This is a genomic window from Stenotrophomonas sp. STEN147 (genome assembly GCF_056757995.1).
Genome location: NZ_JBRRCG010000001.1, coordinates 224,457 through 282,127 on the forward strand (window position 1 = coordinate 224,457; position 57,671 = coordinate 282,127).

Genomic DNA, 57,671 nt, shown 5'->3' on the forward strand with positions numbered 1-57,671 from the left:
GGAGGTCGTGTTCGTCACTGATCACGAAGGTGTCTTCGGCGCGTTCGCCGAACGTGGCAATGCGCGCGTCATGCACGCGCAGGCCCTGGTTGCGCAGCACGAACGCCACGTCGGCCAGCAGGCCGGGGCGGTCGGGTGCGACCAGAGCGAATCGGGTTGCGCCGGGCTCGTCGCGGAACTCGATGCGCGGCACGAAGCGGAAGTGACGCAGCTGCCGCGGCACCACCCGCCGCGACGGGCGCAGACGGCCCAGGTCACCGGCCAGCGCCTCGCGCAGCGCAGCTTCCAGGTTGGCGCTGCTGCCATCGGCGAAGGTATCGGCGGGGCTGACCTCAAAGGTATCGAAGATGGTGCCCGCAGGGCCGTCCAGTACCCGTGCGCGATGGATGCCGTAGCCCTTGCGGTCCAGCGTCATCACGATGGCAGCGAACAGGCCGTCGCGATCCGGCGAATGCACGAACACTTCCAGCGCGGGGTCGTCGACGCTGATGCGGCGCACCTTCACCAGCGCCTGGCCCTGCTTCACCGGCACCAGCGCAGCGGCCTGCCAGGCCAGCTGCTCCGGACGCAGGCGGATGAAGCCTTCATCAGGCATGACGGCGAACTGGCGGTCGATCGTGGCATCGTCATAGCCCTGTTCGCGTACCAGCGCGCGCACGCTGTCACGCGCCTCGGCAACGCGCTCGGCGGCCGGCACCGGATGCTCCAGGCCCTCGCGCAGTGCGCGCCGCGTGGCGAAGTACAGATCGGCCAGCAGCCGGTCCTTCCAGGCGTTCCACAGCTTGGGGCTGGTGCCGGCGATGTCGGCGCAGGTCAGCAGGTACAGGTAGTCCAGGCGGTCGCGGCTGCCGACCAGGGTTGCGAAACGATGTATCACGGCCGGATCGGCAATGTCCTGCTTCTGCGCTGTCACCGACATGCGCAGGTGCTGTTCGACCAGCCACGCCACCAGTTCGGTATCCGAGGCACTGAGCGCGTGTGCCTGGCAGAACGCGCGCGCATCCACCGCTCCCAGCTCGGAATGATCGCCGCCGCGGCCCTTGGCAATGTCGTGGAACAGCCCGGCCAGCAGCAGCAGCTCCGGCTTGCGCAGCCGCGGCCACACTTCATGCGCGATCGAGAAGCGCTCGTCGGCACGGCTGCTGGCGAACTGGCCGATGTTGCGCAGAACCATCAGCGTGTGCTGATCGACGGTGTAGACGTGGAACAGGTCGAACTGCATGCGCCCGCTGACTTGGGCGAACGCGGGAATCCACTGGCCCAGCACACCCAGCCGGGCCATCCGCGAGAGCGTGTCGACCGGGCGCTGGCCACGCAGCAGTGCCATGAACTGCTCACGCGCATCGGCATCGGCCTGGTCATAGGCGGGCAGCAGCGGCAGCGACTCGGCCAGTGCGCGCGCGGTTAGCGAATGCAGGCCACGCACCTGCGGGTTGTTGGCCCAACCGGCGAACAGGGCGAACACCTGGCCGATGTCGCCGCGCGGCCACGCCGCCTCGTTCGCCGCCAGATAGCCGCGGCGCAGCGAGAAACCCACGGTCAGTGGTTCCGGCAGCGCTTCGCCGTCGAACTGCTCCTCGAAGCGTTGCAGCAGGCGGTCGCTGATCCGGCGCACCACCGAAGCGGCACGATAGAACCCCTGCATCATCTTCTCGACGCCCAGGTTCTCGGCGTCGTCCTCAAAACCCAGCCGCGCGGCCAGTGTCTTCTGGTAATCGAAGCGGAGGCGCTCCTCCGGCCGCCGTGCCACCAGGTGCAGGCCGAAGCGCAGACGCGCCAGCACCGCGCGCTCCCGCTGGAGCGCCGCGGCTTCGTCGGCACCCAGATGGCCCAGCCCGACCAGCGCCTCGAGGTCGCGAACGCCGAACGCGCGCAGCGCCATCCACCCCAGCGTATTGAGATCACGCAGCCCGCCGGGGCCGTCCTTCAGATCGGGCTCGAGGTTGTCGGCGGTATCGCCGAAACGTTGATGGCGGTTGCGCAGTTCCTCCAGCTTGGCCAGGAAGAAGGTGCGCGCCGGCCACAGCCCGCTGTCGTCGTCGGTTGCTTCGCGCAGCGCCCGGCGCGCCGCATCGTCGGCCAGGATCGGGCGCGCTTCGATCAGCGCGGTCAGCACGGTCTGGTCGGCGGCCGCCTCGCGGCACTGCGCCGCCGAACGCACGGCATGGCTGACCGCCAATCCGCAATCCCACAGCAGGGCGAACAACCGCGCCAGGCCCGCCTCGTGGGCGAGCTGCGCTGGCGGCGCGCCGAACACCAGCAGATCGATGTCAGAACGTGGGAACAGCTCACCACGGCCGTAGCCGCCCACAGCGAACAGGGACAGCCCGCTGTCGGACGGCAGGCAGCGCTGCCACGCCAGCCGGATCAGGTGATCGGCCGCGCGCGCGCGCAGTGCCAGCAGGCGCTCGATGTTGTCGCCCTGGTCGAAACGGCGGTACAGCCGCGCATCGGCCTGCTGCAAGGCCTGCCGTGCAGCGGAAGCCCAGTCCGGGTCGTTGAGCGACGCGGCCGGCGTGTCCAGCAGCGAACTCGCCGGCAGCATCCTCAGGAGACCTGCGATTCGCCCGGCGACAGGGTCAGCACGTCAACGCCGGTCTCGGTGACCGCGATCATGTGCTCCCACTGCGCCGACAGCTTGCGGTCCTTGGTCACCACGGTCCAGCCATCCGGCAGCACCTTGTTGTAGCGGGTGCCCTCGTTGATCATCGGCTCGATGGTGAAGGTCATGCCCGGCTGCAGCACCAGGCCCTGCCCCGGGCGACCGTAATGCACCACCTGCGGCTCGTCGTGATAGACCTTGCCGATGCCGTGGCCGCAGTACTCACGCACCACGCTGAAGCGCTCGCCTTCGGCATAGCTCTGGATCGCGTGGCCGATGTCGCCCAGGGTCGCCCCCGGACGTACCGCGCGGATGCCGCGCCACATCGCTTCGTAGGTGGTCTCCACCAGGCGGCGCGCCATCACCGACGGTGTGCCGACGAAGTACATGCGACTGGTGTCGCCGTGCCAGCCATCCTTGATGACGGTCACGTCGATGTTGACGATGTCGCCGTCCTTGAGCACCTTGCCTTCGCTCGGAATGCCGTGGCAGATGACGTTGTTGACCGAGGTGCACACGGTCTTGGGGAAGCCGCGGTAGCCGACGTTGGCCGGAATGGCGCCCTGCACGTTGACGATATGGTCATGGCAGATGCGGTCCAGTTCCTCGGTGGTGACACCGGGCTTGACGTGGGGGGTGACGATGTCCAGCACTTCGCTGGCCAGGCGGCCGGCGATGCGCATCATCTCGATTTCCTGCGGGGTTTTCAGATTCACGCTCATGGCGCCCATTATCGCCGATCCGGCCGCAATCTGAACGAACGCCACCCAACTGGACGTTCCCGGCCATGCACAGTTCCGGCAAGGCGAGCGGAATCGTGATCGCGCCCACAATCCGCAGCCCCTGTTTATCACGGATTACAGACACTTGGCGGTCCTAAGCTGGCGCCAGCGTCGCCGAAGCGGCCCCGAACGTGCCGCCTTCGCCTTGTTCAACGGACCTTCGGGTCAAGGAGGTTGTCCATGCGAATCCCACTGCGCTCCTCCCTTGCCGGGGCCATGACCGCGCTGCTGCTGGCCGGCCCGGCGCTGGCGGCCGATACCACCACCTTCAACGTCACCCTCGTGGTCACCAAGGCCTGCACCATCACGGCCGCGGCCGCCACCAACGTCGACTTCGGTACCGCCGCATCGACCACCGCGATACCTACCCTGGGCCAGGGCACGGTGACCGCCCAGTGCTCTGCGCTGACCCCGTATACGATCGCGCTGAACGCGGGTGCGAACGCCGGCACGGCCGGCGACGTCACCACCCGGCGCATGAAGAACACCGACGCGGCGGTGACCGCCAACAACTACGTCGGTTACCAGCTGTACCGCGACGCGGCACACAGCCTGGTCTGGGGGTCGACGACCGGCACCAATACCCAGGCCGGCATCGGCACGGGCCTGGCGGTCCCCTACATCGTCTACGGCCAGATCCTGAACCTGAGCACCAACAACGCGGCCGCCGGCAACTACCTGGACACGATCACCGCCACGATCACTTATTGATGGAGCACGCCTCCATGTCCCGACCCCGCCTGTGGCGCGCCGCCGGCGTGGCGTTGCTCGCCTGCCTGCTGGCCAGCGCCATGGCCACCTCCGCCGCCACCAGCCTGCAGGTCGCGCCCACCACCCTGCAGCTGGAGCCCCGCCAGCGTGCCGCCGAGCTGTGGCTGACCAACAGCGGGACCGCGCCGGTGAAGCTGCAGGTGCGGGTGTTCCGCTGGGTCCAGCAGGATGGCAGGGAGCAGCTGCTGCCTGCCGATGGGCTGCTGGCAACCCCACCGATGCAGGAACTGGCCGCAGGCCAGCAGCAGCTGGTGCGGGTGATGCGCACGGACAGCGAGGCACCGCCCTCCCAGCAGCATTACCGCCTGATCGTCGACGAAGTGCCGGACCTGGCCACCCGCGCCAGCGGCATGCAGTTCGTGCTGCGCTATTCGATCCCGGTATTCATCCAGCCGGCTGGGGGCACGCCGGCACCGCGCCTGCAGGCACGCCTGCTGCGGCTGGACGATGGTCGCAGTGGCGTCGAGATCGGCAATTCCGGCGACAGCTACGCGCAGATCGCCGACCTGGCGCTGGGCAGTGTCGAACGCCCGCGTATCGTCCACCCCGGCCTGCTGGGCTACGTGCTGCCCGGCCAGGTGATGCGCTGGCCCGTGGAGCGCACGGCGGTCGACCGGGACAACGACCAGATCACGGCCAAGATCAATGGCGAGTCGACGCAGACACCGCTATCGCCGCCACCGGCTCGCTGAGGCGGTGGTGGGCACGGTGCTCGCTGCCGCGTGGGTTCCCGCGGCTCCGGCTGCCAACGTGTCCGGCATCTCCGGCGTCTCCGCCGATGCCCTGCTGCCTCCCCCGACACCCCTGACGGCCAGCCAGACGCTGTACCTGGACGTCTCGCTGAACAGCACGCCGCGCGGCCTGCTGCCCTTCACTGAAGCAGGTGGCCGCCTGCAGGCCAGTCCGGAGGTGCTGCGCCAGCTCGGCTTCAGCGCCACCGGCGATGCACCGGTGTTTCTGGATCAGATCAGCGGCGTGGTCGCGCGCTACGACGCCCAGCTGCAGACACTAGCGCTGGATGTGCCGCTGGACCAGCTGACCCTGCCCACCACCCTGCTCGGCCGCCCGCAGGTGCGTACGCCGGCCGGCAGCGCCTCGCCGGGCCTGCTGCTCAACTACGACGTGTACGGCAGCCGCATCGAAGCACTCGGCAACCTCACCCTGAGCTCGGAACTGCGCCTGTTCGGCATCGGCAGCGGTACCTTCGAGAACACGGCGGTCACCCGTCGCTACCAGCAGCCGGACGACCGTCACTGGCGCAGCGAAAGCGTGCGCCTGGATACGCACTGGACACTGGATTTTCCCGAGTCGGCGACCACGCTGGAGATCGGTGATTTCTACAGCGGCTTCGTCGACTGGACCCGGCCGGTGCGCCTGGGCGGCGTACAGGTCGGACGCAACTACGGGCTGCAGCCCTACCGCGTGCTGACGCCGACGCCCGGTTTCCTGGGCGAGGCGGTGGTGCCGTCAACGGTGGAGCTGTACGTCGATGGGTTGCGCCAGTACAGCGGCCAGGTGCCGGTTGGACCGTTCCAGCTGGCCGCCCAGCCGGGCATCAGCGGCACCGGCACCGCGCAGGTCGTGGTGACCGATGCCTTCGGCCGCATGCAGACGCTGGATTTCAGCTTCTACGGCACCCAGCAGCTGCTGGCCAAGGGCCTGTCGGACTGGTCGATCGGTGCCGGACAACTGCGCGAAGCGTTCGGCGAACGCTCCTTCGAGTACGACAGCCGCACGGTGGCCAGCGCCAGCTGGCGTGGTGGCATCAGCGACACCTTTACCGGCGAAGCGCACGCCGAAGGCGGTGGCGGCCTGGTGCAGGCCGGCGTCGGTGGCTGGTGGCTGGCGGGCGAGGCCGGCGTGTTCAATGCCGCCTATGCGCACAGCCGCCTGCAGGGCCTGCAGGGCGGCCAATGGGCACTGGGCTACAGCTGGAACAACCGCCGCTTCAATTTCAATGTGCGCAGCGTACGCACCCACGGCGACTACCGCGATCTGGGCGCGCTGCAGGACAACCTGCCCCCGCGCATCAGCGAACAGGCCACTGCCGGTCTCGATCTGCTGGGGCTGGGAACGCTGAGCGCAAGCTACCTGCGGCTGCGCTACCCCGATGGCGACGACAACCGCTATGCCAGCCTGTTCTGGTCGCGCACCTGGAGCCAGCGCTGGTCGGCCTACCTGTCGGTCAACCAGAACCTGGACAGCAGCGACGACCGCAACATCTACCTGGCAGTGAGCGCCAGCCTCGGCAACAACCGCCAGGCCAGCCTCTCCAGCCAGCGTAACGGCGACAGCCAGGCCTGGGTGGCCGATATCACCCAGCCGGTTCCCGGCGATGGCAGTGCCGGCGGCATCGGCTGGCGCGCGCAGGTGCGCGGGGGCGACGAGGGCACAGGCGGCCTGGCCGAGGTCGGCATCCTCAACGACGTGGGGCGTTATGCGCTCGGCGCATCGCGCCAGGCCGGCATTGACTACGCCTATGCCAGCGCCAGCGGCAGCCTGGTGTGGATGGACGGGCACACCTTTGCCACCCGCGAGGTCTCCGACGCCTTCGCGGTGGTCAGCACCAGCGGCGTCGCCGGTGTGCCGGTACGGCTGGAAAACCGCCTGATCGGCGTCACCGACGACCGTGGCCTGCTGCTGGTCAGCCCCCTGCTGTCGTGGCAGCGCAACCGGGTCTCCATCGACACGCTCGACCTGCCGGCGGACATGCGCGCCGACCGCGTCGAAGACTGGGTGACGCCCCGCCAGCGCGCCGGTACCGGCGTGACGTTCCACCTGCGCTCGCGGCCGTCGCTGACCCTGGTCCTGCAGGACATGGCCGGACAACCGCTGGAGGTGGGCAGCGAAGTGCAGCTGCCGCAGGGTCGCCAGGCCACCGTCGGCTACGACGGCCTGCTGTACCTGGAGGACGTGGCGCCGGGCAGCGTGCTCTACATCACCACCAGCCGCAGCCAGTGCCGGGTGAAGGTGCCGGCCATACCGGACGTGGCTGCCAGCGGCGCCCGGCCCCGCCCGGCACCGGTACCGTGCATTCCCGAGGTGGCGCCATGAAGGTGCCCCTGCTCGTCCTGCTGCTCGTGCTCGGCCTGCTGGCTGCCACACCGGCGCACGCGGCGGCGGTGTGCACGGCCACCGCCAACCCCACCCTGCCGTTCGGCAACGTCAACAGCAATGCCCCCGGGCCCACCCCGGCCACGCTGAACATCACCGTCACCTGCACGACGGCGGCGCTGAGCCTGCTGGCCACCACCGGCGTGCGCGTCTGCGTGGGCATCGGTGCCGGCAGCGGCGGTGGCAGCAGCAGCACCTGGCGGACCCTGCGCACCAGTACCGGCACCCCTCCCGACACCCTGAACTTCCAGCTCTACAACAATGCCGGCTACAGCCAGGTCACCGGCCTGGTTCCCCGCGGTACGCCGCCAGCGCAGGAGCTGACCATGACCTACAACGTGCCGCTGGTGGTCGGCGGCAGCGGCGCGCAGTCCACCCAGCTGTTCGCGCAGATCCCGGCCAACCAGGTGCTGGCCGCGGGCAACTACAGCAGCACCTTCAGCGGCGCCGACGTGGTGCTGACCTGGGCCTGGAACGAAGTGCTGCTCGGCAACGCCACCGTACCGGCCACCTGCAACGGCGGCGCCACCGGTACCAACAGCGCCAGCGCGGCCTTCAGCTTCATCGCGACCGCGACCGTGCTGCCACAGTGCGGCAGCTACCTCACCACCCCGCTGGACTTCGGCAACGTCACCGGCAGCATCACCAGCAACATCGACCGGACCGCCAGCCTGACCCTGACCTGCCTGAAGAACACGGCATTCCAGATCGGCCTGGACAACGGCCAGAACAATCCCCCGGCCACCCCGACCCGGCGCATGCGCACCACCATCGGGGGCAACAGCTACTATCTGGCCTATGAGCTGTACCGCGACAGCGCACGCAGCCAGCGCTGGGGCAACACGCTGACCGTCGATACCGCCAGCGGAACCGGTACGGGCAGTACGCAGCAGCTGACGATCTACGGCCGGGTGCCGCCGGTCACCGGCCAGCCGCCGGCAGGTACCTACAACGATGTGGTGCAGGTGACGATCACCTACTGACCGGTGCCGGGAGCACGTGCCGCCCTACAGATCCGGCGCGCCCGGTCGATAGCGTCCAGCAGGTATCCCGGCACGGTGGATGACAGGTGGTTCGCGCAGTTCCGATCCTGGCGATGATGCTCGCCGCCCCCCTGGCCTGGGCCCAGCCGGCAGCCCCGGTGCAGGTGCGCCTGGTCGTAGTGGAAGCCTGCCAGGGCGATGCCGGCGGCCGCGCGTGTGTCGTTCCGCACCAGCGCAGCGATGCCCCGCAGCTGCCGGCACAGGTGCGTGAACTTGCCCCCGCGCCAGCCGCGCCCACCGACGACGCTCCCGCCGCGCCGACATTCATCTACTGATGCCGATGCGCGTACTCCTTGCCCTGTTCCTGCTGCTGCCGGGGCTGCCTGCCGCCGCACTGGACCTGCTGCCCACGACCCTGCAGCTGCCGGCCGAAGGCGGCCGCACCGAACTCTGGCTGCACAACCCCGGCCCCGAGCGCTGGCAGGGCGAGGTGCAGATCCTGGCCTGGGAGCAGCAGCTGGACGCCGAACGGCTGCAGCCGAGCGACCGCATCCTGGCCAGTCCGACCCGACTGGATCTGGCGCCCGGCGCCCGCCAGCGGGTCTGGCTGCTGCCCCGCAGCGCCGTCCCGGTCGCCGCCGAGCAGGCCTACCGTATCGTGCTCGCCCCCGGCAGCAGCAGCCTGCCACGCTACTCGCTGCCGCTGTTCCAGGGTGCGGCTGCGTCGTCAGCGCGCCCGGCCGTGCGTGCCCGCGTCGAATCCAACGGGTCGCAGACTCATCTGCGACTGGACAACCCGGGCCGCCTGCATGCGCGCCTGGACGGGCTTTCATTCGAGTCCGCCGGCGGCCATCGCAGCGTGCTGCTGCCGGGCCTGGCCGGCTATGTGCTGGCAGGACGGGAACGGCGCTGGACGTTGCCGGCACGCCGCGACGGCTATCTCGGCGGCCGCTTCCGGGCCCGCCTGCAGGACGGCCGGGAGGTCGTTCTGGACGCATGGGACCCGTCAATTGCGGCGAACCCTCCGGCCGGGCTATAATCGCCGGGATGCCTTGCCGCCCAGTGCGCGGGACCATCGTCCACACCGGACGTCACCGGTGAATCCACACCTGCTGCCCCCATCCGTGCCGGGGTGCTCCGCAAGGAGTTCGGCCACGGAGGCAACAGGGAAGCCCAACCCCGGAACCGATCGCGCTTCCACGCGTCCCGCATACCTGTCCCGCGGGCGGAATCGCTGGTTCCATATCAGGAGTACTGCAATGCCCCAGGTCACCATGCGTCAGATGCTGGAAGCCGGCGTCCACTTCGGCCACCAGACCCGTTACTGGAACCCGAAGATGGCTCCGTACATCTTCGGCGCCCGCGGCAAGATCCACATCATCAACCTGGAAAAGACCGTCCCGCTGTTCAACGACGCGATGAACTTCATCTCGTCGGTTGCCCAGAAGCGCGGCACCGTCCTGTTCCTGGGCACCAAGCGCAGCGCCCGCGAAACCATCAAGGAAGAAGCCGAGCGTTGCGGCATGCCGTTCATGAACCAGCGTTGGCTGGGCGGCACCCTGACCAACTTCCGTACCGTCAAGCAGTCGGTTGCCCGCCTGAAGGAACTGGAAGCCGGTGAAACCGACGGCACCTTCGAGAAGCTGGTCAAGCACGAAGTGCTGGGCCTGCGTCGCGAGCGCGACAAGCTGGAAGCCTCGCTGGGCGGCATCAAGGACATGAACCGTCTGCCGGACGCCATCTTCGTCATCGACATCGGCCACGAAGACATCGCCATCAAGGAAGCCAAGAAGCTCGGCATCCCGGTGATCGCCGTGGTTGATACCAACTACAACCCGGAGCTGGTCGATTACGCCATCCCGGGCAACGACGACGCCATCCGCGCCGTGCAGCTGTACGCCCGTGCCGCCGCCGACGCCGTGCTGGAAGGCAAGGCCGCTGCTCCGCACGCCGCCTCGGTGCGCGAGGAAGAGTTCGCTGAAGCCGCCGCTGAAGGCGAAGAGAAGCCGGCCCGTCGCGCTCCGGCCAAGAAGACCGCCAAGAAGGGCGACGAAGCCCAGGCCTGATCCAGGCCCCGGGGTGGGCCCCAGCGCCCACCCCTCCTGCATGCCGCCCTCGGCGCGTGACAGGACCATGTCATACGGGCCGGCCACCATGCCGGCCCAACCCCTTTCTTTCGTGAGGTAATCCCGTGGAAATCACTGCTTCCCTGGTCAAGGAACTGCGCGAGCGCACCGGCGCCGGCATGATGGAATGCAAGAAGGCGCTGACCGAAGCCGCCGGCGACATCGACGCTGCGGCGGAACTGCTGCGCAAGTCCGGCGCTGCCAAGGCCGACAAGAAGGCTGACCGCGTGGCCGCCGAAGGCCGTCTGGGCCTGGCACAGGACGGCGGCAAGGCCGTGCTGGTCGAAGTCAACTCGGAAACCGACTTCGTCGCCAACGACGTCAACTTCAAGACCTTCGTCGACGCCGTTGCCGCTGCCGCCCTGGCATCGGGCGCTGCCGACGTCGAAGCGCTGAAGACCGCCAAGCTGGCCTCCGGCGAGACCGTCGAAGAAGCCCGCGCCCTGGCCGTGCAGAAGCTGGGTGAGAACATCCAGATCCGCCGCATCGCCAAGGTCGACGGCAACAACACCGTCGGTGCCTACGTCCACACCAATGGCAAGGTCGGCGTGCTGGTGGACCTGGTCGGCGGCGACGCCGAACTGGCCCGCGGCCTGGCCATGCACGTGGCTGCGCTGAAGCCGCCGCACAACAAGGCCGCCGACGTTCCGGCCGACTTCGTCGAGAAGGAAAAGGAAATCGAACTGGCCAAGATGTCCGAGAAGGACAAGTCGAAGCCGGCCGATATCCTGGAAAAGATCATCAGCGGCAAGATCAACAAGATCGTCAGCGAAGTGACCCTGTACGGCCAGGCCTATGTGCTGGACGGCGACAAGACCGTCGAGCAGGTGGTCAAGGCCGCCGGCGCCGACGTCGCTGGTTTCCAGCTGCTGGTCGTCGGCGAAGGCATCGAGAAGGTGGTGGAAGACTACGCCGCCGAAGTTGCCAAGGCGATGCAGGTCTGAGTCCAGCCTTCCGGCTGTGAAGCGACCAGAAGGAGCCGCGGGGAACCGCGGCTCTTTTTTTATGCGTCAGTGAACTTTGCGTTGCGCGCGAATCAGGCCGATACTCGGCGCAGGGAATCCTCAGTCACATAGCAGGATAGAAAGTCGCAGACTGTGATGAATTCCTAGGTATTCTTGCCCTAATGGAATTGAACGATCCGCCATGCCTCCCGAGCTGACAGCTGCCCTGGCGCTCTGCCGCAACCTCCCCTCGCCACCCGGTATTGCCCTGCGCATCATCGAACTGGCCCAGGATCCGGAAGCGGACATCGCCACCGCCGCCGACATCATCGCCATCGACATGGCGCTCAGCGCCCGCATGCTGCGCATCGCCAACTCGCCGCTGTACGCCAGCCGGCGGCGCATCGAGAATCTCGGCCAGGCACTGACCATGCTGGGCCTCAACGCCACCATCAGTCTGGCGCTGGGTTTCACGGTCACCCAGGGACTGACCGGAAGCGGTGCCGATCACGACCTGCGCCAGCGGGCCTGGAAGCGCAGCATCCTCAGTGCACTGGCTGCCAGCCAGCTTGGCCAGGCGCGCGGGCTGCGCCGCCTGGAAGAACTGATGCTGGCCGGACTGCTGCAGGACATGGGCGTGCTGTGCCTGGCGCAGGCCGAAGCCGAGCGCTACCTGCCCCTGCTGCGTGAAGCACGCGACAACCTCGACCTGGTTGCCCGCGAACGCGACGTGCTGGGCTGCAGCCACGCCGATGTCGGCGCCTGGGTGGCCGAGCAGTGGGGCCTGCCGCGCTACCTGGTGGAGAGCATCAGCCACAGCGAAGACGAGGACGCCGCCGATTCGCCCTTCCAGGCGTGCGTGCAGCTGTCCGGCGCGGTCGCCGACATCTGGCTGGACGGCGACGCCGACGCGGCCCGCGAACGGGCGCTGCAGCAGGTGCATGACCGCCTGGATCTGGACAGCGCCCGCTTCGACCAGGTCCTGGCCCGCATCAGCGATGCCCTGCCCGATATCGCCAGCCTGTTCGAAGCCGGCCTGAATTCTCCGGCGCGGGTACACGAACTGATCGATCACGCACAGGAGCTGGCCACCCTGCGCAACCTGCGCGAACTGCAGGATGCCGACCAGGCACGCCGACGCGCCGATGAATTCGAGGCGCGCGCCAAGCGGCTGGCCGACCAGGCCCACCGCGACGCGCTGACCGGCGTACTCAACCGGCGCCAGCTGGAAGCGGTGCTGGAGCAGGAATTCCTGCGCGCCGGCCGGCATGGCTGGCCGCTTTCGGTGGCCTTCATCGACCTGGACGACTTCAAGAAGATCAACGACGCCCACGGTCATCTGACCGGCGACGAGGTGCTGCGCGCCTTCGCCGGCAAACTGCAGGGCCAGCTGCGCAACAGCGACACCGTCGCCCGCTTCGGTGGCGAGGAGTTCGTGGCGCTGCTGCCCAATACCAGCGAATCGGTGGCGCTGGAGGTGATCCGGCGCGTACTGGCGAACATCGTCGCCACGCCGATGGCCGAACTCGAGGGAGGGCCACTGTTCGTCACCTTCTCCGCCGGCGTGGCCACGCAGGGGGGCTACGAACGCTTCGCTGACGTGCAGGACCTGCTGCGCGCCGCCGATGACGTGCTGTATCGATCCAAGAACCTGGGCCGCAACCGGGTGATCGCCCGCTCCCCCGGCGCGCTGGGCCACGACGAACTGTCCGCCACTGCCGGCCTCGAAGCGGGCTGAACGGGACGCCCCGATGAGCGGGGCGATCCAGCCGATTTTGCGCCGCAGTGCACAAAACACTTTGGCCGGGCGCCGCATGCGCGTAGAATCGCCCGCGATTTCCACGCACCCGAGGTCCCCATGTCCAAGCTCGCCTATCGCCGCATCCTGCTGAAACTCTCCGGGGAGGCGCTGATGGGAGACGAGGACTACGGCATCGACCCGAAGGTCATCAACCGCCTGGCCCGTGAAGTGATCGAGGCCCAGCAGGCAGGGGCCGAAGTGGCACTGGTGATCGGCGGCGGCAACATCTTCCGCGGCGCCGGCCTGGCTGCCGGCGGCATGGACCGGGTCACCGGCGACCAGATGGGCATGCTGGCCACCGTCATCAACGCGCTGGCCATGCAGGACGCCCTGGAGAAGCTGGGCGCCAAGGCCCGCGTGATGAGCGCGATCAAGATCAACGACGTGTGCGAGGACTACATCCGCCGCCGCGCCATCCGTCACCTGGAAAAAGGCCGGCTGGTGATCTTCGCCGCCGGCGTCGGCAGCCCCTTCTTCACCACCGATTCCGGCGCTGCCCTGCGCGCGATCGAGATCGGTGCGGACCTGCTGCTCAAGGCCACCAAGGTCGATGGCGTGTACGACAAGGATCCGAACAAGCACAGCGACGCGGTCCGCTTCGACAGCCTGAGCTACGACGAAGTGATCCGCCGCGGGCTGGAAGTGATGGACACGGCCGCTTTCGCACTGGCCCGCGACAGCGATCTGCCGATGCGGGTGTTCGACATGGGCCAGCCGGGCGAGCTGCTGAAGATCCTCAGCGGCGAGAACATCGGCACCCTGGTCCAGGGCCGCGACCCGGCCTGAGCCTGAGCGCAAGGCGACGCCCGGGCCGATCCAGGCCCGGCAGCGTCCCGTATTCGCCTATAATCGCCCGATTCCAGTTACATCCAGGACCCGGGCGATGCTCAACGACATCAAGAACAACGCGCAGACGCGCATGGCCAAGAGCATCGACGCTCTGAAGCACACCCTCACCTCGATCCGCACCGGGCGTGCCACTCCGGCCCTGCTGGACCGCGTCACCGTCAATGCCTACGGCAATGCCAGCACCCCGCTGAACCAGGTCGCCTCGATCTCCAACGCCGACGCCCACTCGCTGCTGGTGACGCCGTTCGACAAGAGCATGATCAAGGAGATCGAGAAGGGGCTGTACAACGCCGAGTTCACCCCGAATACGCTGGGCACCGCGATCCGCATCAACATGCCGCCGCCGACCGAAGAGCGCCGCAAGGAACTGGTCAAGCAGGTGCAGAAGGAAGGCGAAGGCGCCAAGATCGCGATCCGCAACATCCGTCAGGACGCGAACAAGGAAATCGCCAAGCTGGTCAAGGACAAGGCGATCAGCGAAGACGAGAAGAAGCGCGGCGAAGACGATATCCAGAAGCTGACCGACAGCAACATCAAGGATGTCGACAAAGTCGTCGCGGACAAGGAAAAGGAACTGTTGTCGGTCTGAAGTCGATGCCTTCAGTCCCGCCTCCCCTGCCGGCCGCCCTGCCCCGCCACGTTGCCATCATCATGGATGGCAACGGACGCTGGGCACAGCAGCGCCGCCGCCCGCGCGTGATCGGCCACCGTGCCGGCGCGCGCGCGGTCAACCGCACCATCGAGCGCTGCCTTGAACTGGGCATCCCGGCGCTGACCCTGTTCGCCTTCTCCAGCGAGAACTGGGGCCGGCCGCAGGACGAAGTCGATGCGTTGATGAAGCTGTTCCTTGGTGCGCTCGACCGCGAAGTGGACGAGCTGCACCGCCGGGGCGTGCGCGTGCGCTTCATCGGCGAGCGCGAGCGCTTCGGCGCCTCGCTGGTCAGCCGCATGCAGCTGGCCGAACAGCGCACCGCCGGCAACACCACGCTGACCCTGTCGATCGCCGCCAGCTATGGCGGCCGCCAGGACATCGCCCGCGCGGCGCGCGCACTGGCTGCCGAAGTGGCGGCCGGGCGCCTGCTGCCCGAACAGATCGACGAGGCGCTGCTGGGCCGGCAGATGGCCCTGGCCGACCTGCCGGCACCGGACCTGTTCATCCGCACCGGTGGCGACACCCGCATCAGCAATTTCCTGCTGTGGCAGCTGGCCTATACCGAGCTGTGGTTCACCGAGGCACTGTGGCCGGACTTCGACGCCGCGATGCTGCAACAGGCGCTGGATGCCTATGCGGGCCGTGAGCGCCGCTTCGGCCTGACCAGCGCCCAGATCGCCGCCCTGGCCACCGAGACGTCCAGCCCATGACCAAGACCCGAGTCCTCGCCGCGCTGATCATGGCGCCGGTCGCCATTGCCGCGATCCTGCTGCTGCCGACGCAATGGCTGGCCGCCGCGGCCGCCGCCGTCCTGCTGATCGGCCTGTGGGAATGGCTGAAGCTGGCCGACGTCGAAGACACCCTGGCGCGCACCGTGCTGCTGGTATTGAACCTGCTGCTGATGGTGCTGCTGGTGTGGGCCGACGGCAGTACCCTGGTGCTGTTCCAGATCACCACGCTGGTCGGCGTCGCCTGGTGGCTGGCGGCGCTGGTCTGGCTGCGCTTCTTCAACTTCGGTGCACAGCCGGGCAGCCCCGCGCGCATCCTCAAGCTGCTGGCCGGCACACTGGCCATCGTGCCGGCCTGGGCCGCACTGGTGCTGATCCACGCCGGCGGCGACCCGCCCGGCCGGCAGGGGCATCTGTGGCTGCTGGCCGCCCTGGCGCTGGTCTGGGCCGCCGATTCGGGCGCCTACTTTGCCGGCCGCCGCTTCGGCAGGCACAAGCTGGCCCCGCGCATCAGCCCGAACAAGACCTGGGAAGGCCTGGTCGGCGGCCTGCTGGCCGGCGTGGCCGTGGCCGTCGGCCTGGGCTGGCTGGCCGGTATCGACCTGGCCCACCTGCCGGGCCTGCTGATCACGTCCGTGGTCGCCGTGCTGGCCTCGGTGCTGGGCGATCTGTTCGAGAGCCTGATCAAGCGCCATGCCGGTGCCAAGGACTCGGGCAACCTGATCCCGGGCCACGGTGGCGTGCTCGACCGTGTCGACGGCGTCCTGGCCGCCGTGCCGGTGTTCGCGCTGGGCAAGGAAATCTTCGGATTCTGACCATGCATGCAGCAGCAGACCTGCGCCGGGTCGCCGTGTTCGGCGCCACCGGATCGATCGGTGCCTCCACCCTGGATGTGATCGCGCGCCATCCGCAGCGCTACCGGGCCACCGTGCTTGCCGCCGGCCGCCAGGTGCAGGCGCTGCTTGCGCTGTGCCGCCAGCATCAGCCGCTGCACGCGGTGATCGCCGACGAGGCCCTGTACCCTGCGCTGCGCGACGGCCTGCGCGAGGCGGGCCTGGCGACCGAGGCCCACGCTGGCCAGGCAGCGCTGGACCAGCTTGCTGCCAGTGACGCCTGCGACACCGTGGTGGCTGCCATCGTCGGCGCAGCAGGGCTGTCCTCGACCCTGGCCGCCGCCGCCGCGGGCAAGCGCATCCTGCTGGCGAACAAGGAATCACTGGTGCTGGCGGGCGAACTGCTGACCCGTACCGCCGAACGTGCCGGGGCCGAGATCATCCCGATCGACAGCGAGCACAGCGCCATCTTCCAGTGCCTGCGCTCGCGCGACGCCAGCCTCGAAGGCGCCGGGGTGCGCCGGATCCTGCTCACCGCCTCCGGTGGCCCGTTCCGTGGCCGCAGCCGCGCCGAACTGGCGCAGGTCACCCCGGCCCAGGCCGTGGCCCACCCGAAGTGGTCGATGGGGCCCAAGATCTCGGTCGATTCCGCCACCCTGATGAACAAGGGCCTGGAAGTGATCGAGGCCCACCACCTGTTCGCCGTGCCGGGCGAACGCATCGACGTGCTGGTCCATCCGCAGAGCCTGGTCCATTCACTGGTCGAATTCGTCGACGGCTCGACCTTGGCGCAGATGGGCCTGCCGGACATGCGCACCACCCTGGCCGTTGGCCTGGGCTGGCCGCAGCGCATCGCCTCGGGCGTGGCCGGGCTGGATCTGCTGGCGCAGGGCCGGCTGGATTTCGAGGCGCCCGATACCGAGGCCTTCCCCTGCCTGGCGCTGGCCTGGCAGGCGATGCGCGCCGGTGGCACCGCCCCGGCGATGCTGAACGCCGCCAACGAAGAGGCCGTTTCAGCGTTTCTTCAGGGCCGGATCGGTTTCCTGACCATCCCGGCACTGGTCGCTAACGCTCTTTCAACACTGCCGACCGAGCCAGCCGATACACTGGAGGTCCTGTTGTCCGCCGACCAGCGCGCACGCCTGCTGACCCTGAACGCCATCGACGCCGCCTGAACCGCCCGCCTGCCCAGCCCTGCATGACGACGCCGCCCCTGCCCGCCAACGTGAGCCTGCATGACTGACTTCATCGGATCGGTCTGGTGGATGATTGTCAGCCTGGGGCTGCTGGTCACCTTCCACGAACTCGGGCATTACTGGGTCGGTCGCCTGTGCGGCGTCAAGGTGCTGCGCTTCTCTGTCGGCTTCGGCCGGCCGCTGTGGTCGCGGCGCGACCGGCATGGAACCGAGTTCGCCATTGCTGCGATTCCGCTGGGCGGCTATGTGAAATTCCTCGACGAGCGCGAAGTCGAGGTGCATCCGCAGGAACGCGGCCAGGCGTTCAACCACAAGACGGTCTGGCAGCGCATCGCCATCGTCGCCGCCGGCCCGGTCGCCAACCTGCTGCTGTGCATCCTGCTGCTGTGGGCGATGTTCGTGATCGGCAAGCAGGACTATTCGCCCACCCTCGGCCGCACCAGCGGCATCGCGGCGACGGCGGGGCTCAACAGTGGTGACCGCGTGCTGCGCGTGGACGACCGCCCGGTCAGCACCCTGGGCGAGGCCAGCATGGCCCTGACCGCGGCAGCGATGGACCGTCGTGATGTCACGCTGGACGTGATCGACCGCAGTGACCAGGTGCATGCCCGTACCCTGCCGCTGTCGCAGCTGCCGGCAGGCTTCGATGAACGGCGGGTGCCGATCCTGGCGGGCCTGTACTGGCAGTCATGGCTGCAGCCAGCCCTGGTCGACAGGCTCACACCGGATTCCGTTGTTGCGGGCCAGCTGCAGCCGGGCGACCTCATCGTGGCCATCGACGGGCAGCGCATCGACAGCGTCGATCAGGTGATCGGCGAAATCCAGGCGCTGGGCCGCACCGGCGGCCCCGGCATGATCGAAGTCCTGCGTGGCGGCGAGCGGCTGGCACTGGAAGTGACTCCACGCCAGGGCAAGGACGGCAAGGGCGAGCCGGTCTGGCAGATCGGCGTCGGTTTCCCCACCACCTACAGCCCGGCCTACGACACCCTGCTGCGTTACGGGCCACTGGACGCGGTCACCGTGGCGGTGCGTGAAACCGGCCGGCTGGCCGCCGACTCGCTGGGCATGATGGCCCGCATCGTGACCGGCAAGGCCTCGCTGCAGAACGTTTCCGGCCCGGTCACCATCGCCCGTGTGGCCAATGTATCGGCCAAGCGTGGGCTCGACTGGTTCCTGCAGTTCCTCGCGCTGCTGTCGCTGAGCCTGTGCATCATCAATCTGCTGCCGATCCCGATCTTGGACGGCGGCCACCTGCTGTATTACCTTATCGAGTTGGTCAAGGGCAGCCCGCTGAGCGAGCGTGCCATCGCCGCCGGCCAATACATCGGCCTGGCGTTGCTGGCCGGGCTGATGGGGTTGGCGTTCTACAACGACATCCTCGGCCTGGTCCCGCGATGAACTTTTCCACGTTGTTGCCGTCTACAGCGTCGGCATCCCGCACCAATGAAATCGACCTTCCTACCGGACGTGACATGACGCGACTCCCCAATCGCCGCCTGCTGGCCCTCGCCCTCGCCGCCGTCACCGGCGCTCCCGCCCTGGCCCAGGCAGCCGAGCCCTTCACTGTCAGCGACATCCGCGTCGACGGCCTGCAGCGCATCAGCTCGGGTACGGTATTCACCTACCTGCCAGTGGAGCGTGGCGAGACGGTCACCGACAGCAAGGTCGGCGAAACCATCCGCGCCCTGTACAAGACCGGCTTCTTTGAGGACGTGCAGCTGGACCGCCAGGGCAACATCCTGGTGGTGACGGTCAAGGAACGCCCGGCGATCAACAAGCTGACCGTGACCGGCAACAAGGACATCAAGTCCGACCAGCTGCTCAAGGGCCTGTCCGACATCGGCCTGACCGAAGGTGGCACGTTCGATCGCCTGAGCCTGGACCGCGTGACCCAGGAACTGCGCCGCCAGTACAACGACCGCGGCAAGTACAACGTCGAGATCACCCCGACGGTGAGCCCGCTGGACCGCAACCGTGTGGACATCGCCATCGCGATCAAGGAAGGCAAGGCGGCCAAGATCCGCCATGTCAACCTGGTCGGCACCGAGAAGTACGACAGCAAGGACATTCTGGAAACCTGGGAATCCAAGGAGCACAACTGGGCCTCGTGGTACCGCCGCGATGACCAGTACTCCAAGGAAAAGCTGTCCGGCGACCTGGAAAAGCTGAACTCGTGGTACCTCGACCGTGGCTACGTCGACTTCAGCATCGACTCCACCCAGGTGTCGATCAGCCCCGACAAGCGCGACATGTTCCTCACCGCCGGTGTGACCGAAGGTGAGCAGTACAAGATCTCCGAGATCAAGGTCAGCGGCGACACCATCCTCCCGCAGGAGGACGTGGAGCGCATGGTGATCCAGAAGTCCGGCGACACCTTCTCGCGGGCGCTGCTGGAGTTCAGCTCGGACACGATCACCAACTCGCTGTCCAACATCGGCTACGCGTTCGCCAAGGTGAACCCGATCCCGACCACCAACCGTGCTGACCAGACCGTTGCCATCAACATGCAGGTGGTGCCGGGGCCACGCGTGTCGGTGCGTCGCATCGTCTTCCGCGGCAATACCCGCACCTCCGACGAGGTGATGCGTCGCGAAATGCGCCAGTTCGAGAACAGCTGGTACTCGCAGGCCGCGATCGACCGCTCCAAGATCCGTCTGCAGCGCCTGGGCTATTTCGAATCGGTGGATGTGGAAACCCCGGCCGTCAGCGGCAGCAACGACCAGGTCGACGTCGTCTACAACGTCAAGGAAACCACCTCCGGCAGCTTCGTGTTCGGCCTGGGCTACTCGCAGTCCTACGGCATGACCACTTCCGTGCAGCTGTCGCAGAACAACTTCCTCGGCGGCGGCAACCGCGTGTCGGTGGAAGCCTCGCGCAGCAGCTACCTGCAGCGCTACGGCTTCAGCTACACCAACCCGTACTTCACCGATGACGGCGTGTCGCTGGGCTACAACCTGTCCTGGCGCGAACTGGACTACTCCGACTTCAACACCGCGCAGTACAACAGCACCAACGGTGCCGCGCAGGTGGTGTTCGGCGTGCCGCTGACCGAAACCGACTCGGTCTCGCTGATGTTCGGCATCGACAGCAACCAGATCACGACGTACCCGGGTTCGACTCCGCAGTCGATCATCGACTACATCAACGCCGTCGGCCGCCGCACCTTCCATGCCTGGCGCACCGAGCTCGGCTGGGCACGCGACTCGCGCAACGACTACTTCATGCCGACCCGCGGTACCTACCAGCGCATCGGCCTGGAGACCACGCTGCCGGGTTCGACCGTCGAGTACTACAAGCTGAACTACCAGATCTCCAAGTACTGGCCGATCATGCCGTCGCTGGTGATCAACACGCGTGCGGAAATCGGCTACGGCGACAGCTACGGCAAGGACACCTCGCGTGATCTCTGCTACACCGCGCCGACCGAGGCCAACCCGAACCCGGTGCAGACCGTGAACTGCAACCCGGGCTCACCGGATTACAGGAAGACGGTCACCGCCAGCGGCCTGCCGTTCTACGAGAACTTCTACGCCGGCGGTACCAACTCGGTGCGCGGCTTCGAGGACAACACGCTGGGCCCGCGCGAAGTCACTGCCGGCTATCCGGAGGGCCAGCCGCTGGGCGGCTCGGTGAAGACGGTCGGCTCGGTGGAAGCCTACTTCCCGCGCCTGTTCGACAGCCCCTCGGCGCGCGTGTCGGCCTTCGTCGACTTCGGCAACGTCTACAACGGCACCAAGAACTTCAAGGCCAACGAGCTGCGCGTGTCCACCGGTGTGGCCCTGCTGTGGCGCGCCCCGGTCGGCCCGATCTCGATCAGCTATGCGTTCCCGCTGAAGAAGGAAGACGACGACAAGATCGAGCGTCTGCAATTCACCTTCGGTGGGCAGTTCTGACGAACCGCCCTGCGGCTCATCAGAACTGCACGCGTATTCCTCCTATCCCCCGCGCCGCTGGCGCGCCCCCCTTAACAGAAGGGGGGCTCTCCACCAGACGGGGTACGAAGCGCCGGGCTCTGCCCGGCGTTTTCGTTTAACCCGGATGGCTGAAGCGCACGATCCGCTTTTGATCTTTTCTGTTTTCCGCGGCTGGCACTCGCGCCACGCTGTCAGAGGTCGGGCGGGTCGGGGCTGCGGGGGTGTGAGCCGCATGGATGCGGCGATCAAGGCTACAGGGACGTACTTGCGCCGTCCCCCGCAGCCCCGACCCGTCCGACCCAGCCCATGAGCCTGGCTCTGCCGGCCGCGAGGGGCCCCACCGTTGGCTGCACAACTGCCCCCCGCATGACCGCAATGGCGTCACACGTTAAACTCCCGCCGTGAATACTCCCTCCTACACCGCCCAGCAACTCGCCGAGCAGTTCGGCCTGCAGGTCCATGGCGACCCCGCCACCGCCATCCATGGCGTGGCCACCCTCGCCCATGCCGGCCCTGGCCAGCTGACCTTCCTCGCCAATCCGCGCTACCGCACCCAGCTGGCCGACAGCCAGGCCTCGCTGGTGGTGCTGCGTGCCGACGATGCCGGGGCGGCTCCCGGCGCCGCGCTCGTGGCCAAGGACCCGTACACCACCTTTGCCAAGATCGCCGCGCTGTTCGACATCGCACCGACGCGCCCGCCGGGCATCCATCCCAGCGCCGTCATCGATCCCACCGCCCAGGTCGCAGCCAGCGCCCATATCGGTCCGTTCGTGTCCATCGGCGCCCGCAGCGTGGTTGGTGAGAACTGCATCATCGGCACCGGCAGCGTGATCGGCGAGGATTGCAGCCTGGACAACGGCTGCGAACTGATTGCGCGGGTCACCCTGGTCACCCGCGTCCGGCTGGGCAAGCGTGTGCGCGTCCACCCCGGCGCCGTGCTCGGCGCCGATGGCTTCGGCCTGGCGATGGACGCGGGCAGGTGGATCAAGGTGCCGCAGCTTGGCGGCGTGCGCATCGGCGACGACTGCGAAATCGGCGCCAACACCTGCGTGGACCGCGGCGCGCTGGAAGACACCGTGCTGGACGAAGACGTGCGCCTGGACAACCTGGTGCAGATCGCACACAACGTGCAGATCGGCGCGCACTCGGCCATCGCTGGCTGCACCGGCATTGCCGGCAGCGCCAAGATCGGACGTTACTGCCTGCTCGGCGGCCACGTCGGCGTGGTCGGCCACCTGGAGATCTGCGACAAGGTCGTGATCACCGGCAAATCAGTGGTGCGCAACTCCATCCATGAGCCGGGCGAGTATTCGTCCGGCACCCCGTTGACCGACAACCGCACGTGGCGCAAGAACGCCGCGCGCTTCAAGCAGCTCGATACGCTGGCCCGGCGCATCCTGGCTGTGAGCAAGGAGAAAGAATGAACGACACGCTGCAGCTTCCGATCGATGTCCTCCAGATCCAGGAGCTGATCCCGCACCGCTACCCGTTCCTGCTGGTGGACAAGGTCCTCGAGCTGGATGTGGACGCCAAGCGCATCCTTGCCCAGAAGAACGTGAGCATCAACGAGCCGTTCTTCCAGGGCCATTTCCCGGGTCGCCCGATCATGCCCGGCGTGCTGATCATCGAGGCACTGGCGCAGGCCGGCGGTGTGATGACCCAGCTCTCGCTCGGCCGCGATGCGCAGTCCAAGCTGTTCTACATGGTCAAGGTGGAGAACGCCCGCTTCAACAAGCAGGTGGTGCCGGGCGATGTGCTGCTGCTGGACGTGCAGATGAAGCGGCTGATCCGCAACATGGGCTGGTACTACGGCGAAGCCAAGGTCAACGGCGAAGTGGTGGCCTCTGCCGAGGTCATGTGCGCCGGTGCCAAGGGCTGAGCCATAACGGAGCCAGGAATGACTGACAACGCCCCACGGATCCACCCCACCGCCGTCATCGACCCGTCCGCCCGGCTGGCCGACGACGTGCAGGTCGGTGCCTTCACCCTGATCGGTGCCGATGTGGACATCGGCGCAGGCACGGTCGTCGGCCCACACTGCAGCATTCTCGGACCGACCCGGATCGGCCGCGACAACCGCTTCATCGGCCACGCGGCCATCGGCGGCGAGCCGCAGGACAAGAAGTTCGCCGGTGAACGCACCGAACTGGTGATCGGCGACCGCAACGTGTTCCGCGAGTTCGTCACCGTCAACCGCGGTACCGGCGGCGGCGGTGGCATCACCACGATCGGTGACGACAACTGGATGCTGGCCTATACGCATGTGGCGCACGACTGCCACGTCGGCAACGCCTGCGTGTTCTCCAACAACACCACGCTGGCCGGCCACGTCACTGTCGGCGACTACGTGATCATCAGCGGCTTCGCCGGTGCCCATCAGTTCTGCCGCATCGGCGCCCACGCCTTCCTCGGCATGGGTGCGCTGACCAACGGCGATGTTCCGCCGTTCACCATGGTGGGCTCCGATTCGCTGGGCCGCCCGCGCGGCATCAACAGTGAAGGCCTGAAGCGCCGCGGTTTCGATGCCGAACGCATCTCCGCCATCAAGCGTGCCTACCGGACCCTGTACGTGGCCGGCCTGCCGCTGGCCGAAGCCAAGCAGCAGCTGGTTGAACAGGCGCGCGACAGCGAGGACGTGAAGTCCATGCTGGAGTTCATCGAGCACGCAGAGAGGCCCCTGCTGCGATGAGCAGCACGTCCGGCCAGGCGCCGGCCGGCGCCGCTGTCATTCCGCTGGCCTCCCTGGCCGGCAGCGTGCCTGCACAGCGGGTGCTCAGCGAGCGACCGTTGCGGATTGCACTGGTGGCCGGTGAGGCCTCCGGCGACCTGCTCGGCGCCGGCCTGGTGCGCGAGTTGAAGGCCCGCTTCCCGAACGCCGAATTTGCCGGCATCGGCGGCGATGCCATGCGCAATGCCGGTTGCCAGACCTGGCACGACGCCAGCGAACTGGCGGTGATGGGGCTGACCGAAGTCCTGCGCCACCTGCCGCGCCTGTTGAAACTGCGCTCGGCCTTCCGCCAGCGCGCGCTCGAGTGGCAGCCGGACGTGTTCATCGGCATCGATGCGCCGGACTTCAACCTGGGCATCGAGCGCTGGCTGAAGCAGCGTGGCGTGCGCACCGTGCATTACGTCAGCCCTTCGGTCTGGGCGTGGCGCGAGAAGCGCGCCGAGAAGATCGGCAACAGTGCCGACCTCGTGCTGTGCCTGTTCCCGATGGAGCCCCCCATCTACGCCCGGCACGGAATCGATGCGCGCTTTGTCGGTCACCCGATGGCCGATGACATTCCGCTGCAGGGCAACCGCGATGAAGCCCGTGCCGCGCTGGGCCTGCCGGCCACGGCCAAGGTGCTGGCGGTGCTGCCGGGCAGCCGCCTGGGCGAGATCTCGCGTCTGGGCGAACCGTTCTTCGAGGCCGCGTGGCAGGTTTCCGAACGGATTCCGGGGCTGCACGTCGTGGTGCCTGCCGCCAATGCCGCCTGCCGTCGCCTGATCGAGGAACAGCTGTCGCGTTCGGCGCTGCCGGTCGCCTACTCGCATGTGCTTGATGGCCAGGCCCGCGACGCCATGATCGCCGCCGACGTGGTGGTGCTCGCCTCCGGTACCGCGACCCTGGAAGCCATGCTGGTGAAGCGGCCGATGGTGGTCGGCTATCGCGTCAACGAACTGACCTACCGCCTGGTCAAGGCGCTGGGCCTGATCAAGGTCGACCGCTTCGCCCTGCCCAACATCCTGGCCGGCCAGGACCTGGCACCGGAGCTGATGCAGCACGACTGCACGCCGGACAAGCTGGCCGCCGCCATCCAGCAGTGGTTCGACCATCCGCAACGGGCCGCCGACCTGCAGGGAACCTATTCGCGCCTGCATGAACGCCTGCGCCGCAATGCCTCGGCACGCGCCGCCGACGCTGTCGGCGAGCTGCTGGTACGCGAGCTGGACAAGGCATGAGCCGCCGCCACGCCGCCGCAGCCAGCCTGGCCCTGTTCGACGGTTCACTGCGGGTTGAACCGGACCGCCTGGTCGCCGGTGTCGATGAGGCCGGCCGTGGCCCGCTGGCCGGGCCGGTCGCCGTCGCGGCGGTGGTATTCGATCCTGCCCGCCCGCGCATCAACGGCCTGGATGACTCCAAGCAGCTCACCGCCGCGCGCCGCGAGCAGCTGTACGACCGCATCATCGACCGCGCCCTGGCCTGGCATGTGGTGCTGGTGGACGTGGCAGCGATCGACCGCCTGAACATCTACCAGGCCACCCTGCAGGGCATGCGCGACGTGGTGGCGGCCGTGGCCCACGTGGCCGGCTTCGCCCGCATCGACGGCAACGTGGTTCCGAAGGGGCTGGTACTGCCGGCCCAGGCGCTGGTCGGTGGCGATGGCATCGACCGCGCGATCATGGCGGCCTCGATCCTGGCCAAGGTGTCGCGCGACCGGTACATGCAGGACCTGCACGTACAGCATCCGCACTACGGTTTCGACCAGCACAAGGGCTACGGCACTCCGGCCCACCTGGCGGCACTGCGTGAACACGGCCCCTGTGGCGAGCACCGGCGCAGTTTCGCCCCGGTGCGTGAATGCCTGGAAAACCCGGCGGCCGCGGCCATCGCCTGAACAACCGCCGCCGGGCATGGCCCGGCGCTACCGGGTGGGTCCACATTGCCGTGGGAGCGCCGGGCCATGCCCGGCGGCATCGTGCGCCCACAGTGCCGTGGTAGCGCCGGGCCATGCCCGGCGGCATCGTGCGCCCACAGTGCCGCGGTAGCGCCGGGCCATGCCCGGCGGCATCGTGCGCCCACAGTGCCGCGGTAGCGCCGGGCCCATGCCCGGCGGCATCGTGCGCCCACAGTGCCGCGGTAGCGCCGGGCCATGCCCGGCGGCATCGTGCGCCCACATTGCCGCGGTAGCGCCGGGCCATGCCCGGCGGCATCGTGCGCCCACATTACCGCGGTAGCGCCGGGCCATGCCCGGCGGCCTGTTCGCGCAATCGACGCGCCGTCAAGAGCTTGTCGCCTCCCCCTGCCCTCGCTACCCTGACCGGGCATTCCAGCGCTTCCCGACCCCGGCGACGAACTCCCGTCGGCACCCGGGGCCCCCGCGCTCCAACCTGGTCCGGCATGTCCAACTCCCGCTTCGTACATCTCCACGTCCACACCGAGTTCTCGCTGGCGGACTCGACCATCCGTGTGCCGGCCAAGCCGGACCAGGCCGACCCGAAGAAGGCCAAGCAGGCCAACCTGCTGTCACGCTCGGTCGAGCTGGGCCTGCCCGCGCTGGCGGTGACCGACCTCAACAATCTGTTCGCCCTGATCAAGTTCTACAAGGCAGCCGAAGGCGTGGGCATCAAGCCGATCGCCGGCGCCGACGTGATGATCGCCGAGGAGGGCCAGGACCCGTGGCGGATGACCCTGCTGTGCCGCGACCGCGAAGGCTACCTGAGCCTGTCACGGCTGCTGACCCGTGCCTGGATGGAGGGCCATCGTCCCGAAGGCGGCGTCGCCGTGCATCCGGACTGGTTAAAGGCCGGCAACGCCAACCTGTTCGCGCTGGCCGGGCGCGAGAGCCTCGCCGGGCGCCTGGCGCTGGACGGCAAGCACGACCTTGCCGAGCAGCATCTGGCCGACTGGCAGCGGGTGTTCGGCGACGGCCTGCACCTGGAACTGACCCGAACCGGCCGCGACGGCGAGGAGGCCTTCAACCGCTTCGCGCTGATGGCCGCCGGCCAGCGCGGTCTGCCGGTGGTGGCCAGCAATGATGTGCGCTTCCTTGCACCTTCGGACTTCAGCGCGCATGAGGCACGCGTGTGCATCTCGACCGGTCGCGTGCTGGACGATCCCAAGCGGCCGCGCGAATACAGTGACCAGCAGTACCTGAAGTCGGCCGAGGAGATGTGTGCGCTGTTCGCCGACATCCCCGATGCGATCGACAACACGCTGGCGCTGGCCGAGCGCTGCAACATCGAGATGCGGCTGGGCACCTACTTCCTGCCCAACTACCCGGTGCCGGACGACGAGACCCTGGATACCTGGATCCAGAAGATGTCGCGCGACGGCCTGGAAGAACGCCTGCAGAAGAATCCGCTGGCGCCGGGCAAGACCCGCGAGGAGTACTTCGAGCGCCTCGAATTCGAGCTCGATACCATCATCAAGATGGGTTTCCCCGGCTACTTCCTGATCGTGGCCGACTTCATCCAGTGGGGCAAGAACCAGGGCATCCCGATCGGCCCGGGCCGTGGTTCCGGTGCCGGTTCGCTGGTGGCGTGGGCGTTGAAGATCACCGACCTGGATCCGCTGCCCTACAACCTGCTGTTCGAGCGGTTCCTGAATCCGGAACGCGTGTCGATGCCTGACTTCGACATCGATTTCTGCATGGACCGCCGCGACGAAGTGATCGACTACGTCGCGCGCAAATACGGGCGCGAACGCGTCAGCCAGATCATCACCTACGGCACCATGGCCGCCAAGGCCGTGGTGCGCGATTCCGGCCGTGTGCTCGGTTTCCCCTATGGCCTGGTTGACGGCGTCTCCAAGCTGATCCCGAACATCCTCGGCATCCACCTGAAGGATGCGCTCGGCAAGGGCAAGGAAGGCCCGGGCTCGGAGATGGCATCGGCCGAGCTGATCCAGCGTTACGAAACCGAAGACGATGTCCGTGACCTGATCGATCTGGCGCTGCAGCTGGAAGACCTCACCCGCAACGCCGGCAAGCACGCCGGTGGCGTGGTGATCGGCCCCGAGCCGCTGAGCGAGTTCTGCCCGCTGTACGCCGAACACGACGAGAACGGCATCGGCAAGAATCCGGTCACCCAGTTCGACAAGAACGACGTGGAAGAAGTGGGCCTGGTGAAGTTCGACTTCCTTGGCCTGCGCACGCTGACCATCATCGACTGGGCAGTGAAGGCGATCAACAAGCGCCACGCGCGCGCCGGCATCCCGCCGGTGGACATCGCGGCGATCCCGCTGGACGACGCGCCGACCTACAAGGACATCTTCGCCAACGGCAACACCGGTGCGGTCTTCCAGTTCGAATCCTCCGGCATGCGCCGCCTGCTGAAGGACGCACGCCCCGACCGTTTCGAAGACCTGATCGCGCTGGTGTCGCTGTACCGCCCCGGCCCGATGGACCTGATTCCGTCCTTCAACGCGCGCAAGCACGGGCAGGAAGAAATCATCTATCCCGATCCGCGCACCGAAGCCATCCTCAAGGACACCTACGGCATCATGGTGTACCAGGAGCAGGTGATGCAGATGGCGCAGATCGTCGGCGGCTACTCGCTGGGCGGCGCCGACCTGCTGCGCCGTGCGATGGGCAAGAAGGTGCCGGCCGAAATGGCCAAGCACCGCGAGATCTTCCGCGAGGGTGCGGCCAAGGGCGGCGTCGACGGCCCCAAGGCCGACGAGATCTTCGACCTGATGGAGAAGTTCGCCGGCTACGGCTTCAACAAGTCGCACGCCGCTGCCTACGCGCTGGTCAGTTACCAGACCGCGTGGCTCAAGCGCCATTACCCGGCCGAGTTCATGGCGGCCACGCTGTCGTCGGACATGGACAACACCGACAAGGTGGTCGGCTTCCTCGACGAGGTGCGCAACCTCGGCCTGACCGTGCTGCCGCCGAAGGTGAACCAGTCCGCCTTCATGTTCGAGGCAGCCACGCCGGACACCATCCAGTACGGCCTGGGTGCGATCAAGGGTGTCGGCCAGGGTGCCTGCGAAGCGGTGGTGGACGAGCGGCTGCGGGGCGGAAACTACACCGACCTGCTCGATTTCTGCACCCGCGTCGGCTCGGCCAAGCTCAACCGGCGCACCCTGGAAGCGATGATCAACTGCGGCGCACTGGATGAGCTGGGCCGCAACCGCGCCTCGCTGATGCTGCAGCTGCCGGAAGTGATCAAGGCCACCGAGCAGATGGCACGCGAGCGCGCCTCCGGGCAGAACTCGCTGTTCGGTGGGCCGGACCCGAGCGCGACGACGATCCAGCTGGACCTGCCGGAGGCCGAAGAGTGGCCCCTGCTGCAACGCCTGAACGGCGAGCGCGACACGCTGGGCTTCTACCTCAGCGGCCATCCATTCGATCCGTGGCGCGACGACGTGCGCGATCTGGTCGGCAACGATCTGGGCGCGGTGGAAAAGATCTGGAGCGCCAGCAGCGGCGGTGGTGGTGGCGGTGGCGGTGAGAAGCGCTGGCGCCCGGAAGTGCAGACCGTGCTGGCCGGCCAGGTGGTCGGCGTGCGCCGCAAGGGCGAAAGCCAGATCTTCATCCAGCTCGAGGACGGGCGTGGACGCGTGGAGTGCAGCGCGTTCTCCGACACCCTGGCCGAGTTCGGCCACCTGATGACCAAGGACCGCATCCTGGTGGTCAAGGGCGGCCTGCGTGAAGACGAATTCAACGGTGGCTACGCCCTGCGCATCCGCCAGTGCTGGGATTTTGATGAGGTCTGCGCCAACTACGCTACACGGCTGTCGCTGCGGCTGGACCTGCGCCAGCAGCGGCCGGTGTGGGAGCGCATCGATGCCCTGCTCGACCGCCATCGCCCCGGCCGCACCCCCCTGCGCCTGGACCTGCTGCTGAAGGGCCCGCACGGTGGCATCGCCGGCATGCTCGACGTGTCCGGACAGAGCGCCGTGCGCATCGACTCGAAGCTGATGGAAGCGCTGCGCGCCGACCCGGCCGTGCGCACCCTGAAGGTGCGCTACAGCCCGCCCTGGGCCAGCTGATCCCGCCCCGCCAGGTCCCGCGTCCAGCCGGCGCGGCCAAGGCAGCGCGCTGCCTGCCGGCCAGCCCCTCCGTACGCTCCAGACAGGGGCGTACGGGGAATTTCACCGGGTTCGGCTACACTTTCCTCCTTCTTTACACGACGGCTTCCGATGAATCCGAACTACCTCGACTTCGAGCAACCCATCGCCGACCTGGAAGCGAAGATCCAGGAGCTGCGCAACGCCAGTGCCGGTCCGGCGGTCAATGTCGAAGCCGAAGTGCACGCGCTGCAGGACAAGCTGCGCATGCGTACCGCACAGATCTTCCGCAACCTGACCTCCTGGCAGGTGCTGCAGCTGGCCCGCCACCCGTCGCGGCCCTACACCGCCGATTACATCCGCATCATCTTCGATGAGTTCCAGGAACTGGCCGGTGATCGCGCCTTTGCCGACGACAAGGCCATCATGGGCGGCCTGGCCCGCATCAATGGCCGTGCGGTGATGGTCATCGGCCACCAGAAGGGCCGCGACACCAAGGAGAAGATCAAGCGCAACTTCGGCATGCCCAAGCCCGAGGGCTACCGCAAGGCGCTGCGCCTGATGAAGATGGCCGAGCGTTTCGGCCTGCCGGTGCTGACCCTGATCGACACCGCCGGCGCCTGGCCGGGCATCGACGCCGAATCGCGCGGCCAGTCCGAAGCGATCGCGCGCAACCTGATGGAAATGGCCGAACTGAAGGTGCCGGTGATCTGCACCGTGATCGGCGAAGGCGGCTCGGGCGGTGCGCTGGCACTGGGCGTGGGCGACCGCACCGTGATGCTGGAGTACGCGGTGTATTCGACCATTACCCCGGAAGGCTGCGCCTCGATCCTGTGGAAGGATGCCGGCAAGGCCAAGGACGCGGCCGAACAGCTGGGCCTGACCGCCCCGCGCCTGAAGAGCCTGGGCCTGGTCGACAAGGTCGTGCGCGAGCCGACCGGCGGCGCCCACCGCAACCCGACCCAGATGGCCCGGCGCCTGAAAGCCGTGCTGCTGAACGAGCTGGACGCGCTGGACAAGCTGTCCACCGCGGAACTGCTCGAGCAGCGCTACAAGCGCCTGCGCAGCTACGGCACCTACGAGGCCGCGTAATCGCTGCTTCGGCTGCACGGAACGCCTGAAGCCGGGCAATGCCCGGCTCCAGAGGTGCCACATCCGTGTGGCGATACGTCCCTGTTCCTGCGCGTACGGGCTCGCCGTACGCCGATCTGCTTACCAGTTGTAGGACATGCCCAGCGTGGCGCTGACTTCGCGGTAGCCTGAGTCACCGCGGCTCACGTCCAGACCACCCCAGCCCGTCCAGCCCTTGGCGAATTCCACCCGCGCGCCTGCACCCAGCGCGTAGCGGTTGCGCGGCGCGTCGCTGTCCATGGCCACGTCATCGAACGCCATGCCACCCGTGCGGGCGTCGCGATACCAGTTGGCGGTCAGGTACGGGGTCACCACGGCGCCATGCGTGCTGGTCGATTCCGCTTCCAGGCGCAGGCCGAGGCGGCCGGACAGGCCACTTTCGCCCAGGCCACGCACCACGGTGCCGTTCTGCTCGGTATGTCGATCCGTGCTGACGTTGGTGTAGACCAGCTGCAGCTCCGGCTGCAGGCTGATCCTGCTGTCGCCCAGCGTGCCGAGGCCGAAGCGGTAACCCGCCTCCAGCGAACCCTGCCACAGGTCGCTGTCGTAGCGCTCGGCAGCCAGGCCATCGCCTTCCACCCGGTTGTTGAAGCGGCCGTGCTGCACCCAGCTGTCCACATAGGCACGACCATTGTTCCAGCTGCCGTACACCCCTGCGGCCACGCCGGCGACCTTGCCGCGTGCCGCAAAGCCGGTCAGCGCCGAGGTGCTGGTGCTGTCAGCACGCCCACTACCGAGCATCACGCCCAGGCGGCCACGCCCTTCATCGAACAGCCCCACGTCTGCGCCCACCTGCACCACATGGCGCTGCGTGCGCAGATCCAGCTGCTCCTGCATGGCCCCCAGGCGAGCCTGCTGGCTGTCCACGCGTGCCCAGCCCTGCACACCCCCGGCAACGGCCGCATTGCCGTCGCGATCACTGCGCTGCAGGCGGAACAACTGCCCTGCGGCGTACTGGTTGGCCAGGTACGCGCCGGTCTCCGGGCGCAGCACCGGCTTCGGATCCGGATTGATCGGACCGGTCGGGTCACAGTCGGGCAGCGACGGATCCAGGTCACAGGGATCCGGCGGCGTCACCGGCAGTTCCGAACGCAGGTACCAGTTGCCGTCGGCCTCATCCTTGAACAGGAAGTACTCGTACTGCCCGCCGACCGCACGGCCGACCAGGTCGAACTGGGCGTCGGACGCACCGTTGATCTCGATCAGCTCGATGCCCTTGTCGGTCTGCGCGCCCTGGCCGCCAGCATTGAGCACGCGCACATTGGCCTGCCCGGTCGCATCACCGGCAATCACCAGGCGGTCGGTCTGCGAGTCGTCCTCGCCAAGCACCGTGTTGAACACGAGCGTGCCGCCGTTACCAACGAACTCATCGAGTGACAGCGTATTGAAACCGCCCGCACCATCGCCCAGCTTGACCATGCTGCCCGCATCCAGCTGCAGACGGCCGACACTGCTGTCGCCGGTCAGCTGCCAGGTGCTCTGCTCACCCACCGCCACCGAGCTCGCATCGACGATGCGGCCGATCAGCGTGGCGCGGTTGCGCAGCGAGACATCCAGCTGGCCCGTGTAGGAGGTGCGATCGGCAATGATGTCGCCGGTCAGCGCCGCGTTCTCCACGTTGAAGCGCACAGCAACGTTGCCGACCTGCCCCTCCTCGCCATGCTTGACCAGCAGCAGCGTGCCATCGCCGGCAATCAGGCGCGCACCGTTGCGGATGGTGATCTCGGCGGATTCGCCGTCGACGTCGGCATCGGGACTGCCCCAGTCGACATCGGGATTGACCCAGATCGCCGGGCCGGTCTGCGACTCCAGGGTGGAATTGTCGACGTTCAATACCAGGTTGTCCGCACCCCGATATTCGAAGTACATGACGGCGCCGTTGCGGCTGGCCCGGATCGTCGAACCGTTGACAATGTCAGCCCGCCCGGCACCCATCGCCAGACCGACGTTATGGTTCCAACCCGTGCTGTCGCGGTGCGCCACATCCAGGTGGGAGTTGTCCATCAGAAGGTACACGTCGCCCTGTCCACCGCTGAATTCCGGGAACAAGGCGATGGCACCACCGATGGAATCGATCCGCGTGTTGTAGAGGCGTGCCGACGAATCGACCGAGATGTTGAACTGGGTCATGCCCAGATCGAAACGGCTGTCCCGCGCGACGAGCCGGGAGCCGGACTGCACGTGAATGTTCTCATTGGCATTGCGGACCAGCACATCCGCGCCCGTCAGGAAGGCGTTGGAGCCATAGAGCACCTGGATGCCGTAGGTGCTGGCGTTCGACACCGTAAGAGTGGAGCCATTGTTCACCCGCCATGCTTCGGTCGGGTCACCCTGCACCACCTCGTGGTCCTCGTCGTTGAGATAGCCGGCAGAAGCGTGCTGCGCCAACGGCAGGGCCAGTGCCAGCAGCAGGCATTGCGAGAGCGGACGCAGGGCAAGGGAACGCCCGCCTGCGGCGGAACGATGGGCATGTTTCATGATGGATCTCCAGAGGGGGCACGTGAGCGGCACAGCGTGCGTGCAGTACCTGGCATTCCCATCCATGCCCACGCGGAGCAATGGCGGGACTGTTGCAGGCAGCCGCTGTGTCGAAGGCGCGCAGTATCTGGAGACGCACGGGCGGGGCCCATGCAATTTGTTGCAAGGCGCGCCGCGCCGCTCGTCAGGTTACGCGGCGATTCATCTGGAGGTGCGCGATGTGCGCTGGCTCAGAAGGGTTTGGCCAGCACCAGCCAGACGATCGGAATGAAGGCCAGCAGCGGGATCTCGTTGATCCAGCGCAGCGCGCGCGAGGACGGCAGAGGCCGGCCCTTGGCGACGCCCTTGAGCAGGCGGCCGGTCCAGCCGAAGTAGACCAGCAGCAGCACCACCAGGCCGAGCTTGGCATGCAGCCAGCCGGCACCGCCCGGCGCGACCATCGTCGGGAAGTCCGGAATGACCCGGTAGCCCAGCCACAACACCAGTCCCAGGATGAAGGCCAGGCCGAACATCGAGTGGCCGAAACGGTACAGGCGCAGGCCCATCAGCTGCAGGCGCTCGACCACCGCGGGTTGTCCCGCCGCCTCGGCCAGGTTCACCAGGATGCGCGGCAGATAGAACACCGTCGCCATCCACGCCACCACGAACACGATGTGGAAGGTCTTGACCCAGTAGTAGCTCTGCATGCGCTCGCTCCAGCGGCTGGCGTAGGTGGCGGCCATTCTCGCATGGCGTGCCGGTGTACCGGCTGCGGTCGGCGCGACCGATCGACGCACGGCGAGCGGCAACGCCGTACGATAGGCGCCGTTTTCAACGGAACCTCCTTCTGCGTGGACAAGACCTACGACGCCGCCTACTTCCAGCGCTGGTACCGCCGGGCCGACATCGGCGGCAGCGCCCGCCTCGCCCGCAAGGTGGCAGTGGCGGTGGCCACTGCCGAGTACTACCTGGAGCGGCCGATCCGCAGCGTGCTGGACATCGGCTGCGGCGAGGGGGCCTGGCGCGCGCCGCTGCGGAAACTGCGTCCGAAGGTCGAGTATCTGGGCTTCGACAGCAGCGAGTACGCTGTGCGTCGCTATGGCCGGACCCGCAACCTGCATCTGGCCCGCTTCGGCGACTTCGCCTGGCTGCGGCCGTGCGCGCCGGTGGACCTGCTGGTCTGCTCGGACGTGATGCATTACGTGCCCGACCGCGAGCTGCGCGCCGGCCTGGCCGGCGTGGCCGAGCTGACCGGCGGCATCGCGTTCCTGGAGACCTTCGCCGCCGAGGACGCGTTCGAGGGCGACCATGAGGGCTTCCAGGCCCGCCCGGCAGGCTGGTATCGCCGGACGCTGGCCCGGCACGGCCTGCAGCCGGCAGGGGCGCACTGCTGGCTCGGCCCCGCCCTGGCAGGCGATGCGGCCGCGCTGGAACGGATGTGAATCCGGATTCATTATTTTCAGCCAACTTAACCTGCGGGACACCCGGATGGGATATGCTGCGCGGCAACATATGACCATACATATTCGGTCGTCATGCTCTATCAACTGCACGAACTGACCCGCAACCTGCTCGCCCCCTGGGTGCACCAGGCCCAGGCCAACGCCAAGTTCTTCGCCAATCCCGGCCACTGGTGGTCGCAGATGCCGGGTGCCGAACGCCTGGCGGCGGTCAACGAACTGTTCCATCGCATCGGCAAGGATTACGAGAAGCCCGAGTGGGGCATCAACGAAATCGAGGTCGAAGGCGAGCGCGTGCCGATCGTCGTGCACGAGGAAGTGAGCAAGCCGTTCTGCAAGCTGCTGCGCTTCAAGCGTCACAGCAACGAAGCCGACCAGCTGCACACCATGCTCAACCAGCCCTTCGTGCTGGTGGTGGCGCCGCTGTCCGGCCATCACGCCACGCTGCTGCGCGATACCGTGCGCACGCTGCTGCGCGACCATCGTGTCTACGTCACCGACTGGGTCGATGCGCGCATGGTTGCGGCCAGCGAAGGTGATTTCGGCCTGGACGACTACATCGCCTACATCCAGGAGTTCATCCGCCACCTTGGCGTCGAGCGCCTGCACGTGGTCAGCGTGTGCCAGCCGACCGTACCGGTGCTGGCCGCGGTGTCACTGATGGCCAGCCGTGGCGAGCCCACCCCGCGCACGCTGGTGATGATGGGCGGTCCGATCGACGCACGCTGCAGCCCCACCGCGGTGAACAATCTGGCGACCCAGAACCCGCTGTCCTGGTTCGAGAACAACGTCATCCACAGCGTGCCGGCCGGCTACCCCGGCGCAGGCCGTCGCGTGTACCCGGGCTTCCTGCAGCACGCCGGTTTCCTGTCGATGAATCCCAGCCGCCATTTCAGCTCGCACTGGGACTTCTACGCCGACCTGGTCAAGGGCGATCTGGAAGACGCTGACGCGCACCGCCGCTTCTATGATGAGTACAACGCGGTGCTGGACATGCCTGCCAGGTACTACCTGGACACCATCCGCGTGGTCTTCCAGGACTTCCTGCTGCCGCGCGGAGAGTGGGTGGTCAACGGCGAAAAGGTCGACCCTTCGGCGATCCGCGATACCGCGCTGCTGAGCATCGAAGGCGAACTGGACGATATCGCGGGCCTCGGCCAGACCGAAGCGGCGCAGGCGCTGTGTACGGGCATCCCGGCCGAGCGCCGCGAGCATTTCATCGTCGAAGGCGCCGGCCATTACGGCATCTTCAGCGGCCGCCGCTGGCGCGAGGTGGTGTACCCGAAGGTACGCGACTTCTTCGCAGCGCACGCAGAAGCGCCAGCGGCAAAAGCGAAGAAGAAGAGCAACGTCACCCCGCTGCGCCGCAAGGCGGGCTGACCCCGCGCCGGGGGTCGGATCCCTTTCCAACAGAAAGGGCTCTGACCCCGCTCGAACGGAGTCAGAGCCCTGTTCTGCGAACAGGGATCCGACCCCTTGTCGCTTACAGGCGCACCAGCAGGTTCTTGGCGATCAGGCCATGCAGCCTGCCGATGCCGCGTGCCAGGTGCAGCGTCAGCAGCAGCAGCAGGGCACCCGCCGCGGCGACCACGATCCCGACCAGCGGCGAGGCAGCCATCGGCAGCACGTTCACGCCATCAACGTACACGCCCGGGATTTCCCCGCTGAAGATCGCTGCCACCGGCGCCCAGATCAGTCCCAGCGACAGCGACAGCAGCGTCACCGCGATGGTGAAGTAGACGATGCCCAAGGGCAGCATCAGCACGAAGTACAACAGGGTCAGCCAGGTGCGGCCGTCGGTGAACATGTCGCCGATACGCTGCAGCCAGCTGCGGCTGCGGTCGGTGTAGCGCGGTCGCCGCGGCATGCGCTCGCCCAGCAGCGCCTCGACCAGGCGCCCCTCCAGCAGTGCCAGCCCGCGCACCGAACCGAAGAACAGCACGGTCAACGGCACGCCGATGATCAGGATCAGCAGGCCGAGCGACAGCGACAGGCCGGTCACCACCCAGGTGAAGAAGAAGATGCCGGTGGCCAGCGACAGCAGCATGTAGAACAGCGCGCCATAGGTGTGCGGATCGGCCACCACGCCAAAGAAGCGCGACAGCAGCGAGCGCGGCACCGGCACCGGCGGTGCCGCGGCCGGTTCCACACCACTGGCCTCGGCTGCCACACGCAGCACCGGCGCGGTGTCGGCGCGCGGCGTGCGCAATGCGCGGTTCACGGTGACTTCCGTTTCGCGGTAGATCTCCGCCACTTCATCCGGCGCACCGTAGCTGCCGGCCACATCGGCAATCACCTCCGCCTCGCTGCGGCCGGGCTGGGCGGCCAGCTCGGAACGCAGGTATTCCTCGGCGTCATACAGCGCGTCCTGCACCATCGCCGGATCGGCGCCCTGCAGCGCCGCGCGCAGCTGCGCCAGGTACTGCGGGATGGTGGTCGGCAGGGCGCGGCCTGCCAGGCTCGGGTCGTTCATTGCGGTACCCCCTCCAACACGGAATCGACGGAATCACGGGTGGCCTGCCAGGCCTGGCGCCACTGCGCCAGCACTTCGCGGCCACGGTCATTGATGCGGTAGTAGCGCCGGGGCGGCCCGCTGCTGGAGGGCTCGACATGGCTCTCCAGCAGGCCGCCGTTCTCCAGGTTGCGCAGCACCGGGTACAGCGCGCTCTGCTTGCCACTCAGCACGCCCTCGCCCACGCGCTCCAGCTCCTTGGCGATGAGGTACCCGTACAGCGGCTCGCCGGTACGGGCCAGCACCGCCAGCAGGGCCAGCGACACGGTTCCGGCGCTGAGCTCCTTCTGGAACTTCTTCAGGTGGATGTCGTCTTCCGACATGCCCGGCCCTCCACTACGTTGAAGTCCACAGTAGTGCGAAGTTCGGTATAGCGAATGTGTCGTTAGTCATCCTGCCGGTTGGCGTGGCCCTGCGCCTCGCGCAGAATCGGGGGCTCGTTCATGTTCCGGGGTTTCCATGCCGCACCGTCGTCGCCTTGCCCTGACCGCCCTCGCCCTGGCCTGCCTGTTGCCCTCGCTGGCCAGCGCAGCGACGCCCTACCGCAGCCCGCAGCAGATCCTTGACGCCTCGGCCGCCAGCGATTGGCGCACCCCCGACCCGGCCAACCTGCTGTACATGGATCTGCCTGCCGGCCGGGTGATCATCGAACTGGCGCCCCAGTTCGCACCACGCCATGTCGCCAACATCCAGACGTTCGCCCACGAGCACTTCTGGGACGGCACCAGCATCTACCGTTCGCAGGACAACTTCGTCGTGCAGTTCGGCGATGCCGACGCCGATGACCCGGCCAGGGCCAAGCCGTTCGGCAGCGCCGCGCGCAAGCTGCCGGCCGAGTTCGAGCGTGCCAGCGCCGGCCTGAAGGTGAGCGTGCTGCCGGACCGCGATGGCTGGGCGGCGCAGACCGGTTTCGTCGATGGCTTCCCGGTCGGGCAGGATCCGCAGGCCGGCAAGGCCTGGCTGGCGCACTGCTACGGCATGCTGGGGGCCGGTCGCAACAACGACGAGGACAGCAGCATCGGTGCCGAACTGTACGTGGTGACCGGGCAGTCGCCACGTCAGCTGGACCGCAACATCACCCTGGTCGGTCGCGTCCTGAAGGGCATGGAACTGCTCAGCGCGATCCCGCGCGGCCCGGCGCCGATGGGCTTCTATGAAGACCCGAAACTGCGCACGCCGATCATTTCGATCCGCCGAGCCAGCGACGTGGCGGCCGCCGAACGCACGCCGATCCAGGTGTTGCGTACTGATTCAAAAGCTTTCGCCGATACCGTGGAGGCGCGACGCAATCGCGTGGATGATTTCTACAAGCGTCCGGCCGGGCATATCGATCTGTGCAATGTTCCGGTGCCGGTGCGGTGATGATTCCTGCGCGTGACGCGTGCTGAAGGTGCTTCACTGTTCATGGGCGTTACTTTTCTTTGTACGCAAAGAAAAGTAACCAAAAGAAACGTTCCGCCGACCGCGAGCCGATGCGCGTTGCGCATCGGTACCCTGCGCTCCTCGGCCCGTCGAGGGACGGCGCGGGAACTCGCTGCGCTCAGACACCCGCGCCTCTTCGCCCTCGCCGGACCTGCGGTGCTCGGCTCGCTCAAGGCGGACCCAGATCAAAGTCCACAGCTGCACCCAGCAGATCCACGTCAAGCGTGGATGCTGTTGCTGTTGCTGTTGCTGTTGCTGTTGCTGTTGCTGTTGCTGGTGATCTTGACCTTCAGTCCGCCTTGAGCGAGCCGAGCATCGCAGGGGAATCAGGGGCGGAGAGGTGCCGATGTCTGAGCGCAGCGAGTTCGGCACCGTCCCCTGATTCACCGAGAAGCGCAGGGGACCGACGTGCGAAGCACGGCGGCTCGCGGCTTGGCGGCGCGTTTCTTTTGGTTACTTTTCTTTTCGCGCGAAAAGAAAAGTAACGCCCATGAACAGTGAAGCACCTTCAGCACGCGCCACGCGCAAAACGCCAACGCCTCAGCCCTTCTGACTCACCGCCACGCTACCCAGAATCAACGCACCCGCAATCAGCATCTGCAGCGTCACCGGCTCACCCAGGAACAACCACGCGAACGCCGCACCGAACAGCGGAATCAGGTAGGTCACCGTCGATGCACGCGACGGGCCGATGCGGCCAATCAGACGGTAGAACATCAGGAACGCCAGCCCGGTGCAGGCCACGCCCAAGGCAATCGCCGCGCCCCACGCCTTGAGCGGAATCGCGGCCTGCGGCCAATGGCTCACCGCCATCGGCAGCATCCACAGCGAGGCACAGGACAGCGTCGCCGCCGCCGCGGCAGCAGACGGCAGGCCCGCCATGTGCCGCTTCACCAGGTTCACCCCCAGGCCGTACAGCAGCGATGCCGCGGCGCCGGCCAGCACGGCCGTGCCGATGCCCAGGCCCGAGACCTTGGCCGTCGCCAGCACCACCACGCCGGCAAAGCCGACCAGCAACGCACCCGCGCGACGCATGCCGATCTTCTCGCCGAAGAACAGGAAGGCGATGAGCGCGGCAAACAGGACCGTCATCGCATTGCAGATCGCACCGATCGCCGCCGGTGCGTGCTCGGCGGCGTAGGCGAACAGCACGAACGGCAACGCCGAGTTGACCAGGCCGATCGGCGCCAGCCACAGCCAGCGCCGCGGCGGGAACTGCGCCCGCGCGCGCCACAGGAACGGCAGCAGTACCAGTGCTCCCAGCAGCAGACGCACCTCGACCAGGGCGAACGGGCCGAACGATGGCACCGCCACCCGCATGAACAGGAACGAGCACCCCCAGATGGCGCCCAGCAGGGTCAACTCCAGCGGTGTGCGCCAGTCGCGCTCGGCCGCCTGCGGGACCGCATTCATGCCCTGCCTCCGTCCATCATCCACTCCTCGGTTGGTACCACAGGATCAGACGCAGACGCCCGCCGCACAAGCGCGTAGTATCGCTGCCAGCCACAAATATGGTTTGAGGCTGGACATGCAGCTACGCCCTTCCCTGCTCCCTGCCCTGGCCGTGTTCGCGGTCGCCGCGCGCCACCAGAACTTCGCCCAGGCCGCGCAGGAACTGCACCTGACCGCCAGCGCGGTCAGCCACCATGTCCGCCGCCTGGAAGAGGTGCTGGAAACCCGCCTGTTCCTGCGCCATGCCCGCGGCGTGCGGCTGACCGCCGAAGGCCGGCAGCTGGCCGACGCCGCCAGTGCGGCGTTCACCGATGTCGCCGCCGTCGCCCACAATCTGCATCCGGATGCGGACAGCGTGCCGCTGCGCATCACCACCCTGCGCTCGCTGTCGTACTGCTGGCTGCTGCCACGCCTGCCGCGCTTCACCCAGGCGCATCCGCACATCCGGGTGGAACTGCACACCGGCAGCGGCCTGGACCGCTATGACGACAACGGACCGGAGGTCGGCATCCGCTATGGCCTGGGCCAGTGGCCGGGGCTGCATGCGCAACACCTGATGGACGACAGCCTGTTCCCGGTCGCCTCGCCGGCGCTGCCGGGCGTGGAAGCCCTGCACGATCCGGCGCGCATCGCCGAGCTGCCGCTGCTGACCGATCTGTCGCCGCAGGGCTGGCGCGACTGGTTCCGCCATGCGGGCGTACGCCCGCCCTCGCCGCTGCCGCCGATGCACACCTTCGCCGACAGCACCGATGCGATGCGGGCGGCGGTGTACGGCATGGGCGCGGTGCTGGCGCGCACCCACATCGCCCAACCCTACCTGCAGCGCTACGAGGTGGTGCGGCTGCCCGGGCCCGCCCTGAAGGCCCGCTATGCGTATTACGTGGTGCATGCCGAAGGCCAGCCGCCCAGCCCTGCCGCACGCCTGTTCATCGATTGGCTGCTGGCCCAGGCACAGGACGACCGCACACCGATCCCGGCACTGCCCGACAGTCTGCTCGGCCGCGCGCCCACGCCCGGCTGACCAGGCCCTCACCCGGTCTTTGCCCATCGCTGGCTACGCTGGGGATACCTCCACAACGACCTGCATCTGCCATGGCCCTGCTGCGAATGCGCATCACTGGAACCGAAGACGACGCCCGTGCGATCAGCGACCTGCTGCTGGGCCTGGAAGGCATCGAACATGTCGAGGAAACCGACGATCTGATGCCGCACATGGACGACGATGACTCCAGTTCGGCAGGACTGTCCGATGACATCGGGCCGGGCATCCACGAACTGGAAGTGGAGGTGGGCAACGAAAGCACCGCGCAGAAGGTTCGTGACGCGGTGCAGGAGCTTGCGCTGGAGCTGGACGTGTTCGTCGAATACGAGACCGACGAAGGCTGAGGATCGCCGGGCGTGGCCCGGCGAACACGCGCGTTACGGCGTGCGACGGCGGCGACGCAACCCGGCCCTCACCCCCCATCCTGCGATCAACGCCAGTACCGCGACCGGCAGCAATGCAGCCGCCGCACGGATCAGGAAGGCGATACTGGTACTGAGGATGCTGCCCGACTCGCTCAGCGCATCGCCGATCTCGCTGCGGCCGCGCTCGCCGGAGGTGGTACCGAAGTGCAGCGTCAGCAGCTGCGTATCGATGCGGCGACGCTGCTGCGCGGCGTCCTTGCTGGCCTGCTCCACCCCCGCCTCGATCTCCGACAGGCGCGTGCTGATCGCCAGCAGATCCTCGATCTTCAGACCGCCACGGTCCTGGTAGGCAAGCAAGCGTGCGTGTTCCTTCTCCAACCGTGCCTTGGTCAACGCGGTATCGGCCACCTGCTGTGCAAGATCCTCGGCGCGGGTGGTGCGCGACTGCAGTGTGCCGCCCTCGCCCGCCAGGCCGATCAGGGGCTCCACGCCCTTCGGCGCGATGCGTACACGGACCTCGCCGCTGGGTGAATCGCCACTGCGCTGGTCCACCTGCAGCACCGCACAGTCGCCGAACTTCGCACTCTGGCAGGCCTGCGCGACCTGCTGGATGCGCGGCGCGATGGTTTCCGCGTCCAGCTGTACCTGTACGTCGTGTTCATAGGCCAGGAAGGCGCCTTCGGGCGACGCCACGGCTTCGGCTGCGGCACCACCGCCACCGGCCGCGTGCTCCACCTTCGCGCAGGCCGCCAGGGCCAGCACGAGTGCCGGCACGGTCAATGCGCCCACCCATCCACGCCGGACCGTCACGCTGCGGCTCCGTCGTAGGAGGTCACCGACAGGCCGGCCAGATCGACCTGCGGCAGGCAGCGCACGTTGACCGCCACCATCGCCGCACCGCTGCGCGGATCCACGGCCTCGCTGTACGGTGCAGTGCCGCACTCGCGGCAATGGTGGTGGTCGATGTGGTGCCTGTTGAACTGGTAGGTGGCCACATCGGCTGGATCGGTCTGCAGCTGGAATGCCTCGCGCGGCGCAAACCACAGCAGGCTGCCGCGGCGGCGGCACATCGAGCAGTTGCAGTCGATGACGTCGCTGATCGGGGCCTCGGCCTGCACCGTGAATGCGATCCTGCCGCAATGGCAGCTTCCCTGGTATTCCATGTCCTTTGCTCCGCTGGCGGGTCCGTGTAGGTGCCCATGGTAATCCTATGGCACGGGGACAAAGCAGCCTTCGCGGCCTATGCTCGGGGTTTGACCCCGTACAGGAACGCCGATGCGCCCGCATCTTCTTGCCCTCGCCCTGGTCGCCGCCCTCGCCGGCTGCCAGCAGGCCGACGCCCCGACCGCCGGTTCCACCTCCGCCGCCAGCCAGCAGGCCGGTGACGCGGCAGCCGATGCGGCCTTTGCCGATCTGTCCAAGCGCGCCCTGGACACCTGGATGCAGTTGTCCCCGGTCAGCGCCACCCAGATCGGCGACCACCGCTACGACAGCGAGATCGACGACCTGAGTGCGGCCGGCCAGCAGAAGACCGTCGCCGCCTACAAGGCATTGCTGGGCGAGCTGGACAGGATCGACGTGGCCAAGCTGGGCCGGGAGAACCAGGTCGATGCCGCCATCCTGCGCAACCAGCTGCAGTCGGAAATCTGGAACGCCGAAGTGCTGCAGTCCGGCAAGTGGGATCCGCAGCTGTACAACGGCATCGCCGGCAGCGCGATCTACGGCCTGATGGCACGCGAGTTCGCGCCGCTGCCGGAACGGCTGAAGTCGGCCACCGCGCGCATGGAAAAGCTGCCGGCGATCTTCTCCCAGGCCCGCGAGAACCTCGATCCGGCGCGTGTGCCGAAGATCCATGCCGAAACGGTGGCCAAGCAGAACAAGGGCATTCTCAGCATCGTCGATACCTTCATCACCCCGCATATCGGCGAACTGCCGCAGGCCGACCAGCAGCGCCTGCAGGCCGCCATCGATGGCCTGAAGAAGGCCGTGGACGAACAGCAGACCTGGCTGGACAAGACCCTCGTGCCGAACGCGAAGGGTGATTTCCGCATCGGTGCGGAGAAGTACGACCAGAAGCTCAAGTTCGCCCTCAGTTCTTCGCTGTCGCGGCAGGAGATCGGTGAGCGCGCGCGTGCCGAGCTCAAGCGCGTGCGCGAAGACATGTACGGCATCGCGCAGACGGTGCTGAAGGACAAGCCGGGTGCGCCGGAGATGCCGGCGCAGCCGACCGACGAGCAGCAGCAGAAGGCCATCGAGGCCGCGCTGGAACTGGCCTACGCCGACAAGCCGGCACGTGACAAGGTGGTCGACGACGCCAAGGCCGCGCTGGACCAGTCCACCGCGTTCGTGCGCGAGCACGACCTGATGACGCTGCCGGATGCGCCGGTGGACATCATCCTGATGCCGGAATTCCAGCGTGGCGTGGCCGTGGCCTACTGCGATTCGCCGGGCCCGCTGGACAAGAACCTGAAGACCTTCTACGCGGTGTCGCCGATTCCCGACGACTGGAACGACAAGCAGGTCGATTCCTTCCTGCGTGAGTACAACTCGCGCATGATCCACCTGCTGAGCATCCATGAGGGCACGCCGGGCCATTACCTGGAAGGCTGGCATTCGGCCAAGTTCCCCTCCACCCTGCGCGCGGTACTGCGTTCGGGCCTGTTCGCCGAAGGCTGGGCGGTCTACACCGAGCGCATGATGCAGGAGCAGGGCTACCTCGACAACGATCCGCTGTTCCACCTGGTGCAGCTGAAGTTCTACCTGCGCACGATCTCCAACGCCATCCTCGACCAGGGCGTGCACGTGGACAATTGGGATCGCGAGAAGGCGATGCACCTGATGACCCACGACGCGTTCCAGCAGGAGAGCGAAGCGGCCGGCAAGTGGGTGCGCGCGCAGCTGACCTCGGCGCAGCTGCCGACCTACTTCGTGGGTGCGCAGGAGCACTTCGACACCCGCAAGGCGATGCAGGACAAGCTGGGCGACGCGTTCAACCTGAAGGCCTACCACGACCAGATGCTGTCCTACGGCGCACCGCCGGTGCGCTTCGCCCGCCAGCTGATGCTGGACCAGCCGATCGAGTAAGCGGCTGCGCTGGATGTGGATGATGAACGGCCCGGGCAACCGGGCCGTTCTTCTTTCTACTGGTCGGCCGCCACGAACCCGCCGGTCTGCCGTGCCCACAGCCGCGCATACAGACCACCGGCCGCGATCAGCTCGGCATGGCTGCCGGTTTCCACGATCCGGCCCTGGTCCATGACCACCAGCCGGTCCATGCGCGCGATGGTCGACAGCCGATGCGCGATCGCGATCACCGTCTTGCCTCCCATCAGTTCGTCCAGGCTGTCCTGGATCGCGGCTTCCACTTCCGAATCCAGCGCCGACGTCGCCTCGTCCAGCACCAGGATCGGCGCGTCCTTCAGCAGAACGCGGGCAATGGCGATGCGCTGGCGCTGGCCGCCGGACAGCTTGACCCCACGCTCGCCGACATGTGCGTCGTAGCCACGACGTCCCTGCCCGTCCACCAGCGTGTCGATGAACGCTTCGGCACGCGCCTTGGCGACCGCAGCACGCAACTGATCATCGGTGGCATCCGGGCGCCCGTACAGCAGGTTGTCGCGGATCGAGCGGTGCAGCAGCGAGGTGTCCTGGGTCACCACGCCGATCTGCTGGCGCAGGCTCTCCTGTGTGACATGCGCGATGTCCTGGCCATCGATCAGGATGCGACCGCTTTCCAGGTCATACAGCCGCAGCAGCACATTGACCAGGGTCGACTTGCCGGCACCGGAGGGCCCGACCAGGCCGATCTTCTCGCCCGGCTTCACCACCAGGTCCAGGCCGGCAATCACGCCTCCCTTCTTGCCGTAGTGGAAATGGACATCCTGGAAGTGCACGCCACCCTGGGTGACCTGCAGCGGCACGGCGTCCTCACGGTCCTGCACGGTCAGCGGCTGGGCGATGGTGGTGATGCCGTCCTGCACCGTACCGATGTCCTCGAAGATGCCGTTGATGGTCCACATGATCCAGCCCGACATGTTGTGGATGCGGATGACCAGGCCCGTCGCCAAGGTGATCGCGCCGACGGTGATGTGGCCACCGTTCCACAGCCACAGTGCCAGGCCACAGGTCCCGGCGATCAGGAAGCCGTTGACGATGGCGATGGCCAGGTCCATGCCGGTCGTCACCCGGGTCTGCGCGCGGTGCTTGACCGCCAGCTCCTGGATCGACTCGGCCACGTAGGCCTGCTCGCGGCCGCCATGGGCGAACAGCTTCAGCGTGGGGATGTTGGTGTAGCCGTCGACGATGCGGCCCATCGCCTTGGAGCGTGCTTCCGAGGCGATCCATGCCCTCTCCTTCGCGCGCGGCACGAAGTAGACCATGATCACCGCATAGGCGATCAGCCACAGCAGCAACGGCATCATCAATCGCCAGTCGGCCTGCGCGAACAGATACAGCGCGGTGCCGGTATAGACCACGATGTACCAGAGCGAGTCGACCATCTGCACGGCCGATTCGCGCAGCGACGTGCCGGTCTGCATCACACGGTTGGCGACGCTGCCTGCAAAGTCGTTCTGGAAGAAGCTCAGGCTCTGCCTTACCACGTAGTTGTGCATCAACCAGCGCGAACGATTGCTCAGGCCCGGCACGATGGCCTGGTTGACCAGCAGGTTGTGCAGGCCGACCAGCACCGGGCGCGCGATCACGGTGATGAACAGCATCCAGCCCAGCTCATTGGCGTGACGCGTGAAAAAGCCGGCACCGGGCTGCTCGGCGACCATGTCGACGATGCGGCCCAGGTAATCGAACATCGCCACTTCCACCAGCGCCAGCAGCAGGCCAGCGATCAGCGTGGCCAACAGCACCGGCCACACCGGGCGGAGGTAGTGCAGGTAGAACGGCAGCACCCTGCGCGGCGGCATGCGCCCGTCCACGGGCGGGAACACCGGAATCAGGGATTCAAACCAACGGAACATTGCATTCCCTCGCTTCTTGCAACCGGCGGAGTATCCCATGCCGGATGTGTACGCCAACCGACGATGCGCGGTGCCGGTAGCACCGGGCCATGTTCTCCGGGCATGGTCCGGCGGCGTCAGTTGACTACCCATCGCGGTAGCGCCGGGCCATGCCCGGCGGCGTCAGTTGACCGGGGTGAACAGCAGGTCCTGGAAGTCGAAGCTGAAATCGGTCAGGTCGGAGATCGGCTGCATGCGCACCTCGCGCACCTTGCCATCCGGGTCGAGACTGATGTTCACGAAGGCATCGGCATTGAGCGAACGGTCATCCCAGCGCACGATGAAGGTGTCGTGCTGCCAGTGCTCCAGCCGGCCGCTCAGCTGCGCGGTCTTCATGAAGCGCAGGCGCAGCCCCTTGCCTTCCGTGCTGATCTGCATGTCGCCATACCAGCGGTCGCGGAAAGTGCCGGTGTAACCGGCCAGCGGCAGCGAGGGAGTGCTGCCCCTGACACGCGCTGCCTGGTGCTTGGCCCAGGCCTCATCGGCCTTGTCCTGGCCCTTGGCCACGGCCTTGGCATAGGCGTCCACCCAGTCGTGCTTCTCCGCACCCAGATAGGCATCGAGCACGCTCAGCGTGATCGCGTTGAACGCGGCGCCCACTTCCTGGTTGGTCAGCACCACGACGCCCAGCTTCTCGCCCGGCACCAGCGTCAGCCGCGAGACCATGCCGGGCCAGCCACCGGTGTGCCAGACCAGCTTCTGCCCGCGGTAATCGCTCAGGCTCCAGCCTTCGCCGTAGCCGGCGAAGTTCGGCCGCGCCGGTGCCAGCTCCGGCACGCTCGGCGCCGGAATCGACTGCGGCGTGATCATGCGCCACATCTGCTGCTGGCTCTTCGCGGTGAACAGCGGGCTGCCATCGGCCAGCGCGCCCTCGGCCAGCTGCACCTGCATCCAGCGCGCCATGTCGTGCGCGCTGGAATAGATGCCGCCGGCTCCTGCATTGTTCGACCAGGTCAGCGGTGCGACGGTGCGCAGATCCTTGAAATCGTACTTGGCGTGTCCGACAGCCGCCTTGTCGCCGGGTCGCAGGTGGTCGGCGTTGTAGCGCGTGCCCGCCATGCCCACCTTGTCGAAGATGCGGGTCTGCAGGAACTGCTGGTAGCTCATGCCGGAAACGTGCTCGATCACCTGCTGGGCGACGGCGTACAGGATGTTGTCGTAGGCATAGCTCTCGCGGAATCCCCCTTTCAACGGCACCTTGCCCAGCCGCTCCACCACTTCGGCATTGCTGTAGGCGGTGGCCGGCCAGAACAGCAGGTCGCCCGCGCCCAGGCTGAGGCCGCTGCGATGCGAGAGCAGGTCACGGATCGTCATCTGCCCGGTCACGAACGGATCGGACATGCGGAACGACGGCAGGTGGTCAATCACCTTGTCGTCCATCTTCAGCTTGCCGTCCTCGGCCAGCAGGTTCAGCGAGGTGGCGGTGAACGCTTTGGTATTGGAGGCGATCGCGAACAGGGTATCGGCCTGCACAGGATCCGGCCTGCCCTGCTCACGCACGCCCCAGCCGCGTTCCAGCACCACCTTGCCGTCCTTGACCACGGCAACGGCGATGCCCGGCACGTCGAACTGCGCACGCACGCGCTCGACGGTCGCATCCAGATCCTGCAGCTGCGGGGGCGTTGCAGCATTCGCCATGGTCGTGCAGGCCAGCAGCACGGCTCCTCCAATCCAGGTATTCATCCAGAACCATCTCCGAGCAGGGGTCGTGGCCATGTGCAGGCCATAACCGGGGTTTCGCGGGATGGTAACGGTCGCCGGCGCATCGTGCCCTGTGCCATAGGAGGGGTGCCATGGACGAGAACGGCCGATCAAGCAGTGGATCCACCATCATTCCATGCCTGCGCTACCGCGACGCGCTGGCGGCGATCGACTGGCTGCAGCGCGCGTTCGGCTTCCAGGCGCAGGCGGTGTACGCCGATGGCGACGTGGTGTTCCACGCGCAGCTGGTGTTCGGGCACGGCATGATCATGCTGGGTTCGACCAGCAACGACAGCGCGTGGTCGAAGCTGGCGGTGATGCCCGACGAAACAGGAGGCCGCCAGACCCAGAGCGCCTGCGTGATCGTCAGCGACGCCGACGCGCACTATGCGCGGGCCAAGGCGGCCGGCGCGCGCATCGTGATCGACATTGCCGACCAGGCGTACGGCGGCCGTGGCTACGCCTGTGCCGATCCGGAAGGCTACGTGTGGTGGTTCGGCAGCTACGATCCCTGGCGCGCGGACCATCGCCAGTGACCGCGCAGGCGCCCGCCCCCGTCCGCTGCGGCATCGGCGGCTGGGTGTTCCCGGAATGGCGCGGCGGCATGTTCTATCCGCCCGGCCTGCCGCAGCGGGAGGAACTGGCACACGCCAGCCGTGCCCTGCGCTGCATCGAGATCAACGGCACCTTCTATCGCACGCCGACCCCGGCCCAGTGTGCGCAGTGGGCGTCGCAGACTCCCGCTGGCTTCCGCTTCTCCCTGAAGGCCCCCCGCTACCTGGTGCAGCGTCGCGACCTGTCCGGCACCGTGGAGGCCGCCGCGCCGTTCCTGCAGGCAGCGATCGCCCTGGGCGACCGCCTCGGGCCGCTGCTGTGGCAGTTCGATCCCCGCCACCCTGCCGATGCCCGGGCACTGGACGCGCTGATGGCCCAGCTGCCGAAGCAGCTCGATGGCGTGGCGCTGCAGCACGCTGTTGAAATCCGCAATCCGCAGGTGCACAGCGCGCCCCTCGTCACTGCCGCGCGCAGGCACGGAGTGGCGCTGGTCATCGAAGACAGCGACGAAGCCCCGCTGCATGGCGACGTCACCGCCAGCTTCGTCTACGCGCGCATCAAGCGCAGCCAGGCCCGCCTGCTGCAGGGGCTGCCCGCCGCCACGCAGCAGCGTTGGGCCGAACGCGCCCGGCGCTGGGCCGTCGGCGAGCCGGTCGACGACCTGCCATGCCTTGCCGGATCCGCCCCATCGACGCCACGAGAGGTGTACCTGCTCTGCATCGGTGCCGGCAAGGCACGCAATCCGGCCGCGGCGATGGCCCTGCAGCAGCGGCTGGACGACCTGCTCGGGTCTCAGGGGCGGTAAACGCGGCCAGGATCGAGCTGCCGACGCCCAGCGGTCATCGCCTTGCCGCACAATAGGCGGATGAGCACGCCCGACACCCGCAAAGCACTTTGGCAGATCCACTTCTGTGTCCTGTTGTGGGGCGTCACGGCCATCCTGGGCAAGCTGATTACCTTGCCGGCGCTGCCGCTGGTGTGGTGGCGCATGCTGCTGGTGACGGCGATGCTGGCACTGCTGCCACGGGTGTGGCGCGGCCTGCGCACGCTGCCGTTGCGGGTGGTGGCCGGATACGCCGGCATCGGTGCGCTGGTCGCCCTGCACTGGCTGACGTTCTATGGTGCGGTGAAACTCGCCAATGCCTCGGTGGCGGCGACCTGCATCGCGCTGGCACCGGTGTTTACCTCGATCATCGAGCCGTGGGTGGCCAAGCGTCCGTTCCAGCTGCGCGAACTGGCCTTCGGATTGGCAGTTCTGCCGGGCGTGGCGCTGGTGGTGGGGGGCGTGCCGGATGGCATGCGGCTGGGGGTTCTGGTTGGCGCGCTGTCTGCACTGCTGGTGGCGGTGTTCGGCTCGCTCAACAAGCGCATGGTCAGCCACGCCGATCCGTTGACGGTGACTGCGCTTGAACTGGGGGCCGGCACCTTGACCCTGACCCTGCTTGCGCCGCTGATGCCCTACCTGCTGCCGGCCCTGGCCAGCCCGCTGTGGGTGGTGCCGGACCTGCACGACGGCATCCTGCTGCTGGTACTGGCGGGTATCTGCACGCTGCTGCCGTTCGCCCTCGCCCTGGTCGCGCTGCGCCACCTCAGCGCCTACACCGTGCAACTGGTGACCAACCTGGAACCGGTGTATGCGGTGCTGCTGGCGGTACTGCTGCTGCGCGAGCAGCACGAAGTCACCCCATGGTTCTACCTGGGCGTGGCGATCATCGTCGGTGCGGTCTTCCTGCATCCGCTGCTGAACCGCCGCAGGCCGTTGCAGCATCCGGAAATCCTCGGCACCGCGGAAGCCCGCAACATCGCCGATTGAGCGGGCACGTCACCGCCGCGGCCAGTGCCATGCTGGCGCGTCCAGCACGCCCTGTCCGCTCAGCAGCGTGCGGCCGTGTTCCTTGTGCAGATGCAGGGAATGGCATGCGGGCGCCTGCTCCAGCGCGGCGATCAGGCGGCTGGCGTGCGACACCACCCACACCTGGCTGCGTGAACTGGCCGCCACGATCAGCCGCGCCAACGCAGGGAGCAGGTCAGGATGCAGGCTGGTTTCCGGTTCGTTGAGCACCATCAGCGGCGGCGGCCGCGGCGTATGCAGGGCAGCAGCCAGCAGCAGGAAACGCAGCGTGCCGTCGGACAGTTCGGCCATCGACAGCGGTCGCAGCAGGCCGGGCTGGTGGAACCGCAGCACCATCCGTCCATCCAGCACCTCGAATCCCACCGAAGCCCCGGGAAAGGCATCGTCCACCGTGCGAGCCAGCGCGACCGGGTCACCGTTTTCCAGGATGGTCACCCACGCTGCGGCCAGATCGCGGCCATCGTGGTGCAGCACCGGGGTCCGCGTGGCCATCGCCGGCTGCCGTGCCGGGGCATCGGCATCGCTGCGGAAGTGATCGTAGAAGCGCCAGCGATCAATGTATCCGCCGAGGGCCGAAACCTCCGGCATGCGCTGCGGATCCGCCATGCGGCTGAACACGCTTTCAAACGACGGCAACCGCTCATCCACCGGGTCCCAGCCACGGGCGTGACGCCGCCGCACGATCGCGCCGCGGCGCTCTACCAACAGATTGGCGCTACGCAGGAACGGCCCTGCCCAGATCGCTTCGGCCTTGATCTGCGGATCCAGGGCGAACGCCGACTGGCCAGGCACCGGATAGCCAAGATCGATGGCATAGCCGTACTCATCGGTAGTGAAGCCAAGCCGGAGGCCCACCGGATCCTGCCGCGGCCCGCCCTGCAAAGGAGTCTCGCCGGCAACCACGCGGCGGTCGATCCTTTCCGGGCCCGCCCACAGTGCGGAAACAAGACCGCCCTCACGCGCGAGCGCGGCCGCGACGCCGCCCCGTGCGGTCTCGGCCAACAGGCGCAGCGCACGGTACAGACTCGATTTGCCGCTGCCGTTGTCGCCGGTGATCACGTTCAGCTGCTGCAACGGCAGCACCAGCGTGTGCAGCGAGCGATAATTGGCGACGGCCAGGGTCTGCAGCATGGATCTCGTCCTCGGAATCAGGACATCCATGCTGCCCCAAGCTGTTCGCAGCAGCTGCGACCCGACGCCATGCAGCACCAGGGCCATGCCCGGCTGCCGTCGCCACGCTCAGTCCGCGAACTCCACGCGGTTGCGTCCGTTGCCCTTGGCCCGGTACAGCGCCGCGTCGGCACGGGCCAGGGTCTGATCGACACTGTCGCCGGCGCGATGCATGGCCACGCCGATGCTGACCGTGACCGGAAAGCCGAGCGGCAGGTTGCCCACGGCCTCGCGCAGGAACCCGCACTGAAGTTCGGCGGTGTGCAGGTCGATGCCCGGCAGGAGCGCCACGAACTCCTCGCCGCCATAGCGGGCCGCCAGGCCGGCGCCGGCAAAGTGCGCGCGCAGCAGCGCACCCAGCGCAGCCAGCACTTGGTCACCGGTCGCATGCCCGTGGAAATCATTGATGTGCTTGAAATGGTCGATATCCAGCAAGGCTACGCATACCTGCTGCGGCTGACCTTGGGCATCGACCGCCGTGACGGCCTCTTCCAGCGCCAGCTTCATCGCCCGGCGGTTGGGAAGACCGGTCAGTGGATCGGTCCGGCTCTGCTCGGCCAGATCGGCATTCTGCGCAAGCAGCAGATCGTGGTACTCGGACAGCAGGCGCTCGTAATCGTCCCGCTCCAGCATGTGCTTCTGGATATCCAGGGCAAAGCGGCGCAGTTCCATCACCAGCATGACCTGCCGCGACAGCGCAGACAGCGCTTCGGCCTTGTGGGTATCCAGCCGCCCCGGGTTGGCGTCGAACACGCACAGCGTCCCCAGCGGCAGGCCATCGGAACTGATGAGCGGGGCGCCCGCATAGAAGCGGATATGGGGATCGCCTGACACCAGCGGGTTGTCATGGAAGCGCACATCTTGCCGCGCATCCTCGACCACCATGATCTCGCGCGGCTGCAGGATCGCATGGCCGCACATCGAGTCGCTGCGCAGGGTCTGGGCGACGTCCAGCCCCTGGATCGACTTGAACCACTGCCGCCCGACATCGATCAGCGACACCGCCGCCATGGAGGTTCCACAGATCTCCCTGGCGATCACCACCAGATCGTCGAACGATCTCTCGCGTTCCGAATCAAGGATGCGGTAGCGGTACAGCGCTTCCAGGCGAAGCGCTTCATTGGCGGGCTTGTCGGGCTTGATCATGCAGCGTCATGTTCCGGCAGGTCTCGGCGGAGTCTATCCGATGCGCGGCCGGGCCGACGTCCGACCGCTGCCGTTCACCAGTCCTGCTGCTGCGGCAGCAGGCCGTGCAGCTCCTGCTCGGTCAGGTTGCGCCACTGGCCCGGCTTCAGCGCGCCGATCTTGATGTTGTCGATGCGGACGCGGCGCAGCTGGGTGACGCGGTAACCGAACTCCGCCGCCATCAGGCGGATCTGCCGGTTCAGGCCCTGCTCCAGGGTGATGCGGAAGCCGAATTTGGCGATGCGCGAGGTGCGGCAAGGCAGGGTCATCTGGTTGTGGATGCGCACACCACGGGCCATGCCGCGCAGGAACTCGTCGGTGACCGGCTTGTTCACCGCCACCAGATACTCCTTCTGGTGGCCATTCTCGGCACGCAGGATCTGGTTGACGATGTCGCCATTGCTGGTCATCAGGATCAGTCCTTCCGACTCCTTGTCCAGGCGGCCGATCGGGAAGATGCGCTGCTCGTGGCCGACGAAGTCGACGATGTTGCCCTTCACCGAGCTTTCGGTGGTGCAGGTAACGCCGACCGGCTTGTTCAGCGCGATGTAGACGTGGCGGCGCGCCCCCGGCTTGCGTGCGGTGCGGGCACGCAGCGGCTGGCCGTCGACCAGCACCTGGTCGCCCTCGCCGACCACGGCACCGGTGCCGGCCGGATGGCCGTTGACGGTGACCCGGCGGGCGGCGATCAGGCGGTCGGCCTCGCGACGGGAGCAGAAGCCGGTATCGGCGATATGTTTGTTGAGTCGGGTGGTCATCGCCCTATTATCCGGCATCACCGCCCTGTCAGGTTCATGCCGGTGCGGGTGGATCCAGTTCTTCGCCGTCGAACACCCGGTTGCGGCCCGCGCGCTTGGCCACGTACATGGCATGGTCGGCCCGCCGCAGCAGCGCGGCCAGGTCGTCCTCGCCCGGCCGCCACTGGGCCAGGCCGATGCTGGCGGTCACCTCCAGCCCCGGCACCTGCAGGCCCTGGCAGGCCTCGGTGATGCGCTGGCGCAGGCGATCCAGCCGCGCCGCCGCCGCCTCGCGCGGCATGCCCGGCATCAGCAGCAGGAACTCCTCGCCGCCCATCCGCACCACCTGGTCCTGGCTGCGCACGGCGGCCCGCAGCGCACGGGCCACGGCGACCAGCACCTGGTCACCCACCTCATGCCCGTGGCGGTCGTTGATGTCCTTGAACAGATCGATGTCGAGGAAGCCGATCACCATCGGGCCACGCTCACGATCCACCCGTTCCAGATGATGGCCGAGCTCCCGCAGGCCGGCGCGGCGGTTGGGCAGCCCGGTCAGGCCGTCGGTCTCGGCCAGCTGGCGCATCTCGTCGCGCTGCTGGCGCAGGCGTCCCAGCCGCAGGTTCAGGGCGTAGGCCGCCATCATCAGCAGCCAGGTGATCGCCAGTTGCAGCGCCTCCACCCGGTACTCCAGCAGCCACTCCGCAGCGCACGCGTCGGCGCCGATCAGCACCAGCATCGGCGCCAGCGCCGCCAATCCAGCCAGTGCCCAGCGGTCACCACGCCACCGCGCCCCTATCCCCATCAGCAGGGAGACGCCGCAGCCGGCCAGGTAGGTCACCTGCAGCCCCTGTGCGACCCATCCGAGCTGATCCCAGCGCAGCCACGGCACCAGCGCGGCTACGCCCAGCAGGGCCCACAGGACCATCTGCTGGAGCAGGCGTGACTTCGGCCACAACCGGTCGCCACCGTTCAGCCACCACAGGGCCGGCAGCACCAGTGCCTGGCTCGCTGCCGTCAGCGCCAGCAGCCACCAGGCGCCACGCGTGCCGACCGGCAGCCACGGCTCCGGATAGCCGCTGAGGCCTCCGAGGATGGACTGCCACAGCACCAGCACGCCGGTACCCGCGATGTACACCAGGAAGCTGCGATCACGGGTGGTCAGATAGGCCATCAGCGCCGACAGCGCCAAGGCCAGCGCCACTGCGATGCAGGCCGCGCGGACCAGCAGCCGCGCGGTGTCGTTCTGCTGCACCGGGCTGGGTGCGCCGAGCCGCAGCGTCGGAACCCAGCGATCCTTCAGCGGCGTCTGCCACGAGACCAGGAACGGCTCGTGACTGCCGGCCGGCGGCACGGCAACCAGGCCCACGCCGGCACGGAAACGCGAGTCGCGGGTACGCGCGTCATGCATGTCGCCGCAGATCTCGCGGTCGCCGTGCCGTACCTGGACCTCGCCAGCGAACACATTGAACACATCCAGGGCCTGGGGTTCGCCCGACCAGCCCCCCGGTGGCGCCGGCACCCGCACCTGCTGGCGTGGCCCGGCCAGCATCTGCGCGGTACAGGCGCGATGGGGCGTAGGCTCGGCGGTGGCAACGCCCACCAGCAGGTAGTCGCGACCGTGCATCGCCGCACCGGCCTGCGCAGGCCACGGCAGTGCCAACCACACCAGCAGCACGACCAGCACTACCCCAGTTCCGTACTGCCACTGCCTGACGACCACGCCACATCCTGTTCTGCTTACGCCCGCGCCCACTGCGCGTCGCCCCTGGCGTGCATTATCGCAGCCGTCCGTGGCATGCAGGTGTAGACAATCGTCGCGGACCAGCGTTCAGCCTGCGGCCGGCGGGCCTTTCACCGCCTTCAGCCTGACCGGCCGCAGGTCGGTCAGGGTCATCCGCTCCAGCGGCTGCGGCCGCTCGATCGCATAGCCCTGCAGCCCCTGCACGCCCAGCCGGGTCAGTGCCCCCGCCACTTCGCTGCTCTCCACCCACTCGGCCACGACCTCCATCTGCAGTTCGCGGCCCAGTTCGGTGATCGCGCGTACGGTCGCGTGACTGACCGGATCGACATCCATGTCGCGCACGAATGCACCGTCGATCTTCAGCATGTCGGCCGGCAGCTGGCGCAGGTAACCGAACGAGGACAGACCCGATCCGAAATCGTCCAGCGCCAGCCGGCAGCCACGCGCCTTCACCGCATCGATGAACGCCCGCGCCTGGCTCAGATTGCTGATCGCGGCCGTCTCGGTGATCTCGAAGCAGAGCTTGGACGCCAGTACGCGGTTGCGCTCCAGCAGGTCGCAGACGAAAGCCAGGAAGCTGGGTTCGGCGATCGACTGTGCGGACACGTTGACGTTGCACAGGCCGAGCTGGCGCACATGCGCCGGGCACACCTGCAGGTGCCGGAACAGCAGGCCGAGCACATGCCGGTCCAGTGTCACCGCCATGCCGTAGCGCTCCACCGCCGGCATGAACTGGCCGGGCAGATGCAGCGTACCGTCGCTGTCGCGCATGCGCACCAGCACCTCGTAGTGCAGATAGCCCGGGTCACCCACCCGGGCGATGCGCTGCGCGTACAGCAGCATGCGGTTCTCGGCCATCGCCCGGCTCACGCCCTGCAGGCGCTCGGCCTCCAGGCGCCGTTCGTCCAGCGCCATGCGGTCCTCGTTGAAACAGTGCACGCGGTTGCGACCGGCCTGCTTGGCTGCGTAACAGGCACTGTCGGCTGCGCTCATCAGCCAGTTGACATCGGGGGCCTCCTGGCTGACCTCGACCACACCGATGCTGCAGCTCAGCTGCAGGCTGCCTTCGCTGATCGGGAACGTGGCCTGGCCAAGATTGCGGATCACCCGCTGCAGCACGCGCTTGGCCTCATCCTGGCCCGCATGGGCCAGGAACACCGCGAATTCGTCGGCACCCAACCGGCCAACCCAGTCGCCCTCGCGCACGGCGGCGACCAGATAGTCGGCAAAACCGCGCAGCATCTGGTCGCCTGCGGCATGGCCGAAGCTGTCATTGACCAGTTTGAAATGGTCCAGATTGATGTAGCACAACGCATGCGTGCCCCCCTCACTGCGCACCTGCAGCAGTGCACGCTCGAGCAGGCGCTCGATCTCGCGCCGGTTGATCAGGCCCGTCAGCGGATCGTGGCTGGCGTGGTGTTCGATCTCGCGGGCCAGCGCATGGTTCTGGCTGACATCCTCGACAATCGCAAACACCGACAGCCCGCCACCGGTGTTGCGCACGCCGGTACCGCTCCAGCGCCCCCATACCAGGCTGCCGTCGCGACGGCGGAAGCGCAGCTCGCTCGGCCGCAGCTGCCGCTCCCAGTCGATCCGGCCAACACCGTCGATGACCAGCTCTCCTTCCATCAGCAGGTCACCCAGCGACATCTGCAGCAGCGCGTCACGGCGATGGTCGAGGATGTCTGCCATCGCCTGGTTGGCTTCCAGCACCCGGCCGCCGGCATCAAGCTTCAGCATGCCGACGTTGGCCTGGTAGAAGGCTGCGCGGAAGCGGCTTTCATGCTCGGTCAGATCCTTGCCGACCCGTCGCGCCAGGGCGACGGCCATCAGGCTGATCGCCAGCACCGACAGGCCGCCGAC

General features: G+C 67.5%; 49 protein-coding genes (2 of these 49 cut by a window edge). 33 read left to right on the plus strand and 16 right to left on the minus strand.

Going from position 1 to position 57,671, the window contains the following annotated elements:
- Together ACVOKU_RS01090 and map are read right to left on the minus strand one after the other, a co-directional pair.
- Positions 1-2,527: the 5' portion of a [protein-PII] uridylyltransferase gene (locus ACVOKU_RS01090; protein ID WP_414488209.1), read on the minus strand. 86 nt of this gene lie to the left of the window's left edge; 2,527 of the gene's 2,613 nt are visible here — the first part of the coding sequence; it begins with the start codon at positions 2,525-2,527; the stop codon falls past the left edge of the window.
- Positions 2,528-2,547: 20 nt separating this feature from the next.
- A complete protein-coding gene (map, locus tag ACVOKU_RS01095; protein ID WP_111185881.1) occupies positions 2,548-3,324 on the minus strand; it encodes a type I methionyl aminopeptidase in 777 nt (258 codons plus the stop codon).
- Between the two features lie 240 nt (positions 3,325-3,564).
- Here map and ACVOKU_RS01100 point away from each other — a divergent pair, with 240 nt between their 5' ends.
- The 23 genes from ACVOKU_RS01100 (at position 3,565) to ACVOKU_RS01210 (ending at position 31,106) form a co-directional block, all read left to right on the plus strand.
- Entirely contained in the window at positions 3,565-4,095 is a 531-nt protein-coding gene (locus ACVOKU_RS01100; RefSeq protein WP_053518329.1) for a Csu type fimbrial protein, read from the plus strand.
- Complete coding sequence (locus ACVOKU_RS01105) at positions 4,095-4,847, plus strand: fimbria/pilus periplasmic chaperone (RefSeq protein ID WP_197601081.1); 753 nt, start codon at positions 4,095-4,097, stop codon at positions 4,845-4,847. Before ACVOKU_RS01100 ends, ACVOKU_RS01105 begins: the two co-directional genes overlap by 1 nt.
- Before the next feature lie 7 nt (positions 4,848-4,854).
- Positions 4,855-7,209: a fimbria/pilus outer membrane usher protein gene (locus ACVOKU_RS01110; RefSeq protein ID WP_481559016.1), complete on the plus strand. Its 2,355-nt coding sequence runs from the start codon at positions 4,855-4,857 to the stop codon at positions 7,207-7,209.
- A complete protein-coding gene (locus ACVOKU_RS01115; protein ID WP_481558820.1) occupies positions 7,206-8,252 on the plus strand; it encodes a Csu type fimbrial protein in 1,047 nt (348 codons plus the stop codon). Before ACVOKU_RS01110 ends, ACVOKU_RS01115 begins: the two co-directional genes overlap by 4 nt.
- An 86-nt stretch (positions 8,253-8,338) precedes the next feature.
- Positions 8,339-8,587 (plus strand): hypothetical protein, encoded by a 249-nt coding sequence (locus ACVOKU_RS01120; protein ID WP_481558821.1) that lies wholly within the window; start codon positions 8,339-8,341, stop codon positions 8,585-8,587.
- 5 nt (positions 8,588-8,592) lie between these two features.
- Complete coding sequence (locus ACVOKU_RS01125; RefSeq protein ID WP_481558822.1) at positions 8,593-9,291, plus strand: fimbrial biogenesis chaperone; 699 nt, start codon at positions 8,593-8,595, stop codon at positions 9,289-9,291.
- Positions 9,292-9,511: 220 nt separating this feature from the next.
- Positions 9,512-10,318 carry a 30S ribosomal protein S2 gene (gene rpsB, locus ACVOKU_RS01130; protein ID WP_053518321.1) on the plus strand — a complete coding sequence of 269 codons (807 nt, stop codon included), beginning with the start codon at positions 9,512-9,514 and terminating at the stop codon, positions 10,316-10,318.
- A 125-nt stretch (positions 10,319-10,443) separates the two neighbouring features.
- Positions 10,444-11,322: a translation elongation factor Ts gene (tsf, locus tag ACVOKU_RS01135; RefSeq protein ID WP_053518318.1), complete on the plus strand. Its 879-nt coding sequence runs from the start codon at positions 10,444-10,446 to the stop codon at positions 11,320-11,322.
- 202 nt (positions 11,323-11,524) lie between these two features.
- On the plus strand, positions 11,525-13,060 hold the full coding sequence (locus tag ACVOKU_RS01140; protein ID WP_053518316.1) for a sensor domain-containing diguanylate cyclase: 1,536 nt from the start codon (positions 11,525-11,527) through the stop codon (positions 13,058-13,060).
- Between the two features lie 120 nt (positions 13,061-13,180).
- Positions 13,181-13,909 (plus strand): UMP kinase, encoded by a 729-nt coding sequence (gene pyrH, locus ACVOKU_RS01145; RefSeq protein ID WP_053518314.1) that lies wholly within the window; start codon positions 13,181-13,183, stop codon positions 13,907-13,909.
- Positions 13,910-14,006: 97 nt separating this feature from the next.
- Positions 14,007-14,561, plus strand: coding sequence for a ribosome recycling factor (gene frr / locus ACVOKU_RS01150; RefSeq protein ID WP_053518312.1), 555 nt, complete (start codon positions 14,007-14,009; stop codon positions 14,559-14,561).
- 5 nt (positions 14,562-14,566) lie between these two features.
- Entirely contained in the window at positions 14,567-15,334 is a 768-nt protein-coding gene (gene uppS, locus ACVOKU_RS01155) for a polyprenyl diphosphate synthase (RefSeq protein ID WP_065174698.1), read from the plus strand.
- Entirely contained in the window at positions 15,331-16,167 is an 837-nt protein-coding gene (locus ACVOKU_RS01160; RefSeq protein WP_053518308.1) for a phosphatidate cytidylyltransferase, read from the plus strand. The genes uppS and ACVOKU_RS01160 overlap by 4 nt, the downstream gene beginning before the upstream one ends.
- A 2-nt stretch (positions 16,168-16,169) precedes the next feature.
- Positions 16,170-17,360 (plus strand): 1-deoxy-D-xylulose-5-phosphate reductoisomerase, encoded by a 1,191-nt coding sequence (gene dxr / locus ACVOKU_RS01165; RefSeq protein ID WP_481558823.1) that lies wholly within the window; start codon positions 16,170-16,172, stop codon positions 17,358-17,360.
- Between the two features lie 60 nt (positions 17,361-17,420).
- Positions 17,421-18,779, plus strand: a complete 1,359-nt coding sequence (gene rseP, locus ACVOKU_RS01170; RefSeq protein ID WP_053518305.1) for an RIP metalloprotease RseP — start codon at positions 17,421-17,423, stop codon at positions 18,777-18,779.
- 74 nt (positions 18,780-18,853) lie between these two features.
- Positions 18,854-21,274 (plus strand): outer membrane protein assembly factor BamA, encoded by a 2,421-nt coding sequence (bamA, locus tag ACVOKU_RS01175; RefSeq protein WP_340044045.1) that lies wholly within the window; start codon positions 18,854-18,856, stop codon positions 21,272-21,274.
- A gap of 422 nt (positions 21,275-21,696) precedes the next feature.
- On the plus strand, positions 21,697-22,719 hold the full coding sequence (gene lpxD / locus ACVOKU_RS01180; RefSeq protein WP_481558824.1) for a UDP-3-O-(3-hydroxymyristoyl)glucosamine N-acyltransferase: 1,023 nt from the start codon (positions 21,697-21,699) through the stop codon (positions 22,717-22,719).
- The gene (gene fabZ, locus ACVOKU_RS01185) at positions 22,716-23,174 is read left to right on the plus strand and encodes a 3-hydroxyacyl-ACP dehydratase FabZ (protein ID WP_053519893.1); all 459 of its coding nucleotides are present in this window, start codon (positions 22,716-22,718) and stop codon (positions 23,172-23,174) included. Before lpxD ends, fabZ begins: the two co-directional genes overlap by 4 nt.
- Before the next feature lie 18 nt (positions 23,175-23,192).
- On the plus strand, positions 23,193-23,984 hold the full coding sequence (lpxA, locus tag ACVOKU_RS01190; RefSeq protein ID WP_053519894.1) for an acyl-ACP--UDP-N-acetylglucosamine O-acyltransferase: 792 nt from the start codon (positions 23,193-23,195) through the stop codon (positions 23,982-23,984).
- Entirely contained in the window at positions 23,981-25,240 is a 1,260-nt protein-coding gene (gene lpxB, locus ACVOKU_RS01195) for a lipid-A-disaccharide synthase (protein ID WP_053519895.1), read from the plus strand. The genes lpxA and lpxB overlap by 4 nt, the downstream gene beginning before the upstream one ends.
- Complete coding sequence (locus tag ACVOKU_RS01200) at positions 25,237-25,896, plus strand: ribonuclease HII (RefSeq protein ID WP_065181173.1); 660 nt, start codon at positions 25,237-25,239, stop codon at positions 25,894-25,896. Before lpxB ends, ACVOKU_RS01200 begins: the two co-directional genes overlap by 4 nt.
- 503 nt (positions 25,897-26,399) lie before the next feature.
- The gene (dnaE, locus tag ACVOKU_RS01205) at positions 26,400-29,996 is read left to right on the plus strand and encodes a DNA polymerase III subunit alpha (RefSeq protein ID WP_481558825.1); all 3,597 of its coding nucleotides are present in this window, start codon (positions 26,400-26,402) and stop codon (positions 29,994-29,996) included.
- A gap of 150 nt (positions 29,997-30,146) precedes the next feature.
- On the plus strand, positions 30,147-31,106 hold the full coding sequence (locus tag ACVOKU_RS01210) for an acetyl-CoA carboxylase carboxyltransferase subunit alpha (RefSeq protein ID WP_164150798.1): 960 nt from the start codon (positions 30,147-30,149) through the stop codon (positions 31,104-31,106).
- Between the two features lie 120 nt (positions 31,107-31,226).
- Here the strand turns inward: ACVOKU_RS01210 and ACVOKU_RS01215 are convergent, their stop codons facing one another.
- Complete coding sequence (locus ACVOKU_RS01215; RefSeq protein WP_481558826.1) at positions 31,227-33,623, minus strand: autotransporter family protein; 2,397 nt, start codon at positions 33,621-33,623, stop codon at positions 31,227-31,229.
- Positions 33,624-33,853: 230 nt separating this feature from the next.
- Positions 33,854-34,309, minus strand: coding sequence for a CopD family protein (locus ACVOKU_RS01220; protein ID WP_481559017.1), 456 nt, complete (start codon positions 34,307-34,309; stop codon positions 33,854-33,856).
- A gap of 144 nt (positions 34,310-34,453) precedes the next feature.
- Between ACVOKU_RS01220 and ACVOKU_RS01225 the strand changes: the two genes are divergently transcribed.
- Entirely contained in the window at positions 34,454-35,044 is a 591-nt protein-coding gene (locus ACVOKU_RS01225; RefSeq protein WP_481558827.1) for a class I SAM-dependent DNA methyltransferase, read from the plus strand.
- Positions 35,045-35,137: 93 nt separating this feature from the next.
- Entirely contained in the window at positions 35,138-36,442 is a 1,305-nt protein-coding gene (locus tag ACVOKU_RS01230) for a polyhydroxyalkanoate depolymerase (protein ID WP_053519900.1), read from the plus strand.
- A 103-nt stretch (positions 36,443-36,545) separates the two neighbouring features.
- On the opposite strand, the gene ACVOKU_RS01235 is transcribed toward ACVOKU_RS01230, so the two are convergent.
- Positions 36,546-37,535, minus strand: coding sequence for a sensor domain-containing protein (locus ACVOKU_RS01235; RefSeq protein ID WP_193395605.1), 990 nt, complete (start codon positions 37,533-37,535; stop codon positions 36,546-36,548).
- Positions 37,532-37,897: a PadR family transcriptional regulator gene (locus tag ACVOKU_RS01240; RefSeq protein ID WP_053519902.1), complete on the minus strand. Its 366-nt coding sequence runs from the start codon at positions 37,895-37,897 to the stop codon at positions 37,532-37,534. The genes ACVOKU_RS01235 and ACVOKU_RS01240 overlap by 4 nt, the downstream gene beginning before the upstream one ends.
- Positions 37,898-38,033: 136 nt before the next feature.
- Between ACVOKU_RS01240 and ACVOKU_RS01245 the strand changes: the two genes are divergently transcribed.
- Together ACVOKU_RS01245 and ACVOKU_RS01250 are read left to right on the plus strand one after the other, a co-directional pair.
- Complete coding sequence (locus ACVOKU_RS01245; protein WP_481558828.1) at positions 38,034-38,936, plus strand: peptidylprolyl isomerase; 903 nt, start codon at positions 38,034-38,036, stop codon at positions 38,934-38,936.
- Between the two features lie 12 nt (positions 38,937-38,948).
- Complete coding sequence (locus ACVOKU_RS01250; RefSeq protein ID WP_481558829.1) at positions 38,949-39,299, plus strand: hypothetical protein; 351 nt, start codon at positions 38,949-38,951, stop codon at positions 39,297-39,299.
- Positions 39,300-39,536: 237 nt separating this feature from the next.
- Here ACVOKU_RS01250 and ACVOKU_RS01255 read toward each other — a convergent pair whose 3' ends face one another.
- Positions 39,537-40,409, minus strand: a complete 873-nt coding sequence (locus ACVOKU_RS01255) for a DMT family transporter (RefSeq protein WP_481558830.1) — start codon at positions 40,407-40,409, stop codon at positions 39,537-39,539.
- 115 nt (positions 40,410-40,524) lie between these two features.
- On the opposite strand from ACVOKU_RS01255, the gene ACVOKU_RS01260 reads away from it, so the two are divergent.
- On the plus strand, positions 40,525-41,469 hold the full coding sequence (locus ACVOKU_RS01260; RefSeq protein WP_053518793.1) for a LysR substrate-binding domain-containing protein: 945 nt from the start codon (positions 40,525-40,527) through the stop codon (positions 41,467-41,469).
- Positions 41,470-41,540: 71 nt separating this feature from the next.
- A complete protein-coding gene (locus ACVOKU_RS01265) occupies positions 41,541-41,834 on the plus strand; it encodes a hypothetical protein (protein ID WP_053518791.1) in 294 nt (97 codons plus the stop codon).
- A gap of 33 nt (positions 41,835-41,867) precedes the next feature.
- Here ACVOKU_RS01265 and ACVOKU_RS01270 read toward each other — a convergent pair whose 3' ends face one another.
- A complete protein-coding gene (locus tag ACVOKU_RS01270) occupies positions 41,868-42,665 on the minus strand; it encodes a DUF4349 domain-containing protein (RefSeq protein WP_481558831.1) in 798 nt (265 codons plus the stop codon).
- Entirely contained in the window at positions 42,662-43,018 is a 357-nt protein-coding gene (locus tag ACVOKU_RS01275) for a GFA family protein (protein WP_053518787.1), read from the minus strand. The genes ACVOKU_RS01270 and ACVOKU_RS01275 overlap by 4 nt, the downstream gene beginning before the upstream one ends.
- Before the next feature lie 112 nt (positions 43,019-43,130).
- Here ACVOKU_RS01275 and ACVOKU_RS01280 point away from each other — a divergent pair, with 112 nt between their 5' ends.
- Positions 43,131-44,939 (plus strand): DUF885 domain-containing protein, encoded by a 1,809-nt coding sequence (locus tag ACVOKU_RS01280; protein WP_481558832.1) that lies wholly within the window; start codon positions 43,131-43,133, stop codon positions 44,937-44,939.
- A 56-nt stretch (positions 44,940-44,995) separates the two neighbouring features.
- Here the strand turns inward: ACVOKU_RS01280 and smrA are convergent, their stop codons facing one another.
- Both smrA and ACVOKU_RS01290 read right to left on the minus strand, forming a co-directional pair.
- The gene (smrA, locus tag ACVOKU_RS01285; protein ID WP_074900932.1) at positions 44,996-46,828 is read right to left on the minus strand and encodes a multidrug efflux ABC transporter SmrA; all 1,833 of its coding nucleotides are present in this window, start codon (positions 46,826-46,828) and stop codon (positions 44,996-44,998) included.
- A gap of 162 nt (positions 46,829-46,990) precedes the next feature.
- On the minus strand, positions 46,991-48,550 hold the full coding sequence (locus ACVOKU_RS01290; protein WP_065174683.1) for a serine hydrolase: 1,560 nt from the start codon (positions 48,548-48,550) through the stop codon (positions 46,991-46,993).
- Positions 48,551-48,660: 110 nt separating this feature from the next.
- Between ACVOKU_RS01290 and ACVOKU_RS01295 the strand changes: the two genes are divergently transcribed.
- The 3 genes from ACVOKU_RS01295 (at position 48,661) to ACVOKU_RS01305 (ending at position 50,936) form a co-directional block, all read left to right on the plus strand.
- Complete coding sequence (locus tag ACVOKU_RS01295; protein ID WP_128990037.1) at positions 48,661-49,104, plus strand: VOC family protein; 444 nt, start codon at positions 48,661-48,663, stop codon at positions 49,102-49,104.
- A 68-nt stretch (positions 49,105-49,172) separates the two neighbouring features.
- Positions 49,173-49,928 carry a DUF72 domain-containing protein gene (locus tag ACVOKU_RS01300; RefSeq protein WP_481558833.1) on the plus strand — a complete coding sequence of 252 codons (756 nt, stop codon included), beginning with the start codon at positions 49,173-49,175 and terminating at the stop codon, positions 49,926-49,928.
- Positions 49,929-49,988: 60 nt separating this feature from the next.
- The gene (locus tag ACVOKU_RS01305; RefSeq protein WP_481558834.1) at positions 49,989-50,936 is read left to right on the plus strand and encodes a DMT family transporter; all 948 of its coding nucleotides are present in this window, start codon (positions 49,989-49,991) and stop codon (positions 50,934-50,936) included.
- Between the two features lie 9 nt (positions 50,937-50,945).
- Here ACVOKU_RS01305 and ACVOKU_RS01310 read toward each other — a convergent pair whose 3' ends face one another.
- The 5 genes from ACVOKU_RS01310 to ACVOKU_RS01330 form a co-directional block, all read right to left on the minus strand.
- Positions 50,946-52,106: an AAA family ATPase gene (locus ACVOKU_RS01310; protein WP_481558835.1), complete on the minus strand. Its 1,161-nt coding sequence runs from the start codon at positions 52,104-52,106 to the stop codon at positions 50,946-50,948.
- A gap of 108 nt (positions 52,107-52,214) precedes the next feature.
- Entirely contained in the window at positions 52,215-53,291 is a 1,077-nt protein-coding gene (locus tag ACVOKU_RS01315; protein ID WP_481558836.1) for a sensor domain-containing diguanylate cyclase, read from the minus strand.
- Positions 53,292-53,365: 74 nt separating this feature from the next.
- On the minus strand, positions 53,366-54,088 hold the full coding sequence (locus ACVOKU_RS01320; protein ID WP_053518769.1) for a pseudouridine synthase: 723 nt from the start codon (positions 54,086-54,088) through the stop codon (positions 53,366-53,368).
- Positions 54,089-54,122: 34 nt separating this feature from the next.
- Positions 54,123-55,751, minus strand: coding sequence for a sensor domain-containing diguanylate cyclase (locus ACVOKU_RS01325; RefSeq protein WP_481558837.1), 1,629 nt, complete (start codon positions 55,749-55,751; stop codon positions 54,123-54,125).
- A 144-nt stretch (positions 55,752-55,895) separates the two neighbouring features.
- Positions 55,896-57,671, minus strand: the 3' portion of a protein-coding gene (locus tag ACVOKU_RS01330) for a putative bifunctional diguanylate cyclase/phosphodiesterase (RefSeq protein WP_481558838.1). It continues 648 nt past the right edge of the window; only the last 1,776 of its 2,424 coding nucleotides appear in the window; the start codon falls outside the window, past its right edge; the stop codon is at positions 55,896-55,898.

Coding starts and splice junctions, on each gene's coding strand:
- ACVOKU_RS01160 (WP_053518308.1), top strand. CDS start 15,331: ATGACCAAGACCCGAGTCCTCGCCGCGCTGATCATGGCGCCGGTCGCC.
- rseP (WP_053518305.1), top strand. CDS start 17,421: ATGACTGACTTCATCGGATCGGTCTGGTGGATGATTGTCAGCCTGGGG.
- ACVOKU_RS01210 (WP_164150798.1), top strand. CDS start 30,147: ATGAATCCGAACTACCTCGACTTCGAGCAACCCATCGCCGACCTGGAA.
- bamA (WP_340044045.1), top strand. CDS start 18,854: ATGACGCGACTCCCCAATCGCCGCCTGCTGGCCCTCGCCCTCGCCGCC.
- ACVOKU_RS01260 (WP_053518793.1), top strand. CDS start 40,525: ATGCAGCTACGCCCTTCCCTGCTCCCTGCCCTGGCCGTGTTCGCGGTC.
- ACVOKU_RS01310 (WP_481558835.1), bottom strand. CDS start 52,106: ATGCTGCAGACCCTGGCCGTCGCCAATTATCGCTCGCTGCACACGCTG.
- ACVOKU_RS01295 (WP_128990037.1), top strand. CDS start 48,661: ATGGACGAGAACGGCCGATCAAGCAGTGGATCCACCATCATTCCATGC.
- ACVOKU_RS01230 (WP_053519900.1), top strand. CDS start 35,138: ATGCTCTATCAACTGCACGAACTGACCCGCAACCTGCTCGCCCCCTGG.
- ACVOKU_RS01290 (WP_065174683.1), bottom strand. CDS start 48,550: ATGAATACCTGGATTGGAGGAGCCGTGCTGCTGGCCTGCACGACCATG.
- ACVOKU_RS01320 (WP_053518769.1), bottom strand. CDS start 54,088: ATGACCACCCGACTCAACAAACATATCGCCGATACCGGCTTCTGCTCC.
- ACVOKU_RS01215 (WP_481558826.1), bottom strand. CDS start 33,623: ATGAAACATGCCCATCGTTCCGCCGCAGGCGGGCGTTCCCTTGCCCTG.
- ACVOKU_RS01105 (WP_197601081.1), top strand. CDS start 4,095: ATGGAGCACGCCTCCATGTCCCGACCCCGCCTGTGGCGCGCCGCCGGC.
- lpxA (WP_053519894.1), top strand. CDS start 23,193: ATGACTGACAACGCCCCACGGATCCACCCCACCGCCGTCATCGACCCG.
- frr (WP_053518312.1), top strand. CDS start 14,007: ATGCTCAACGACATCAAGAACAACGCGCAGACGCGCATGGCCAAGAGC.
- ACVOKU_RS01265 (WP_053518791.1), top strand. CDS start 41,541: ATGGCCCTGCTGCGAATGCGCATCACTGGAACCGAAGACGACGCCCGT.
- ACVOKU_RS01240 (WP_053519902.1), bottom strand. CDS start 37,897: ATGTCGGAAGACGACATCCACCTGAAGAAGTTCCAGAAGGAGCTCAGC.
- dxr (WP_481558823.1), top strand. CDS start 16,170: ATGCATGCAGCAGCAGACCTGCGCCGGGTCGCCGTGTTCGGCGCCACC.
- ACVOKU_RS01255 (WP_481558830.1), bottom strand. CDS start 40,409: ATGAATGCGGTCCCGCAGGCGGCCGAGCGCGACTGGCGCACACCGCTG.
- ACVOKU_RS01140 (WP_053518316.1), top strand. CDS start 11,525: ATGCCTCCCGAGCTGACAGCTGCCCTGGCGCTCTGCCGCAACCTCCCC.
- smrA (WP_074900932.1), bottom strand. CDS start 46,828: ATGTTCCGTTGGTTTGAATCCCTGATTCCGGTGTTCCCGCCCGTGGAC.
- rpsB (WP_053518321.1), top strand. CDS start 9,512: ATGCCCCAGGTCACCATGCGTCAGATGCTGGAAGCCGGCGTCCACTTC.
- ACVOKU_RS01125 (WP_481558822.1), top strand. CDS start 8,593: ATGCGCGTACTCCTTGCCCTGTTCCTGCTGCTGCCGGGGCTGCCTGCC.
- ACVOKU_RS01115 (WP_481558820.1), top strand. CDS start 7,206: ATGAAGGTGCCCCTGCTCGTCCTGCTGCTCGTGCTCGGCCTGCTGGCT.
- lpxB (WP_053519895.1), top strand. CDS start 23,981: ATGAGCAGCACGTCCGGCCAGGCGCCGGCCGGCGCCGCTGTCATTCCG.
- ACVOKU_RS01220 (WP_481559017.1), bottom strand. CDS start 34,309: ATGCAGAGCTACTACTGGGTCAAGACCTTCCACATCGTGTTCGTGGTG.
- ACVOKU_RS01200 (WP_065181173.1), top strand. CDS start 25,237: ATGAGCCGCCGCCACGCCGCCGCAGCCAGCCTGGCCCTGTTCGACGGT.
- ACVOKU_RS01280 (WP_481558832.1), top strand. CDS start 43,131: ATGCGCCCGCATCTTCTTGCCCTCGCCCTGGTCGCCGCCCTCGCCGGC.
- uppS (WP_065174698.1), top strand. CDS start 14,567: ATGCCTTCAGTCCCGCCTCCCCTGCCGGCCGCCCTGCCCCGCCACGTT.
- ACVOKU_RS01305 (WP_481558834.1), top strand. CDS start 49,989: ATGAGCACGCCCGACACCCGCAAAGCACTTTGGCAGATCCACTTCTGT.
- ACVOKU_RS01300 (WP_481558833.1), top strand. CDS start 49,173: ATGTTCTATCCGCCCGGCCTGCCGCAGCGGGAGGAACTGGCACACGCC.
- ACVOKU_RS01235 (WP_193395605.1), bottom strand. CDS start 37,535: ATGAACGACCCGAGCCTGGCAGGCCGCGCCCTGCCGACCACCATCCCG.
- fabZ (WP_053519893.1), top strand. CDS start 22,716: ATGAACGACACGCTGCAGCTTCCGATCGATGTCCTCCAGATCCAGGAG.
- ACVOKU_RS01275 (WP_053518787.1), bottom strand. CDS start 43,018: ATGGAATACCAGGGAAGCTGCCATTGCGGCAGGATCGCATTCACGGTG.
- ACVOKU_RS01315 (WP_481558836.1), bottom strand. CDS start 53,291: ATGATCAAGCCCGACAAGCCCGCCAATGAAGCGCTTCGCCTGGAAGCG.
- map (WP_111185881.1), bottom strand. CDS start 3,324: ATGAGCGTGAATCTGAAAACCCCGCAGGAAATCGAGATGATGCGCATC.
- ACVOKU_RS01245 (WP_481558828.1), top strand. CDS start 38,034: ATGCCGCACCGTCGTCGCCTTGCCCTGACCGCCCTCGCCCTGGCCTGC.
- ACVOKU_RS01100 (WP_053518329.1), top strand. CDS start 3,565: ATGCGAATCCCACTGCGCTCCTCCCTTGCCGGGGCCATGACCGCGCTG.
- pyrH (WP_053518314.1), top strand. CDS start 13,181: ATGTCCAAGCTCGCCTATCGCCGCATCCTGCTGAAACTCTCCGGGGAG.
- dnaE (WP_481558825.1), top strand. CDS start 26,400: ATGTCCAACTCCCGCTTCGTACATCTCCACGTCCACACCGAGTTCTCG.